Below are 57,671 nucleotides of genomic sequence, written 5' to 3'. Positions count from 1 at the left end.
CGCCGCCCACGTCGCCGCCAGCAAGCCGGCCGACCTGGAGGCGCTGCTCGCCTCCGAGATCAAGGACGGCCAGACCGTCCAGGCCTACGTCGACGAGGCCAACGCCACCCTCGGCGAGAAGATCGTCCTGGACCGCTTCGCGCAGTTCACCGACGGCTACGTCGCCTCCTACCTGCACCGCACCAGCCCGGACCTGCCCCCGCAGGTCGGTGTCCTGGTCGAGCTGGACAAGGAGAACGCCCAGGTCGCCAAGGACGTCGCGCAGCACATCGCCGCCTTCGCCCCCACCTTCCTGTCCCGCGAGGAGGTGCCGGCCGAGACCGTCGAGAACGAGCGTCGCGTCGCCGAGGCCACCGCCCGCGAGGAGGGCAAGCCCGAGGCCGCCCTCACGAAGATCGTCGAGGGTCGCGTCAACGGCTTCTTCAAGGAGAACGTCGTCCTCGAGCAGGCCTTCGCCAAGGACAACAAGAAGTCCGTCCAGAAGGTGCTCGACGAGGCCGGCGTCTCGCTGAAGCGCTTCGCCCGCTTCCGCGTCGGCGTCTGAGCGACCAGCCGCGCAAGCGTTTGACCGACGGCCCCGCTAGGGTCGTACGCAGCCGGCCGCTCACCGGCAGGCCGCAGTTGTGACGAGGAGGCCATTGCCCACAGGGAACCATCACGGACCCTCGGCAATGGCCTTCTTCGTACGTGCACGAGGAGATCTCCATGGAACAGGACGCCGACAAGGCACCCACCGCCACCGGCACGCACAAGGGCCGGTACCTGCTCAAGCTCTCCGGCGAGGCCTTCGCCGGCGGAGGGGGGCTCGGAGTCGACCCCGACGTCGTGCACACGATGGCCCGCGAGATCGCCGCGGTCGTCCGCGACGGTTACGAGATCGCCGTCGTCATCGGCGGCGGCAACTTCTTCCGCGGCGCCCAGCTCCAGCAGCGGGGCATGGACCGTGCCCGGTCCGACTACATGGGCATGCTCGGCACGGTCATGAACTGCCTCGCCCTCCAGGACTTTCTGGAGAAGGAGGGCATCCAGTCGCGCGTGCAGACGGCGATCACCATGGGCCAGGTCGCCGAGCCCTACATCCCGCTGCGCGCCGTGCGCCACCTGGAGAAGGGCCGTGTGGTGATCTTCGGCGCCGGTATGGGCATGCCGTACTTCTCCACCGACACCACCGCCGCGCAGCGCGCCCTGGAGATCCATGCCGAGGCGCTGCTGATGGGCAAGAACGGGGTGGACGGTGTCTACGACGCCGACCCCCGCTCGAACCCCGACGCGGTGATGTTCGACGCCCTGGAGTACTCCGACGTCATCGCCCGCGACCTGCGCGTCGCGGACCTGACGGCGATCACGCTGTGCCAGGACAACAAGCTCCCGATCCTCGTCTTCGAGCTGCTCGCGGAGGGCAACATCGCGCGGGCCGTGAAGGGTGAGAAGATCGGCACGCTCGTCAACGACACGGGCGCCCGCTGACGGACGGCGCCGGCCGCAACCCGGCCGGCGATCCGCCCGGAACGGGGATGGACAAGACGCTGCCGGTCGGACACCGTGCAGGAAAGACGCGCGCAAGGGCCGAGGCTCTGCCTTCTGAATACCAGGAGCACATGGTGATTGAAGAGACCCTCCTCGAAGCCGAGGAGAAGATGGAGAAGGCCGTCGTGGTCGCCAAGGAGGACTTCGCCGCGATCCGCACCGGTCGTGCCCACCCGGCGATGTTCAACAAGATCGTGGCGGACTACTACGGCGCCGCGACCCCGATCAACCAGCTCGCCTCCTTCGCGGTGCCCGAGGCGCGGATGGCCGTCATCACCCCGTTCGACAACTCGGCGCTGCGCAACATCGAGCAGGCGATCCGGGATTCGGACCTGGGCGTCAACCCGACCAACGACGGCCGTATCATCCGGGTGGTCTTCCCGCAGCTCACCGAGGAGCGGCGCAGGGACTACATCAAGGTCGCCCGCGGCAAGGCGGAGGACGCGCGGATCTCGATCCGCAGCGTGCGCCGCAAGGCCAAGGAGACCCTCGACAAGCTCGTCAAGGACGGCGAGACGGGCGAGGACGAGGTGCGCCGCGCGGAGAAGGAGCTCGACGACACGACCCACAAGTACGTGGCGCAGGTCGACGAGCTGCTCAAGCACAAGGAATCCGAGCTGCTGGAGGTCTGATCCGGCGCACCGCCGGATCCGCTCCTTCGGCCCGGCACGCCCGCGGCTGAGCCACCCATCCACCCGACCATCCATCCGACCGACCCGGACCGGACGAAAACGCGAGGCGAAACTCCGTGAACGACTCTTCTTGGGGGCCCTCGCCACACGCCGGTTCCTGGGGAGGCGAGGATGAGGTGGGCACCCGGATGGGCGGCCCCTTGTTCCGCGACGACGCCCCCGAACCCGAGCGGCACTCCGCCCGGCCCGACCGTTCCGCGCCCCAGCCCTCGGCGGCGGGTGGGAACGGCGGCCGGGCGAAGAAGAGCGCGGGGCGCAACCTGCGCGCCGCGATAGGGGTCGGCGTCGGGCTCGGCGTCGTCATCATCGCCTCGCTCTTCATCGTCAAGGCCGTCTTCGTGGGCGTCGTCGCCGCGGCGGTCGTGGTGGGCCTGTGGGAGCTCACCTCGCGCCTGGCCGAGCGCAAGGAGATCCGGGCTCCGCTGGTGCCGCTCGCCGTCGGCGGCGCCGCCATGGTCGTCGCCGGCTATGTGCGCGGCGCCGAGGGCGCGTGGGTGGCGATGGCGCTCACCGCACTCGCCGTCCTGGTCTGGCGGATGACGGAGCCACCGGAGAACTACCTCCGCGACGTGACGGCGGGCGTCTTCGCCGCGTTCTACGTGCCGTTCCTGGCCACGTTCGTGGTGATGATGCTCGCGGCGGGCGACGGCCCGTGGCGGGTGTTCGTCTTCCTGCTCCTCACGGTGATCAGCGACACCGGTGCCTACGCCGTCGGCTGGCGTTTCGGCACGCACAAGCTCGCTCCCCGCATCAGCCCCGGCAAGACCCGCGAGGGCCTGGTCGGCGCGATCAGCTTCGCGATGGTCGCGGGCGCCCTGTCCATGGAGTTCCTGATCGACGACGGCCATTGGTGGCAGGGGCTGCTGCTGGGCCTTGCCGTGGCCGTCAGCGCGACCCTCGGCGACCTGGGCGAGTCCATGATCAAGCGGGACCTCGGCATCAAGGACATGGGCAAGCTGCTGCCCGGCCACGGCGGCATCATGGACCGCCTCGACTCGTTGCTGCCGACCGCCCCTGTGGTGTGGCTGCTGCTCGTCGTCTTCGTCGGCTCGGGCTGAGCCTCCCAGGCCGCCGGGTGTTCAGCCCGGTCGCGGTCCCGTCGCCACGGGCCGGGCGGGATCGGCGCTCCACTCGCTCCACGAGCCGACGTACAGCGCGGCGTCGATACCGGCGACGGCCAGGGCCAGCACCTGCTGTGCCGCCGAGACCCCCGAGCCGCAGTACACGCCGACCCTGCCGCCGCCCGCTGTGACCCCCAGGGCGGCGAAGCGGCGGGCCAGTTCACGGGCGGGACGGAAGGTGCCGTCGGCGGTGACGTTCCCGGCGGTGGGAGCCGACACGGCCCCCGGGATGTGGCCGCCCACCGGATCCAGCGGCTCGACCTCCCCCCGGTAGCGCTCGGCCGCCCGTGCGTCGAGCAGCACGCCCGTACGGGCCAGCGCCGCCGCGTCCTCGGCGCTCAGCACCGGGAGCGAGCCCGGCACGGCGTCGAAGTCGCCGGGCTCCGGTGCCGCGCCCCGCGTGGTCAGTTCGCCTCCGGCGGCCGTCCAGGCGGGGAGTCCGCCGTCCAGCACCCGTACGTCCCCGTGCCCGGCCCAGCGCAGCGTCCACCAGGCCCGTGCCGCGGCCCAGCCCTGACCGCCGTCGTGGACGACGACCCGGCTGTCCCCGCGCACGCCGGCCCGCCGCATCGCGGCTTCGAACACCCCGGTGTCCGGCAGCGGATGCCGACCGGACGGGCCAGGCGGTCCCGCGAGGTCCGCCTCCAGGTCGACGTAGACGGCGCCTGAGATGTGGCCCGCCTCGTACGCCGCCCGTCCCGACGGCCCGCCGCGCTCGTACCGGACGTCGAGGAGCACGGGCGCGGCGCGCTGGTGCAGGTCGGCGGCGAGCTCCGGGGCGCTGATGATCGTGTCCACCGGCCCATCCTGGCGCAGCCCTGCCGGGCCGGGAAGCCGGCTGACCCCACCGTCGCCGCCGCTGAGCGGGAGCGTGCCGGGCGACTTTCCTGACCTGCGCCGTCGCGGCCCGGCGTGACGGTGGTCGCAGGGTGCGGTGGGCCGCGACGCTGGTCGGCGATCCGTCCGCCGCTTACACTCGAACGTGTGTACGAGCTTCCTCCGGATCCGCAGCGCCTGCGGGTGATACGCCTCTATCTGCAGATGCAGATCGCCGCAGTCGACGCCAAGATCCAGGAGGCGGAGTCCGATTCCGCCCCCGTTGCGGCGGGGGTTCCGTCGGAGACCGGAGGCGGCGCACCGCAGCGGGACAAGGGGGGAGCCCGCAGTCCTGCCCGTGCCTGGCGGCTGCAGAGCGTCCCCGATCCGCGCGGCGGCTCGGGCCGGGGCGTCCTCCATCGCGACGACTGCCGCGTTCCCGGGGGCGGCCGGCTGAACCGGCAGGAGTTCGAGGTGGCCCTCGGGATGCCGGACGTCACGTCGTGCGGGGTCTGCCGTCCGGAGGCGGAGCCCTCCGCCTGAGGTCCGGCGACGCGTTCCGTGGGCCCGCATGCGACGGACAGTCAAGTTACTGCATCGTAACTTGACGACCGCTACCCGCGGTAACACTTGTGTGGGTACCGTCCTGCCCAGCCGCCTCGGAGCGGCGCGCGAGGACGCCGTGGGGCCATGGGACGCCCCGTGACCTCGTGCGACGCCCCTCCGTACCCCCTGCCCTTTCCCAGGAGGTTCGCCATGCCCGTACGCAGACGTCTGCTCGCCGCGGCGATCACCACCGCCGCCGCGTGCCTCGGCGCCCAGGCCCTCCCCGCCGCCGCGGCCAACGGATCCGGCACCGTGGTGTCCCGGGGTGTCACGATCCCCGCGTTCTACCGGCCGCCGGCCGAACTCCCCGCGGCCGAAGGCGCCCTGATCCGCAGTGAGCCGCTTCCGCTCGCCCTGAGCCTGCCCGGACTCCACGGGCCCCTGCCGGGCAGGGCCACGCGACTCATGTACCGGTCGACGGATTCCAACGGCCTCCCCGTGGCCGTCACCGGCGCCTACATCGAGCCCGCGGCCGCCTGGAAGGGCCGCGGACCGCGCCCGCTCGTCGCCGTCGCCCCCGGCACGATGGGGCAGGGCGACCAGTGCGCGGCCTCCATGGGCCTGGAGCGTCCGCTGCTGTTCAACGGACGGACGGTGTCGGTCGGTTACGAGGACCTGGCGATCTACCGGCTCCTCGCCGAGGGCGCAGCCGTCGTCGTCACCGACTACATCGGCCTCGGCGCCACCGATCGGCTGCACACCTACGTCAACCGCGTCGACGGCGCCCATGCCGTGCTGGACGCCGTCCGCGCCGCGCACGCCGTCCCCGGGGCGTCCGTGACCCCGGCCTCGCGTGTGGGCCTGTTCGGCTACAGCCAGGGCGGCGGCGCGACCGCCGCCGCGGCCGAACTCCAGCCCGCCTACGCCCCCGAGATCGCACTCGCCGGCACCTACTCCGGCGCCCCGCCCGCCGAACTGACCTCGGTCACCGCCGCGATCGACGGCAGCGACCTCGCCGGCGCCCTGGGCTGGTCCGTCAACGGCTTCCTCCAGACCGACCCCGCCCTGAGGCCCATCGCCGAGGCCCACCTCAACACCGCCGGAAAGGCCGCGCTCGCCGACCTGTCCACGATGTGCGTCGGCGACGCGCTCTTCGCCTACGGCTCCGCACACAGCACCGCCTGGACGAAGGACGGGCAGTCCATCGACGCCGTCATCCGTGAGGAACCCGCGCTTCGGGCCTTCCTGGACGACCAGCGCATCGGCAGGCTCAAGCCCGCAAGTCCCGTCCGCGTGGCGACCGGTGTCAGCGACGACCTCGTCCCGCACGCCCAGGCGCGCGCACTCGCCGTCGACTGGTGCCGCAAGGGAGCGGACGTCACCTACAAGCCGGTCGTCCTGCCCGATGCGGGTCGTGCCCTGGTCAACCACTTCGTGCCGCTCCTCGCCGACCAGGGCGCGGCCGTCTCCTGGCTCACCGACCGCCTGTCCGGCAGGCCCGCAGCCTCCAACTGCCGTTCACTGCCGATGCAGCCCTGACACCGGCTGCCCAGGGTGCGTCAACTCGCCCCCGTTTCCGGGCACGTTCGCCGGAGAGCCGGGGTGGAGTGGGGGTGCGCCGGACGGAGGGGCCCGAAGTAGTGCGCGAGGGCCCAGCGGGCGACGCGGGCTCCCGCGAGGCAGCCCGCGGTGTCCGCGGTACGGGTGTGGATGCCGGCCCAGACGCGCGCGTCGATCATGTCCTGGTTGAACCGCACGGCGTCGTCGTAGTGGCGTGCGGTGCCTGTGGCGTCGGAGGTGAAGGTGAGATCGAGACGGGTCGTGCCGAAGAGTCCCATCAGGGTCTGAGCCACCGCGCCGGCGACCGCGGCGTGCCCGCTGATGTGGTCGGGGTGCGGTGGTGTCACGAGCAGCGGCTGCCACTGCGGATCCGGCTCGGTGGCCGGGTTGCCGTCGGTGCCGGCGAGCCGGACGGCGGTGATCGGACGCCAGGAACCGTAGTGGAGCTTGGCGTCCCACGCCGTGATGACGGCGTCGGTCGCCGTCGCGTTCGCCGCGGCGAACAGCCGTGCCGTGTCGGCGATGTCCAGCCGGTGGCGTGCGCTGTGGTCGCGGTACGCGGCCTGGAGCTGGACGGCCAGGTTGCCCCCGAAGAACAGGGCGGTCTCGGTCTGCCGCGCGGTGCGGGGCGAACCCGTCAGCGCGCCCATGGTCCTCACCTCGTTCACGTCCCGGGCGTAGCGGGCGGAGGCGAGGGCGGGCGGCGGGCCGGGCCGGAACCGGGAGGGCGAGGTGAGCAGCAGCGGGCGCAGCCGGGCGAGCCAGGTGTCGATGAAGGCCAGGTTCCCCGGCGGGGTGGGCCGCCAGACGCCGGGCGCGGGCGGGGTGGTGAAGTCCACGGTCGCGAACCGGCCGTCCCCTTCGCGCAGCCGGATGACGTGGTCGGCGGCGCGCGCCCCGAAGGCCACGCCCTGCCGTTCGGCGTCGCCGTCGGGGATCCTCGCCAGCGAGTCCGCGTACGCCGCGTCGAGCAGCGCCTTGGACGCGGGGAAGTCGGAGAGCAGGACGTCGTGCGCGGCGGTCACGGCCGCCGCTTCCGGTGACGCGCCGGCGGGTCCGCGGGCGTGCCACTTGTAGGGCGCGTAGCGGCCCTCGATGCCGACCACGGCGTTGTAGACGGCGACCGAGACGAACCCGTGCCAGACGACCGCCTGCCCGGACGGACGGGTCGCGCCGAGGTTGGTGCCGATGACGTTCGTGGCGATGGCGTTCCACTCGCGGACGGCGGCCGGATCCGCCGCGGGCCGGTGTTCCCTGCCGGAGGCCTGTGCCGGAACGAGGGCGGCGGCCGATACCGCGGTGACGGCGAGGGCCACGGGCACGACCGTGCCGGTGAGCCGTCCGTACCACCGCGAGAGGCGCCCGGAGGACGGAGCGGTCCTGTCTGCGGGACTCATGGGGAGACTCCTCGTCGACGTCGGGCCCGAGCCGGACCGGAGGGAGTTCCCGCCCGGTTCGGGCCATATCGACGTCGTTCCTACCCATGGTCGGGCGGGGCCGCCGCCCGGTTCGTCAGGTGCGCGGCCGGTTCCCGCCGTCCGCCGCACAGGCGGTACCCGCCAGAGGGCGACGGTCCCTCGTACAACCGGCCACGCCGGTGCCCGCCGTCCGGCGGGCGGCCACTGCGACGGGCCGTCCACTCGGGCGGGTCAGGGGATGGCGATGGGGGGCGGCGGCTGAAGGGGCCCCTGCAGCGGGTACCAGGCACCGCAGACCGGCAGGGTGCCGGCGGTGTTGCAGCGGTTCTCCGCCATGTCGCCGCGGAAGGTGACGACCTTCACCGACAGCTCCGCCGTCGAGGAGGTGCTCACGCTCGCGCCGCACACTCCGGTGCCGGGGTATCCGGGGAGCCCGCTGAGGTCCTGCCAGGTGTAGGTGCCGCCGCCCACCGGGGTGGTGTCGCGCTGCCCCACGAACGTCCGGCCGCGGACCACGGCGACGGAGTAGTCGCGGTTGCTCGCATTGGCCGTGCCAGCCGAGTCGATGTCGCACCCCGAGAGCCTGCCGGGGCCGGGGAAGGGGGCCACGAAGGGCCCGCGGCCGGGGCCGAGGAGGGGAGCGGCGGGGTCGAGGACGGGACCGGCACCGGTTTCGACGATGGGACTGGTACCAGGGCCGAGGAGAGGTCCGCGACCGGGGTCGAGGAGGGGGCCGGAGCCAAGGAGGGGGCCCGAACCGAGGAGGGGATCGGAACCGAGCAGCGGGCCGAGGCCGAGCCCGGGACCGCCACCGAGTCCGGGGTCGGTGCCGAGGTCTCCGCCGGGGTACGGGTAGTCGTTGTACGGGTCCGGGTATGCGTCGTACGGGTCGGGCCACGGGAAGCTCGACGAGGAAGCCGCGGGCGTGTCCGCTCCGTCCGTGCCCACGGCCTGAGCCGTCGTCAGGGAGCCCGCGGATATCGCGGTGGCGATCAGGGCCGCCGGCACCACGGTGCGCGCGAGTCGTCCGAACCGTCGAAGGGACCGCCCGCAGGGCGGCGGGGTCCTGTCTGCAGGACGCATGGAGACACTCCTCGTCGATTTCTGGCCGGCACCGAACCGGAGGGCTTCCGGCACGGCTGGGGCCCCTGTGGACGGGATCCGTACCCGCACCCGCCGGCGTCGGGCGCCAAGGTCATCCCAGTGGCGCAGCCCGTTCCCTCCCACCGGGCCGCACTCACCCGATCGACGCCCCGTGTCTCGACAGACCTGACACCCCGTGAGCCGTACAGCGCTGGCCAACGTTCGCGGGGTCCGGATGGCGCGCGGGCCTCAAGGTGCAGGCAGGGCGGCATTCATGACATACAGATGGAAAACGGAAGAGGCCCAGGCCGGGCCCCGAGCGGCGAAGAGGTGGCTGAGGTGGCGGAAGCCTCCACGGACGAGTCGGCCGGCGAGCGGTCCGTCGAGGAGGGGGGATACCAGCAGGAGCTGAAACGCACGCTGGGCTCCTTCCAGGTCTTCGCGATCTCGTTCGCGTTCATCTCCGTTGCCGTCGGCATCTTCTCGACCTACGACGACGTGCTGCAGAACGCGGGCCCCGTCGGCATCTGGCTCTGGATCCTCGTCGCGGTCGGGCAGTGCCTGGTGGCCCTGGTGGTCGCGCAGCTCGCGGGGCGCATCGCCCTCAGCGGCTCCTCGTACCAGTGGGCCTCGCGACTCGCCGACCCGAAGGTCGGCTGGGGGTTCGGCTGGCTGACGTTCTGCTACCTGGCGATCGCCGTGGTCGCGATCGACAACGCCCTCGCGAGCCAGGCCTTCATGCCGCTCGCCGGCATGAGGCCGGACGAGGACACGGCACGGGTCATCACGCTCGTGGTGCTGTTCGTCCAGGCCGTGCTCGCCGTGGCCTCGACCCGCCTCGTCAGCCTGATCAACAGCGCGGCGGTCGGGCTGGAACTCGCGCTCGTCGTGGTCATGGCGGTCGCGCTGATCATCGCCGCGGCGGTCACGGGCAACGGCTCGGTCGGCAACCTCACCTCACGCGGCATCACCGAGGACGCCCCGCACTACTTCGCCCTCGGCGGCGGACTCATGATCGCGATGATCATGGGCCTGGCCACGCTCGTCGGCTTCGACTCCGCCGCGAACCTCGCCGAGGAGGCCAAGGACCCCTACCGCAGCGTCCCCCGCGCGATCGTCGGCTCGGTCGTGGCGGCGGGGCTGCTGGGCCTGCTCTTCCTGGTCACGCTCACCGTCGCCATCGAGGACGTCCCCCGCATCAGCCGCGACGGCTCCCCGGTCGCCACCATCATGCGGGACCAGCTCGGGCCGGTGACGGAACGCACGCTGCTGATCGCGATCACCTTCGCCTTCTTCGGTGCGGGGATGGTGGTGATGGTCGCGTGCTCGCGGATCATCTTCGCGATGTCGCGCGACGGGCGCTTCCCCGCGCACCGGCTGATGCGCCGGGTCAACCCGCACACGCGGACCCCGATCCCGGCCACCGTGCTGATCTTCGCCATGGGCGTGATCCTGATGGTGGCGCTGCCCGGTGCCGCACTGCTGGAGCTCATCACGGCGTCGACGATCCTCCCGGCGCTCATCTACGGCTCGACGATCGTCCTCTACCTGGCGGTCCGCCGGCGCCTGGGCCGCCGCAAGGGCGCCTTCGACCTGGGCCGCCTCGAACTGCCGGTCGCGGTCGCCGCCCTGGTGTGGACGGTCGTCGCGCTCGTCGCCCTGGTGACACCGCGGGAGGCGCTGGTGCCGCTGGTGATCGTGGTGGGGCTGCTCGTCGTCGGCGCGCTGTTCTTCCTCGGCATGCTGATCTTCGACCGCGGGTGCCTGGAGGCCGAGCCCGGGGACGTGGACGTCTTCAAGCACTGAGCCGCCGCGCACGCGCCCGCCGGCCGCGGTACGGCACGGGAACGGCTCGTCAGCTCGCCGCCGGTGCCGCCGCCCACGGAAAACGCCGGGCGCGGGTCGCCGAGGCGCTTCTAGACTCGGCCCGTGATCCGCACCGCAGTTCCCGAGGATGCACCGGCCATCGGCGCCCTGAAGGTCCGCGCATGGCGGGCGGCGTACGCCGGGTTCATGAGCCCGGAGTTCCTCGACGGGCTCGACCCGGTGAGCGACGCGGCGGACTGGGCCGAGTATTTGGCCGAACTCGCCGGCGAGCACCGGTTGTGGGTCGTGCAGGAGGGCGACAGCGTGGCCGGCTTCTGCCGGACCGGTCCGGCCGATCAGTCCCAGGACCCGGACCTCGGCCCCCGCGCCGCCGAGGTCTACGGCCTGTACGTCGAACCCGGTCGCATCGGTACGGGTCTGGGCCACCGGCTCTTCGGCCACGCGGTGACCGACCTCGAGGGGCGCGGCCACGGCCCCCTGTGCGTGTACGCGTACGTTCCGAACGCTCCGGCCCTGCGGTTCTACGAACGGGCCGGCTTCGGGCGCGACGGCATGACTCGCGCCGCCGACGAGGGCGGGACCGGGCTCATCGAAGCGCGACTGGTGAAGCCTGCCCGCGCGGGTGGCGTCGCCTGAGGCGGCGGAAACGGTGCCCGTGTCTCCCACCTGCGACGGTCCGTTGGGGGCATGCGCGCTGAAAGCGTGGCCCCATGAAGCGAGTGATCCCCTCCGGAGCGCACGCAGCCGAGCCCTGGCACTGCGACCCGCGCGCGAGGAGCACGAGTGAGGGCACAACTCGACCCCTTGGTGCGGCTCTTGCCCCGTACACCGAGGTGCCTGGCGGCCCGCCGTGGGCCGTTCTCACGGGTCACGGGGGACAGCGGGCCTCGGTGCCGGCTCCGTGATCGCTGCCGTCGAGGCCGGGCAGCCCGAGCCTCCCGAGCGGCTTCGAGGCGTTCGTCGAGGAGTCGGTGTCGGGATTCGCGCTGGATCACCAGGAGAACGGCTGGGACGCCCGGCGCACCCGGACTTCCCCGCACCGGGTGGCCTGGCGGTCCACCGAGGACTGGGATGCTGCTCCACCATGCCGCCGTCGAACGGCAGGACGACAGCCGGTCCACGCGCGGGCATCACCACCGGCCACTTGTCGTTCCTGCTCGCGGCTTACGAAGGGCGGCACTTCGCGTCCCGGTGGGGCATCGGAATCGGAGTGGATCGGACGCGGTCCGTGAGCCGCCCAACTTCAAGCGGATCCGTTGCCGGGCGGGGCTCTCGCATTCCCGCCTTTGCCGGGAGAGCCCGTCCCTCAATCACTCCCGGGAGATCGCAGCGTGGTCCGTCTCCACGGGTCGGCGGAATTGGCTCAGATGAACGGGCCATCGGAAACCGCATAATCGCACCACAGGCCGATCGCATATTGTTCGGAGTATTCGTGCTGTGAGTGCACCTGCTCCGGCGACCACTCGTCCGGTCCTGGATCGAGGTCCAGAACGCAGCGCTCGGGCGTGCAGTCCAGCTTCAGGCCGTCCGACAGGACGAAGTGCGACTGCTGCTCGCTGCAGACGAATCGGTAGTCATGGACGCCTCCGATGGTGATGTGGACAAGGCGCCATGCATTGTCCGTCGCCATGTCCACGGCTTGGATGTCGAACGAAACGGTCCGACCCGCCGCTGAGCCCCTCGGCACATGCAATCGAATACCGGTGATCACGCCGTCTTCGAACTGTCCGAATCTGGCAGTGAATATCTTGGCGTTTTCCGCAGAGAGTCGTTCAAAGTTCACTACTCGTCCATTCCCGGTGTTCCGGCGCCCTGCCGGGCGGAGAGGCCGGATCTGTCGTTGCCCTGCGGCGTCCTGTCTACGCCCCAAGTCCCGCGTGGGTCGATCACGCCTGCGCCTTGTTCGCCGGGGGTCGCCGCCCGAGGGTGACGGGACCCTCACGCAGCTGACCTGGGCGGCCCCAAACGATCTGCGACACTGGACGGACCATGCCTGCACCCGGAGAACTCACATTCGTCGCGCCGCGCGGAGCCAAGAGGCCGCCGCGGCATCTTGCCGATCTTTCGCCCGAGGAGCGCCGGGAGGCGGTCGCGGAGCTGGGGGAGAAGCCGTTCCGCGCCAAGCAGCTGTCGCAGCACTACTTCGCGCGGTACGCCGATGACCCCGCCGCCTGGACGGACATCCCGGCGGCGGCGCGGGGCAAGCTGGCGGAGGGGCTGCTGCCGGACCTGATGTCCGTGGTGAGGCACAGCAGCACCGACAACGACACCACCCGCAAGACGCTGTGGCGGCTGTTCGACGGGACGCTCGTCGAGTCGGTGCTGATGCGCTACCCGGACCGCGTGACGATGTGCATCAGCTCGCAGGCGGGCTGCGGCATGAACTGCCCGTTCTGCGCCACCGGCCAGGCCGGTCTGGACCGGAACCTGTCGACCGGGGAGATCGTGCACCAGATCGTGGCGGGCATGCGCTCGCTGCGGGACGGGGAGATCCCTGGCGGACCGGCGCGGCTGTCGAACATCGTGTTCATGGGCATGGGCGAGCCGCTCGCGAACTACAAGCGCGTCATCGGCGCCATCCGCCGGCTGACCGACCCGGAGCCGGACGGGCTGGGGCTGTCGCAGCGGGGCATCACCGTGTCGACGGTGGGCCTCGTCCCGGCGATGCTGCGCTTCGCCGACGAGGGCTTCAAGTGCCGGCTCGCGGTGTCCCTGCACGCGCCCGACGACGAGCTGCGCGACACCCTGGTGCCGGTGAACACCCGCTGGAAGGTGCGCGAGGTGCTGGACGCCGCGTGGCACTACGCGGACGTGTCCGGGCGCCGGGTCTCGATCGAGTACGCGCTGATCCGGGACATCAACGACCAGGGATGGCGGGCCGACCTGCTGGGCCGGCTGCTCAAGGGCCGCCGCGTCCACGTCAACCTGATCCCGCTCAACCCGACCCCCGGCTCGAAGTGGACGGCCTCGCGGCCCGAGGACGAGCGGGCGTTCGTGGCGGCGCTGGAGGCGCACGGCGTCCCGGTGACCGTCCGGGACACCCGGGGGCAGGAGATCGACGGCGCCTGCGGTCAGCTGGCGGCTTCCGAGCGCTGACCAGCGCTTGCTAAGGTGACGGTCGTTTGCGGCCGTTTGCCGCGACGTCACGCACATCACACAAAAGAACATCCGACAGGGGAGCGCGGAAAGCGCTGAGAGTGCGGCACGGCCGCAGACCCTCGGACCTGATCCGGGTCATACCGGCGTAGGGAGTCACCACATGAGCACCACTCGTCGGCGTGTGGCCGGCACCGCACTGGCCGTCGCGATAGGCGCGACCGCGCTCGCCGCCTGCGGCAGTGACAGCGGGGACACCGCAAAGGGCGAGGGCGGCACCGCCTCCAAGACCGTCACACTGGTCAGCCACGACTCCTTCGCCGCGTCGAAGGACGTGCTGAAGGCGTTCACGCAGCAGACCGGCTACACCGTCAAGGTGCTGCGCGGCGGCGACGCCGGCGCCGCCGTCAACCAGGCCGTGCTGTCCAAGGGCAACCCCCAGGGCGACGTCTTCTTCGGCGTCGACAACACCCTGCTGTCCCGGGCCCTCGACAACGACCTGTTCGAGCCGTACGAGGCCAAGGGCCTCGACAAGGTGCCCACCGCGCTCCAGCTGGACGCCGCGAAGCACCGCGTCACCCCGATCGACTTCGGCGACGTCTGCGTCAACTACGACCGGAAGTACTTCACCGAGCACAAGCTCCCCGTGCCCGAGAGCCTCGACGACCTCGTCAAGCCCGAGTACAAGGACCTGCTCGTCACCGAGAACGCCGCCACCTCCTCCCCGGGGCTCGCCTTCCTCCTCGCCACCACCGCGAAGTACGGCGACGCGGGCTGGGAGGACTACTGGAAGAAGCTCAAGGCGAACGGCGTCCAGGTCGTCGACGGCTGGGAGCAGGCGTACTACGACAACTTCTCCGGCGCCGGCGGCGGAAAGGGCGACAGGCCGCTGGTCGTCTCGTACGCCTCCAGCCCGCCCGCCGAGGTGCTCGGGCTGAAGACGCAGCCCGAGCAGGGGCCGACCGGTGTCGCGACCGGCACCTGCTTCCGGCAAGTGGAGTTCGCCGGCCTGCTGAAGGGCGCGAAGAACCCCGAGGGCGGCAAGGCGCTCGTCGACTTCCTGCTGAGCCGCCCCTTCCAGGAGGACATGCCGCTCAACATGTTCGTCAACCCCGCCCGTGACGACGCGAAGCTGCCCGAGGTCTTCACCAAGTACGCGCCGGTCGTCGCAGAACCGGCCACCGTCGCCCCGGAGAAGATCGCCGAGAACCGTGAGCAGTGGGTCAAGTCGTGGTCCTCGCTCGTGCTGAAGTAACGAAGACCGCCGGGGGAAGGCGCGCCCGGGCGGCGGCAGTCCGGCCGCTCGCCGTAAGGCTCGGCCTGATGGCCGTGCCGGTCGCGTTCTTCGGGCTGTTCTTCGGGTACCCGGTCGCCGCCATCGTCTCCCGCGGGCTCCGCGAGGGCGGGCGGTGGCGGTTCGGCCGGTTCGCGGACGTCCTGGGCGAGCCCGACGTCCTGCACGTGCTGTGGTTCACCTGCTGGCAGGCGGCCGCCTCCACCGCGCTCACCCTGGCGATCGCGCTGCCCGGCGCGTACGTCTTCGCCCGCTTCGACTTCCGCGGCAAGCAGGTGCTGCGCGCGGTGGTGACCGTGCCCTTCGTGCTGCCGACGGTGGTCGTCGGCTCGGCCTTCCTCGCGCTGCTGGGGCGCGGCGGGCTCCTCGACGAACTGTGGGGGGTGCGCCTGGACACCACGGTCTGGGCGATCCTCCTCGCGCACGTCTTCTTCAACTACGCCGTGGTCGTACGCACCGTGGGCGGTCTGTGGGCGCAGCTCGACCCCCGCCAGGAGGAGGCCGCGCGGGTCCTCGGCGCGGGACGCCTCGCGGCCTGGCGCAGGGTGACGCTGCCCGCCCTCGCCCCCGCGGTCGCCGCGGCCGCGCTCATGGTCTTCCTCTTCACCTTCACCTCCTTCGGCGTGATCCAGATCCTCGGCGGCCCCACCTTCTCCACCCTGGAGGTGGAGATCTACCGGGAGACCGCGCAGCTGCTCGACCTGCCGACGGCGGCCGTGCTGACGACCGTCCAGTTCGCCGCCGTCGCGGCGATCCTCGCCGTGCACGCCGGGACCGTACGGCGCAGGGAGAGCGCGCTGCGGCTGGTGGACCCGGCCCGCACCGCGCGCCGGCCGCGCGGCGCCGGCGAGTGGGGGCTGCTGGCGGGCGTGCTCGGCGTGGCCGCGCTGCTGATCCTGCTGCCGCTGGGCGTGCTGGCCGAGCGCTCGCTGCACGGACCCGACGGCTACGGCCTCGGCTACTACCGGGCGCTGGGCTCGGTGGCCGACAGCGGCGGGACCTTCCTGGTGGCGCCGGTCGCCGCGGTCTGGAACTCGCTCCAGTACGCGGCCGCCGCCACCGCGATCGCCCTGGTCGTCGGCGGGCTGGCCGCGGCCGCCCTCACCCGGCGGGCCGGGCGCCTCGTGCGGGGCTTCGACGCTCTGCTGATGCTGCCGCTCGGCACCTCGGCGGTGACCATCGGCTTCGGCTTCCTCATCACCCTCGACGAGCCTCCGCTGGACCTGCGCTCCTCATGGATCCTGGTGCCGCTCGCCCAGGCGCTGGTCGGGGTGCCCTTCGTGGTGCGCACCATGCTGCCCGTGCTGCGCGCCGTGGACGACCGGCTGCGCGAGGCGGCCGCGGTGCTCGGCGCTTCCCCGCTGCGGGTGTGGCGCGAGGTCGACCTGCCGCTGGTGCGGCGGGCGCTGCTGGTGGCGGCCGGCTTCGCCTTCGCAGTGTCCCTGGGCGAGTTCGGCGCCACCGTCTTCATCGCCCGCCCCGACAACCCCACCCTGCCGGTCGCGGTCGCCCGCTTCCTCGGGCGGGCCGGGGAGCTCAACCACGGCCAGGCGATGGCGCTCAGCACCGTGCTGATGCTGGTGTGCGCGGGCGCGCTGCTGGCGCTGGAACGTATCCGCATCGACAGGTCGGGGGAGTTCTGATGACCCTGCTGCGACTGGACGGCGCCACGGTGCGCTTCGGCGGGCACACCGCCCTGGACGCCGTGGGCATGGAGGTCGCCGAGCACGAGACGGTGTGCGTGCTCGGGCCCAGCGGCAGCGGGAAGTCCACGCTGCTGCGGGTCGTCGCGGGGCTGCAGCCGCTGGACTCCGGGCGTGTGCTGCTGGCCGGCCACGACCAGAGCGGAGTTCCCGCCCACCGGCGCGGCGTGGGCCTGATGTTCCAGGACCACCAGCTCTTCCCGCAGCGCGACGTCGCCGGGAACGTCGACTTCGGTCTGCGCATGCGCGGCGCCGCCCGTGCCGAACGCGAGCGCACCGTCGAGGAGTTGCTGGAGCTCGTCGGCCTGCCCGGCGCGCAGCGGCGCGCCGTCGCGTCCCTGTCCGGCGGTGAGCAGCAGCGGGTCGCCCTGGCCCGGGCGCTGGCGCCGGGGCCGAGACTGCTCATGCTCGACGAGCCGCTCGGTCAGCTCGACCGGGGCCTGCGGGAACGCCTGGTGGTCGAGCTGCGCGGGCTCTTCCGGCGGCTGGGCACGACGGTGCTGGCCGTCACGCACGACCAGAGCGAGGCCTTCGCGCTGGCCGACCGGGTCGTCGTCATGCGCGACGGCCGTGTCGAGCAGGCCGGTACCCCGCTGGAGGTGTGGCAGCGGCCCGCCTCCGAGTTCGTCGCGCGCTTCCTCGGCTTCGACAACGTGGTGGCCGCCACCGTCACCGGCGAGGCCGCCGACACCGCCTGGGGCAAGGTCCCCGTCCCCGCGGGCTCGCCGCAGGGCGCCGGTCGGCTGCTCGTCCGGCCCGCCGGCGTACGCCTCGTCCCCGCCACCGACGGGCTGCGCTGCGACGTGCTCGCGCGCACCTTCCGCGGCGACCAGGTCACCCTGCTGCTCCGCCCCGAGGAAGGCCCGCGGCTGGAGGCGGGCTGCGCCCTGCGCGACGCCCCCGCGGAGGGAGACACGGTCGGCGTCTCCTTCACGGCGGACGAGGTCGTGGTGCTGGGCGGGTAGACCCCGTTGAGCACCGGGGGCCTCCGGGGCGCGCGGGTGGGCTGTTCGGCTGTCCCGTCGTCTCGCGCCCCGCGGGCGCACGGCGGCCGGCTGCGGATGGGGAGGGTGGGGGCCGGGCGGTCGCGGGCGGCACGCCGGTGCGCACGGGCGTGGTGCACACGCTGCCGTCCGCAGGTATGGATGGCCGCTTCCACGCCATCCGTGGGCGGTGGGCGCGCCCGCCGTAACCTGCGTCTGCGGGTGCTTCGAGGTGCTGCCGAAGAGCCGCGAGCGAGATCGGGCCCGCTTGCAGCGTCATAGACGTCGAAACAGGGCCCGATGTCGGATCGGGGAATCACCCCCGGACGCCGGTTACGGCGGGCGCGCCACCCACGAAGGGTGGGCGTGGTCACCGGCCATCTGCACCCGCGGACGGCGACGAGACCGGAGTCAGACGAACAGCCGGCTCCGCTCCGGCGCCTGAACTCCGGCCATCCACCCACCCGCACACTGCAGACAGGACCAGGCCCCCACCCTCCGCTCCGCAGCCCGCCGCCGTGCGCCCGAAGGGCGCGAGACGGCGCGACAGCCGACGACGTACGGGCTAACCCCGCGACAGGCGCGCCAGTGCCTCCGGGGCGTCCTCGACGGAGTCGACGAGTGCGATGCGCGGCTCCATGGTGCGGCCTTCGGCCAGTGCCTGGAGAAGGGGCCAGGCCGGGAGGCGCCGGGTCCAGTGGTCGCGGTCGACCAGCACCATGGGGCGCGGGGTGCCGTGGGACTCGTAGTAGTTCGGCGTGGTGTTGTCGAAGACCTCCTGCACGGTGCCCGCGGCGCCCGGCAGGAAGACGACCCCGGCGGTGCAGCGGGCCAGCAGCCCGTCCTCGCGGGTGGCGTTGGCGAAGTACTTGGCGATGTGCTCGGCGAAGGCGTTCGGCGGCTCGTGCCCGTAGAACCACGTCGGCACGCCGATGGAGGCGCCCCCGCCGGGCCGGCGGTCGCGGACGTCGAAGGCGGCGCGCGCCCAGTCCGTGATGGAAGGGCGGAAGGAGGGGACCTTGGCCACCGTCTCCAGGGCCTCGGCGAGCATCGCGTCGTCGAAGGGCGCCGCGTAGGCGCCGAGGTTGGCCGCCTCCATGGCGCCCGGTCCGCCGCCCGTGGCCACGGTCAGGCCCGCGCGGGTCAGCGCCCGGCCGAGGCGGGCGGCGCCCGCGTACGCGTCGGTGCCGCGCTCCATGGCGTGACCGCCCATGACGCCCACGACGCGGGCGTCCATGACGAGTTCGTCGAAGGCGTCGGAGACCGCGTCGTCGTGGATGCTGCGGAGCATCGACGCGTAGATGTCGCCGCTGCCCCGGGTGCGCAGGAACCACTGGTAGGCGCGGGCGTCCGGCGTCGCCTCGTAGCCGTCGTCGACGAGGCCCTCGTACAGCGCGTCGGGGCCGTAGAGCGAGCCCCGGTACGGGTCGAAGGGCAGGTCCGGGACCGGGGGGAAGACCATGGCGCCGGCGGCGCGGACGTAGGCGGCCGCCTCCGGCTCCATCGGGCAGCCCAGGAAGACGGCCTCGGCGATGTCGGCGGACATCAGGGCGGGCGTACGGGTCGTCAGGTCGACCGACTGGACGCGGTGACCGCGCAGCGAGCCCGACGCGGCGACGCGGTCGAACTCCTCGATGGTCTCTATCTCGTGATCGTTCGGATCGTTCGGCGACAGCACGCCCGTCACCCTAGCGCCCGCGGCGGGGGCCGCCGCCGCGGGGCTCCGCACGGCGCTACGGCAGCGGCAGCGTGCCCAGGCGGGCGATGAGCAGGGTCAGCGGCAGCACCACACCGAGGACCGCGAGGGCCCGCACGGCGGCCGCGTTGCGCAGCAGGGCGGCGGGTGCGCCGAGCCGGGTGAGGGCGGCGGTGGCCGGACGGCGGGCGCGCTTGGCGTCCACCGTCGCGGTCAGGGCGGTCGCGACCGCCGACAGGACGACCAGGAAGGCACCCAGCGCGGTGAGCGGCCCGACGGGGTGCGCCGCGGCGCCGAGCCGGTCGGTGCCGGCGAGGGCGGTGGCGGCCACCGCACACAGCGCGCCCAGCGGGCGGCCCACGAGCGCCGCCTCCTCCTGGAGGGCCCGGCCCGCCAGCAGCCGCAGGGCACCGGGCCGGTACGACGCCAGCAGCCGTCCGCACAGGTGGACCAGGCCCGGCATGGCCAGCACCATGCCGGTGGCCGTCAGCAGCCAGCCGCCGACGACGGCCGGGGCGACGTGGCCGAGGCCGCCGGGCAGCGGGAGCGTGCCACCGGGCCCCGGGGCGCCGGCGTCCCCGGCCGAGGAGATCTGCACGGCCAGGCCGATCGCCACGAGAGCCACGCCCCACGGCAGGCCGGACGGAGTGCGGCCCTCGTTGCCGGCGGGCTCCTCCTGACCGGAGCGCCGCGGCCGCAGTACGACCGCGGCCGCGACCGCCGCGGCCAGCGGCAGCGTGGCCGAGAGCGTCAGCGCGCCCGCGAACGGGAGTTCCCGGTCCGCGCCCAGCGCCTCGGCGGCACCGGCGAGGTGCGGGCCGGGCAGGTCACCGCGGAGGAAGAGGAAGCCCAGGAGCGCGGTCAGGACGCCCAGGCCGCAGTTGAGGGCGGAGCTCGCCGCGGCCAGCAGGGGCAGCCCGTGCCGGCCGAGCCCGGCGGCGGCCAGGCCCGCGTGCAGCCGTCCGCTCGGCTCCGTACGGGCCACGAGCACCGACAGGTGGACGGTGGCGGCGAACGGCGCCGCGCACCACAGCAGCCGGACCAGGCCGTCCGGGGCGTCCGCGGGGTGTGCGAGGGCGTGCCCGAGTACGGCGAGCAGCAGGAACCCGGTGCCCGCGGCCGCGGCGACGACCAGCAGCCGGCGCAGCAGCACCTCCGGCCGGGAGCCGAGGGCTACACGGAGGCTGAGCACGAGTCGGCGTCCTCCCGCTCCTGTTGGGGCATGCCGGCCGTGAAGCGGCCGTCGACGAGGGTGACCACCCGGTCGGCGAGGGAGACGACCTCGGGCTCGTTGGACGCCAGCACCACGGTGATGCCGTGCGAGCGGGCCGCGCTGGTCAGTATGCGCAGCACCTGGGCGCGGTCGGCACGGTGCAGCGGGGCGGTCGGTTCGTCGGCGAAGACCACCGACGGCCGGTTGACCAGGGCGCGGGCGATCGCCACCCGCTGCCGCTCGGCCTGCAGCAGCCGGCCGGGCCGCTTGCGGGCGGCCCCGCCGATGTCCAGCCGGTCCAGCCACTCCTGCGCGTCCGCGCGGGCCGTGCGGTACGGGACGCCGCACAACAGGAGCGGCAGTGCGGCGTTCTCCCGGACGGTCAGTTCGGGCAGCAGCTGCGGGCTGCTGTCGATCCAGCCGAAGCGCTCGCGGCGCAGCCGCTCGCGGGCGGTCGCTCCGAGGGTGTGCACGGGGGAGCTGTTGAACCACACCTCGCCCTGCTCGGGGAGCAGTTCGCCGGACAGACAGCGCAGCAGGGTGGTCTTCCCGGCGCCGTGCGGGCCGAGGACGCCGAGGATCTCGCCCTCACGCACGCCGAGGGACACGCCGAGCAGAGCGGGTGAGCGGTCGTGCGTGTGGCGCAGGCCGCGGGCCCACAGCACGTCGTTGTCGGGTGGGTTCACGTTGGCCTCTAACGAACGCGGGGAGTCCGGGTCACTGCGGCACCGTACGCGCCCGAGCCCCCCGGACCCCGGTCACGGGGGCGTGTTCCGCGCCCGCGCCCACCCGTGCGGCGTACGCACGGGCCCCTGTACGGCGTCCGGCCCGCGCGGACGCCGACGGGCCGGGGCACGCGGTGTGCGTGCCCCGGCCCGCGGGTGGCGAGGGGGACTGTCAGAGCTTGGTCCAGGCCTCCGTGAGGACGGTGCGCAGGACGCCCTCGATCTCGTCGAACGTCGACTGGTCGGCGATCAGCGGCGGCGCGAGCTGGACGACCGGGTCGCCGCGGTCGTCGGCGCGGCAGTAGAGGCCGTTCTCGAAGAGCGCCTTGCTGAGGAAGCCGTACAGGACGCGCTCGGTCTCCTCGTCGGTGAAGGACTCCTTGGTGCCCTTGTCCTTCACCAGCTCGATGCCGTAGAAGAAGCCGTTCCCGCGGACGTCGCCGACGATCGGCAGGTCGTGGAGCTTCTCCAGGGTGGCGCGGAAGGCGCCCTCGTTGTCGAGCACGTGCTGGTTGAGCTGCTCGCGCTCGAAGATGTCGAAGTTGGCCAGGGCGACCGCCGACGACACCGGGTGGCCGCCGAAGGTGTAGCCGTGCAGGAAGGTATTGTCGCCCTTGTAGAAGGGCTCGGCGATGCGGTCGGAGATGATGCACGCGCCGATGGGGGAGTAGCCCGAGGTCATGCCCTTGGCGCAGGTGATCATGTCCGGGACGTAGCCGAACTTGTCGCAGCCGAACATCGTGCCGAGCCGGCCGAAGGCGCAGATGACCTCGTCGGAGACGAGCAGCACGTCGTACTGGTCGCAGATCTCGCGGACCCGCTGGAAGTACCCGGGCGGGGGCGGGAAGCAGCCGCCGGCGTTCTGCACCGGCTCCAGGAAGACGGCCGCGACGGTGTCGGGGCCCTCGAAGAGGATCTCCTGCTCGATCTGGTCGGCGGCCCAGCGGCCGAAGGCCTCCGGGTCGTCGCCGAAGAGCGGGGCGCGGTAGATGTTGGTGTTGGGCACCTTGTGGGCGCCGGGGACCAGCGGCTCGAAGGGGGCCTTGAGGCCCGGCAGGCCGGTGATGGACAGGGCGCCCTGCGGCGTGCCGTGGTAGGCGACGGCGCGCGAGATGACCTTGTACTTGGTCGGCTTGCCCTTGAGCTTGAAGTACTGCTTGGCGAGCTTCCAGGCGGTCTCGACGGCCTCGCCGCCGCCGGTGGTGAAGAAGACCTTGTTGAGGTCGCCGGGGGCGTAGTCGGCCAGGCGCTCGGCGAGTTCGACGGCCTTGGGGTGGGCGTAGCTCCACACCGGGAAGAAGGCGAGCTCCTGGGCCTGCTTGTACGCGGTCTCGGCGAGCTCCACGCGGCCGTGGCCGGCGTTGACCACGAACAGCCCCGCGAGGCCGTCGATGTACCGCTTGCCCTTGTCGTCGTAGATGTACGTGCCCTCGCCGCGCACGATGGTCGGCACAGGGGCGTTCTCGTACGACGACATGCGGGTGAAGTGCATCCACAGGTGGTCGTACGCGGTCTTGGAAAGGTCCGCGCTCATGGCTATCTGGTTCCCCAGGTGTAGGTCTGCTTCCGGAGCTTGAGGTAGACGAAGCTCTCGGTGGACCGCACGCCGGGCAGCGTGCGGATCCGCTTGTTGATCGTCTCCAGGAGATGGTCGTCGTCCTCGCAGACGATCTCGATCAGCAGGTCGAAGGAGCCCGCGGTCACGACGACGTACTCGACCTCCGTCATCTCCGCGAGCGCGTCGGCGACGGGTTCGATGTCGCCCTCGACGTTGATGCCGACCATCGCCTGCCGCCGGAACCCCACGGTGAGCGGGTCGGTGACGGCGACGATCTGCATGACGCCCTGGTCGAGCAGCTTCTGGACGCGCTGGCGCACGGCCGCCTCGGACAGGCCCACGGCCTTGCCGATGGCGGCGTACGGACGCCTGCCGTCCTCCTGGAGCTGTTCGATGATCGCCTTGGAGACGGAATCGATCACGAGGGCACCGTTGGCGCCCCTGTGATCCGGAGTACGAGTGGCCACGCACCCCACTGTGCACGAGAGGTCAGCCGTCACGCAACCCCCGATCGATGAAATCCGTGGTTTGAGGGCTCGAATCTCACGGAATCCATTGTTTTGGAGTTTCGGCTATGTCGAATACCGCAGTGCTGCAGGTAGGCTGGTGGCCGTCTCACACATCGGACAGGAACAGGGAGAGGTGCAGTGAGCGAGCTCCGTACCTTGCGCAACCACATCAACGGAGAATTCCGCGACGCCGCCGACGGGCGCACCACCGACGTGGTGAACCCCGCCACCGGCGAGGTCTACGCGACCGCGCCGCTCTCCGCCGCCGCCGATGTCGACGCGGCGATGGCCGCGGCCGCGGCCGCCTTCCCGGCCTGGCGCGACACGACGCCCTCCGAGCGCCAGAAGGCGCTGCTGAAGATCGCGGACGCCTTCGAGGCGCGCGCGGACGAGCTGGTGGCCGTCGAGAGCGAGAACACCGGCAAGCCGATCGGGCTGACGGCCAGCGAGGAGATCCCTCCCATGGTCGATCAGATCCGCTTCTTCGCGGGCGCTGCCCGTCTGCTCGAGGGCCGCTCGGCCGGCGAGTACATGGAGGGCATGACCTCGATCGTGCGCCGTGAGCCGGTCGGTGTCTGCGCCCAGGTCGCCCCGTGGAACTACCCGATGATGATGGCCGTGTGGAAGTTCGCCCCGGCGATCGCCGCGGGCAACACGGTCGTGCTGAAGCCCTCGGACACCACCCCGGCCTCCACCGTGCTGATCGCCGAGATCATCGGCGGGATCCTGCCCAAGGGCGTCTTCAACGTCGTCTGCGGCGACCGCGAGACGGGCCGGCTGATGGTCGAGCACCCGACCCCGGCGATGGCCTCCATCACCGGCTCGGTCCGCGCCGGCATCCAGGTGGCCGGCAGCGCCGCCAAGGACGTCAAGCGGGTCCACCTCGAACTCGGCGGCAAGGCCCCGGTCGTGGTCTTCCAGGACACCGACATCGCCAAGGCGGTCGAGGACATCGCCGTCGCCGGCTACTTCAACGCCGGCCAGGACTGCACCGCCGCCACCCGCGTCCTGGTCCACGAGTCGATCCACGACGAGTTCGTGGCCCAGCTCGCCAAGACCGCCGCCGACACCAAGACCGGCGCCGCGGACGACGAGGACGTGCTGTACGGCCCGCTGAACAACGCCAACCAGCTCGCCCAGGTCACCGGCTTCATCGAGCGCCTCCCCGCGCACGCCAAGGTCGAGGCGGGCGGCCACCGCGTCGGCGAGAAGGGCTACTTCTACGCCCCGACCGTCGTCTCCGGCCTCAAGCAGGACGACGAGATCATCCAGAACGAGGTCTTCGGCCCGGTCATCACCGTCCAGTCCTTCTCCGACGAGGACCAGGCCGTCGAGTGGGCGAACGGCGTCGAGTACGCCCTGGCCTCCTCGGTGTGGACCAAGGACCACGCCCGTGCGATGCGCATGTCCAAGCGCCTCGACTTCGGCTGCGTGTGGATCAACACCCACATCCCGCTGGTCGCGGAGATGCCGCACGGCGGCTTCAAGAAGTCCGGCTACGGCAAGGACCTGTCCGCCTACGGCTTCGAGGACTACACCCGCATCAAGCACGTCATGACGTCCCTGGACGGCTGACGCCGCAGGGCGCGAGCCCACGCCACGGCCCCGGAGCGACCCCCGCGTCCGGGGCCGCGGCATGTGCGCGTACGCTCCGGGCCATGGAGGATCGAAGATCTCTTGAACAGCGCATACGCGCCTGGCTCGTTGTCTTCGTGGTGTGCCTGGTGCTGAGCGGCGCGACCGCGTTCCCGCTGGTGCACGAGGTGCGGTGGGTGGACGGCTGGGGTCTGCCCGGAGCCGTCGGCGACTGGATCTCCCACGTGCGGGAGGGGCTGGACGCCACCGACGCGAAGTACCCGTTCATGCTCTACGGCACGGACTGGCTCGCCTTCGCGCACCTGGTGATCGCCGTCGCCTTCTACGGCGTCTGGCGCGACCCGGTGCGCAACGTCTGGGTCGTGGAGTGGGCGATGATCGCCTGCGTCGGGATCATCCCGCTCGCCGCGATCTGCATCCCGCTGCGCGGCCTGCCGCTGTGGTGGATGCCGATCGACATGGCCTTCGGCGTCTTCGGCATCGTGCCGCTGCTGGTGCTGCGGCGGATGATCAAGAGGCTGGAGCACTCCGGCACGGCGTCGCCCGTGCCCGCCGGCGTGTGACGGACCGACGGTCGTCCGGCGCCGGGCCGGAGCGGCTCACCGGCCGCCGAGTTCCGCACGCAGCACGTCGATGCGGTTGCTGGTGACGGCGTCGACGCCCAGCCGCTCCAGCCGCCGCATCGTCCGGCGCAGATCCACCGTCCAGGCGCCGACCAGCAGGCCCTCGCCGCGCGCCCACTCCACCAGCGGCGCGCGCACCAGCCCGAAGCGCAGGTTGATCCAGCGCGGCCGCAGCTCCGCGAGCAGCAGCGGTGGCACGGGCGCCGAGGTCTTCCAGGTCAGCGCGATCTCGGCGGCCGGGTCGCGGTCCCGGACCGCGAGGACGGCGGCCGCCTCGCCGCAGTAGTACGTACGGTCCCCGGCGCCCGCGTCCCGGACCGCGGAGAGCACCGGGCCCGCGGACTCCGGCAGGGTGAGGTCGATCAGGGCCCGGCAGCCGCCGACCGCGGCCAGCGCCTCGTACAGCGTCGGGACGCCCGCCGGCAGCCGGCCGACGGCCAGGGCCGCGACGGCGGACTCCACGCCCCACAGCCGCTTGAGCGTGGGGTCGTGGAGCAGCACCGGCACCCCGTCGCGGGTCAGGCGCACGTCCATCTCCACCGCGTCCGCCCCCGCGCCGGCCGCGCTGCGCAGCGAGGGCAGGGTGTTCTCGCGGTGGCGGTACGGGTCGCCGCGGTGGGCGATCGCTAGCGCTGCCATCCCGCCAGGTAGGAGTCGATCTCGGCGGTGAGCTTCGCCTTGCCCGGGGCGTCGAGGAAGGAGGCCTCGACGGCGTTCCTGGCGAGCTGGGCCAGGCCGCCCTCGTCGAGCTGCAGCAGCCGCGCGGCCACCGCGTACTCGGTGTTGAGGTCGGTGCCGAACATCGGCGGGTCGTCGCTGTTGATGGTGACGAGCACGCCCGCGGCCACCATCTCCTTGACGGGGTGCTCGTCGAGCGTGGCGACGGCGCGGGTGGCGATGTTGGAGGTCGGGCAGACCTCCAGCGGGATGCGGTGCTCGGCCAGGTGGTCCAGCAGGCGCGGGTCCTGGGTGGCGCTGGTGCCGTGGCCGATGCGCTCGGCGCCCAGCTCGCGCAGGGCGTCCCAGATCGTCTGCGGGCCGGTGGTCTCGCCCGCGTGCGGCGCGCTGTGCAGGCCGGCGGCGCGGGCGCGGTCGAAGTACGGCTTGAACTGCGGGCGGGGCACGCCGATCTCGGGCCCGCCCAGCCCGAAGCTGACCAGCCCGTCCGGTTGCAGCTCGGTGGCGATGCGGGCGGTCTCCTCCGCGGAGGCCAGCCCGGCCTCGCCCGGGATGTCGAAGCACCAGCGCAGCACGATGCCGAACTCCGCCTCGGCCGCCTTGCGGGCGTCCTCGATCGCCTCCACGAACGCCCGGTCCGGGATGCCGCGGCGCACGGAGCTGTACGGGGTCACGGTCAGCTCGGCGTAGCGGATGTTCTGCCGCACCATGTCGCGGGCGACCTCGTACGTCAGCAGCCGCACGTCCTCCGCGTCGCGGATCAGGTCGACGACGGAGAGATAGACCTCGATGAAGTGGGCGAAGTCCCGGAAGCTGAAGTACTCGGCGAGGGCGGCGGGGTCGGTCGGCACCTTGGAATCCGGGTGCCGCGCGGCCAGCTCCGCCACGATGCGGGGCGAGGCCGAGCCGACGTGGTGCACGTGGAGCTCGGCCTTCGGGAGCCCCGCGATGAAGGCGTCGAGGGGTGACGCGGTGTCGGACATGGGGTGATCCTCCTGCGGGGTGGTCGGCAACGGCCATCGTAAACACGAAATTGCCTCCGTCCGGCGTCTTCGCAGGCCATAGCATTGCCCGACGTAGCCACCAGGAAGGCAGCGATGTCCCACGACCCCGAGAACCCGACGCCGCGCGACGCCGCGAGCGAGAACCCCGCAGCGGCGGCCCCGTCGTCCTCGGAGGCCCCGGCGGACGCACGGCCGACCCCCGACTTCGAGCTGCCCGCCCCGGCGCCCGCGGACGCGGTGCCTGCGGACGCCGGGTCCGGCGCCGACTCGGCCGGGGATGCAGGGCCCGGTGACGGCGCGCAGGCCGATGTGACGGCCGCCGACGCCCCGGCCGCCCCGGCAGGGGACGAGGACACGAAGGTGCCGGGAACAGTGGCTCCCGAGGATGCCGCGGCGCCCGCCGACGCGCCCGGCGGGGCTGCGGCGCTGGGCGACGCACCCCCCGTCCCGACCGCCCACCCCGCGCCCGCCCCGCCGCCGGCCGGGGTGCCCGGGGCACCGGATCCATGGGCGCCGCCGGTGCCCGTCGCCCCCGGGTACGGGCAGCCCGGCGCGCACGCCGGGTACAACCCCTGGGCGCCGCCGATACCGCAGCCGCCGCAGGAGCAGGTGACGCTGACCAAGCGCCCGGTCCCCGAGGACGCGCAGGCGCCCGGGCCGGCGCAGCAGCCGCGCGATCCGTGGGCGCCGCCCGCACCGGACGCGGCGGTGACCCTGCCCCCGCAGCCGCCGCACGCAACGTTCCCCGGCTACCCCGGGCCGCCCGGGCCTCCCGGATACCCCGCGTATCCGGCCCACCCCGGCTACCCCGGCTACCCCGGTTACCCGGGCCAGCCGGGCTACCCCGGTTTCGGGATGGGCCCCTACGGCGGGTGGGCGCCGCCCGTCGCCCGCAACGGCGTCGGTCTGACGGCGATGATCCTGGGCATCGTGGGCGCCGTCCTGGCCATCTCCTGCTTCGGGGCCTTCCTGGGCCTGCCGCTGGGCATCGCTGCCATCGCCTGCGGCATCGTCGGCCTGCGGATCGCCCGGCGCGGCGAGGCGACCAACCGCCCGCAGGCGTTGACCGGCCTGATCCTCGGGATCATCTCCGTCGTCCTGGCAGGCGGCATGATCGCCCTGGTGGTCGGCGGGATCGACGAGGGCTGGTTCGACGGGCCTGGCGGTGACGACCTGGTCACCTCCCGGAACGCCGACTGGGAGACACCGCTGGACGCCGAAGGCACCGCGCTCTACGACGACGGGGTGCACGTCACGCTGTCGGACGTCCAGCGGACGACCGCCCTCCCGAACAGCATGCTCGAGGGCGGCACCGCGGTCACGTTCTCCATCGAGTTGGAGAACACCGGCGACGACACCGCCGACCTGAGCGAGAGCGAGATCACGGCCTACGGGGACGACTTCGAGGACGAGACCCTGCGCGACCTGACCACCGGCGTGGGCCTGCCCGACGAACTGGCCCCGGGGGAGCGCGCGACCAGGGACATCACCGTGGTCGTGCCGGAGGGCGACGAGGACGGCACCTTCCAGGTCGAGGTCGCACCCGGCTACGCGTACGACTACACCTACTGGAACCTGGACGTGCCGTAACCCCGGCACGGCCGCGGGGCCTCAGCGCCGCACCGCGTCCAGCGCCAGCAGCGCCACGTGCAGCGAGAGGCAGGACTCGACCTGGTCCAGGTCGATTCCGAGGACGCGCTCGACGCGGTGCAGGCGGTCGTAGAACGACGGCCGCGACAGATGCGCCGCGTCGGCCGCGGCCGACTTGTTGCGGCCGGCGTCCAGGTAGACGGTGAGGATCCGGACGAGGTCCGTGCCGTGCTCGGCGTCGTAGGTGAGCAGCGGGCCGAGTTCGCGCTCCACGTACGTCTGCAGCCGCGCGTCGTCGCGCAGGAGGTGGAGCAGGCCGCGCAGCCGGACGTCCGGCAGCCGGTAGTAGGCGCGCCCGCCGCCCGCCGGCACCCTTTTTTCGGAGGGCTGCGCCCTGCCCCCCTCGTTGCGGCCGCCGTGCATCGCGGCGTCCGCGACCTGGGCCGCCTCCAGCAGGGTGCGGCGGGCGTCGCGCAGCGAGCCGACCGAGGAGCCCGCCGCCATGACGAAGGCGGGGCCGCCGTCGGGGGCGGGCTCGGTCAGCCGGGTGAGCGCGGCGGCGAACTCCTCCAGCGCGGTGTGCTCGTGGTCGGACGGGCCGAGGGAGACCAGCACGCCGACGCCGCCGTCGTCGAGGGTGCCGGTGAGCGCGGTCAGCCCCCGCTCGCGCACCGCCTGGGCCGCCGTCTCGGTGAAGTCCCGCAGCCGGGCCTGTGCCTCCAGGGCGGCCGAGGCCGGTCCGCCGCGCAGCCGCAGCATGACGCCGACGAGCCGCCGGCCCTCCAGCGGCACGCCCAGCGCCCGGGCGCGCAGCGCCACGTCGGAGACGGTCAGGGCATGGGTGAGGATGCCGGAGAGCAGGGTGCGGTGGGTCTGCCGTTCCAGGGACTCCCGGTCGCGTTCCAGCAGCCGGTTGAGCGCGAGGGTGGCCGCGCCCCGCTCCAGCAGCACGCTGTGGCGGTGCGGGCGTTCGCCCGGTTCCGGCCCGGCGACGGGGGCGGGCTCGCCGACGATCACCAGCCGCCCCCAGTCCCGGCCGCGCGCCCCGACCGCGGTGACCAGCCAGCCGGTGCGCGGGTCGTGGCCGGTGCGGCCGGACGGGTGGACGCCGCGGCTGCGCCGTTCCCAGCCGTCGAGCAGGGCCTCGGGGTCGTGCCCTGCCGGGTCGAAGGCGAGCACCTGGTGCGAGAGGTTCTCCAGCACGACGGGCGCGCCCGCCATCCGGGCCACCTCGCGGACGACCTCGTCGGGCTCCGCGCCCTCCACGGACAGTTCGTTGAAGGTCTGGTGCACCGCCTCCGAGGCCCGCAGCTCGGTCAGCTGCGCGTCGACGACGTGGGCGTGCACGGCCTCGGTCACCGCGACGAAGCGCACCTCGGTACGGAGGGCCACCAGCGGCAGTCCGCGCCGTTCCGCGGCGCGGACCAGGGGGCGGGGGAGGACGTCCGCGTAGCGCCGGCCCAGCTCGACGACGAGGCCCGCGGCGCCGACGTCGGCGAGACCGTCGATGTAGCGGGCCAGCGACTCCTTGTCGTCGGGCAGCATCACGCCGGTGGTGAGGACCAGCTCGCCCCCGTGGAGCATGCCCGCGATGTCGGCCAGCTCGCTGATGTGCACCCAGCGGACCGGGCGCTGCAGCCCGCCGGAGCCCGCGACGACCTGCGGCGAACCCCGCCTGAGCACGTCCAGTTCCAGGACCTCGGCGACGGTGGGGAACACGGCTGACCTCCGGGGCGGAACGGGGCGGTACGTCGTGCCACCGTAACTCCAGGGTGTAAAGGCCCCCGTGGCACGCCTTGCGATGTGTCGGTTGCCCGGTGGGCGAGGCGCCGGGCATCGTCCACCGTGACGATCTGCTGCCGGCCGTCGGGTGAACACAGAATTCGTCGCGTAACCAAAAGGCAACAACGGAATCACTTGTTGGGGCGAGCCTACTCTGTCAGGATCGTCCACCAATCCAAGCTTTGGCCACGCCGCCGAGCGGAGTGCTAGGAGAAGACGATGGACCTCAGCGCGAACGGCGGGTTCGATGTGCGGGAGCGTTTCGCCGAGGGGGCCCAGTACGTCGGAGGAACCCTGCGCGGCGGCACCTCCGGCCGTTCGCACCCCGTGGTCGACCCGGCCACCGGCGAGAGCGTGTACGCCTACGAACTCGCCGGCACCGCCGACGTGGACGCCGCCGTCGCCGCAGCCGCGCGGGCACTGCCCGGCTGGGCCGGCGCCACCCCCGGTGAGCGCTCCGACGCCATGCACCGCTTCGCCGCCGTCCTCTCCGGGCGGGCCGCCGAGTTCGCGTACGCCGAGTCGCTGCAGTGCGGCAAGCCGCTGCGGCTGACCACGGAGTTCGACGTCCCGGGCACGGTCGACAACACCGCCTTCTTCGCGGGCGCCGCACGCCACCTGGAGGGCAGGGCGGCGGGGGAGTACTCCGGCGACCACACCTCCTATGTGCGGCGCGAGCCCGTCGGCGTCGTGGGCTCCATCGCGCCGTGGAACTACCCGCTGCAGATGGCCGCCTGGAAGGTCCTCCCGGCGATCGCGGCGGGCAACACCATCGTGCTCAAGCCGGCCGAGCTGACCCCGCTGACCTCGCTGATGTTCGCCCAGGCGGCGACCGAGGCGGGCATCCCGGCGGGCGTGGTCAACGTCGTCACCGGCGCGGGGAAGGAGGCGGGGGAGCACCTGGTGGGGCACCCGGACGTCGCGATGACCTCCTTCACCGGCTCCACCGCGGTCGGCAGGCGCGTCGCGGAGATCGCCACCGCCACCGTCAAGCGCCTCCACCTGGAGCTCGGCGGCAAGGCGCCCTTCGTCGTCTTCGACGACGCCGACCTGGAGGCGGCCGTCCACGGCGCGGTCGCCGGCGCCCTGATCAACACGGGCCAGGACTGCACCGCCGCCACCCGCGCCTATGTGCAGCGCCCCCTCTACGACGCCTTCGTCGCAGGGGTCGCCGACCTCTTCTCCGGCATCCGGGTGGGCGACCCGTTCGACGCCAAGACCGACCTCGGCCCGCTGATCTCCCACGCCCAGCGCGACCGCGTCGCCGGCTTCGTGGAGCGCGCCCGCTCCTACGCCACGATCGTCACGGGAGGAGAGGCGCCCGCCTCGCCCGGTGCCTTCTACCGGCCCACGCTGGTGACCGGCGCCGCACAGGACAGCGAGATCGTCCAGTCGGAGATCTTCGGCCCGGTACTGGTCGTGCTGCCGTTCGACAGCGATGATGAGGGCCTGGCCCTGGCCAACGACACACCGTACGGCCTGGCCGCGTCCGCATGGACCCGTGACGTCTTCCGCGCGGGCCGTGCCACCCGTGAGATCAAGGCGGGGTGCGTCTGGGTCAACGACCACATCCCGATCATCAGCGAGATGCCGCACGGGGGGTACCGGGCCTCCGGGTACGGCAAGGACATGTCGGCGTACTCCCTGGAGGAGTACACGCAGGTCAAGCACGTGATGTACGACAACACCGCGGTCGCCAGGAAGAGCTGGCACCGCACGATCTTCGGCGACCGCTGACCCCCGGCCGCCCACCCCTCCGGGACCGCCCCCCCCCACCGGCCCGACAGTCCGTCCGTCCCACGCACGACCGCCCCTGGAGGCTGCACCGCAATGGAGATGTTCGAGGGCCTGTCCGAGCCCGTACGCAAAGCGTGGGAACGCAGCCTGACCAACGGGAGGGCCTCCCTGAGCCGGCGCCGGGTGCTCGGCGCCGGTCTCGGTGTCGCGGGCGCGGGGGCGCTGTCCGCCTGCGGCATCCCGGCCGCCACCAACAACCAGGGCGGTGTCAAGAGCGACGACCTGTCCGACAAGGACAAGTCGCTGGTCTTCTCCAACTGGCAGCTCTACATCGACATGAGCGACGACGAGAAGCACATGCCGACCCTGGAGGCCTTCGAGAAGAAGACCGGGATCAAGGTCAAGTACAGCGACGACATCACCGACAACGTCGAGTTCTTCGCCAAGATCAAACCGCAGCTCGCCGCCGGCCAGTCCACCGGCCGCGACCTGGTCGTCCTCACCGACTGGATGGCCGCCCGGATGATCCGCCTGGGCTGGGCCCAGCCGCTGGACCCCACCTACCTGCCGCACGCCTTCACCAACCTGGAGCAACGTTTCCGCAACCCCGACTGGGACCCCGGACGCGCCCACTCCTACCCCTGGCAGGGCATCGCCACCGTCATCGCCTACAACGAGAAGGCGACCAAGGGGAAGAAGGTCGGCAGCGTCTCCCAACTGCTGGACGACCCCGACCTCAAGGGCCGCGTCGCCTTGCTCAGCGAGATGCGCGACACCATAGGCATGACCCTGCTCGACATGGGCAAGCAGCCCGAGTCCTTCACCGCCGACGACTTCGACGCGGCCGTGGCCCGCGTCCAGAAGGCCGTGGACGGCAAGCAGATCCGCCAGTTCACCGGCAACGAGTACACCGACGGCCTCGCCTCGGGGAACATCGCCGCCTGCGTCGCCTGGGCCGGCGACCTGGTCCAGCTCCAGGCCGACAACCCCGAGATCAAGTTCGTGATCCCGCCCGCCGGCTACATCTACTCCACCGACAACATGCTCGTCCCGGCGGGCTCCAAGCACCGCAAGAACGCCGAGCTGCTGATCGACTGGTACTACCAGCCGGAGATCGCGGCCGAACTCTCGGCTTGGGTCAACTACATCACGCCCTGCACGGGCGTCTACGAGGAACTCCTCAAGATCGACGAGGACGTGGCCAACAACCCGCTGATCATTCCCAATGCGGAGATGAAGGCGAAGGCCCATCCCTTCCGGTCGCTCTCCTCCAAGGAGGAGACCGCCTTCGAGGACAAGTTCGCCAAGCTCATCGGCGCCTGACCGGCCACCGCAGTTAGGGATCTGACGACATGACCCAGCAGACCGCACCGCTCGCCGACGAGCCGGCCGGAGCCAGGAACCCCGCCTCCGCGGGAGGCGCCGTGACCCTCACCGGCCTCGGCAAGGAATACGGCGACTTCACCGCCGTCCACCCACTCGACCTGACCATCCCCGAAGGCTCCTTCTTCGCGCTCCTGGGCGCCTCCGGCTGCGGCAAGACCACCACGCTGCGCATGATCGCGGGCCTGGAGGACCCCAGCGGGGGCACCGTCCGCATCGGCGACCAGGACGTCACCGGCCTGCCGCCCTACAAGCGCCCGGTCAACACCGTCTTCCAGAACTACGCGCTCTTCCCGCACCTCGACATCTACGAGAACGTCGCCTTCGGCCTGCGCCGCCGCGGCGTCAAGTCCGTCAAGGGCCAGGTAGAGGAGATGCTCGAGCTCGTGGAGCTCGGCCACCTCGCCCGCCGCAAGCCGCACCAGCTCTCCGGCGGCCAGCAGCAGCGCGTCGCCGTCGCCCGCGCCCTGATCAACCACCCCAAGGTGCTCCTCCTCGACGAACCCCTGGGCGCCCTGGACCTGAAGCTGCGACGCCAGATGCAGCTGGAGCTCAAGCGCATCCAGACCGAGGTCGGCATCACCTTCGTGCACGTCACGCACGACCAGGAGGAGGCCATGACCATGGCCGACACCATCGCCGTGATGAACGCGGGCCGCATCGAGCAGCTCGGCGCGCCCACCGACCTGTACGAGAACCCGCGGACGACCTTCGTCGCCAACTTCCTCGGCCAGTCCAACCTCATCGAGGCCCAGGTCGCCGGCACCAGCGGCGACGACCTGCTGCTCAGCGTCGGCGACGGCCGCCTGGCGATGCCCACCGCGCGGTGCGTCCCCTCGGTGCGGGCGGGCGACAAGCTCCTCGCCGGGGTGCGCCCGGAGAAGATATCCATCGTCCACGCCGACGACGCGGCCGAGGTCCCCGAAGGCCGCAACAAGATCACCGGGCGGATCGTCGACGCCAGCTTCATCGGCGTCTCCACCCAGTACGTCGTCAACAGCCCCTGGTGCCCGGAGCTCGCCGTCTTCGCGCAGAACGTCGAGCGCGACGGCCGCCTCGTCCCCGGCGCCGAGGTGGTGCTGCACTGGAGCCCCGCGCACACCTTCGGTCTCGACGCCGCGCAGGACATCGAGGCCGGGGAGGTCAACGCGTAATGGCCGCCCTCTCCACCGCCCCCGCCGGGGCACCGGCGGAGGTCCCGCCGGTACCGCCCGGCGCCGCCGCCCGGCGGCGCAGACTCGTCCCGTACTGGCTGCTGCTGCCCGGCATCCTGTGGCTGCTGGTCTTCTTCGCGGCCCCCATGGTCTACCAGGCCTCGACCTCGGTGCAGACCGGCTCCCTGGAGACCGGCTACCAGGTCACCTGGCACTTCGCGACCTACTGGGACGCGTTCAGGGAGTACGACGTCTTCTACCTGCGGTCGCTGATCTACGCCGGCATCGCCACCGTGCTCTGCCTGGCGATCGGCTACCCGCTGGCGTACACCATCGCCTTCAAGGCGGGCCGCTGGCGCAACGTGCTGCTGGTCATGGTCATCGCGCCGTTCTTCACCAGCTTCCTGATCCGCACCCTGGCCTGGAAGACGATCCTCGCCGACGACGGCTACGTCGTGACCGTGCTGGACAAGCTGCACATCCTGAACGTCACCGCGTCCCTCGGCATCACCGCCGACGACCGCGTACTCGCCACCCCGCTGGCGGTGGTGTGCGGTCTGACGTACAACTTCCTGCCCTTCATGATCCTGCCCCTCTACAGCTCGCTGGAGCGCATCGACCCGCGGCTGCACGAGGCGGCGGGCGACCTGTACGCCCGGCCCTTCACCACCTTCCGCAAGGTGACCTTCCCTATCTCGCTGCCCGGCGTCGTGGCCGGCACGCTGCTCACCTTCATCCCCGCCTCCGGCGACTACATCAACGCCGAACTGCTGGGCAGCCCCAGCGAGCAGATGATCGGCAACGTCATCCAGTCCAAGTTCCTGACGGTGCTCGACTACCCGACCGCCGCCGCACTGTCCTTCATGCTCATGGCCGCGATCCTGGTGATCGTGTCCGTCTACATCCGCAAGGCGGGGACGGAGGAACTGGTCTGATGCCCGTGCTGAACTGGGTGCGACGGCACCTCGTCGTCTTCGCCGGCGTGGCCGCCCTCGCCTACATGACGATCCCCAACGTGATCGTCCTGATCTTCTCCTTCAACCAGCCCAAGGGCCGCTTCAACTACTCCTGGAACCACTTCTCGCTCGACGCCTGGAAGAACCCCTGCGGCGTCGGCGACATGTGCGACTCGGTGTCGCTGTCCCTGCAGATCGCCGTCCTCGCCACGCTCGGCGCCACCGTCCTCGGCACCATGGTCGCCTTCGCGCTCGGCCGCTACCGCTTCCGCGGCCGCGGCCCGGTGACCGGCCTGATCTGGCTGCCGATGGCGATGCCCGAGATCGTCATGGGCGCCTCGCTCGGCACCCTGTTCCTCAACATGCGCATCCAGTTCGGCTTCCTGACCATCCTCATCGCGCACATCATGTTCTGCCTCAGCTTCGTGGTGACGGCGGTCAAGGCGCGCGTGATGAGCATGGACCCGCGACTGGAGCAGGCCGCCCAGGACCTCTACGCCACCCCGTGGTCGACGTTCTGGCGGATCACCTTCCCGATCGCCGCGCCCGGCATCGCGGCGGGCGCGCTGCTGAGCTTCGCGATCTCCATCGACGACTTCATCATCACGCAGTTCAACGCCGGCCCGGCGACCGTGACCTTCCCGATGTTCGTCTGGGGCGCCGCCCAGAAGGGCCTGCCCGTCCAGGTGAACGTCATCGGCACGCTGATGTTCGTCGCGGCGGTGCTGTGCGTCGTCGTCGGACAGCTGCTCAGCCGCCGCAGGAAAGCCCATAGTTGATCCGCCGACCGCATCCGCAAAGGTGTGAGACCCCATGGACCCAGCCCGTTCGCTCGCCGACGCGCAGCCGACACCGTTCTGGCTGGAGGACCCCGGCAGGCCGCGGGCCGGTTCCGCCCTCGTCGGCGACGAGCACTGCGACCTGCTGGTGGTCGGCGGGGGCTACACCGGGCTGTGGACCGCGCTGCTGGCCAAGGAGCGCGACCCGCGCCGCGAAGTCGTCCTGATCGAGGGCAGGGAGGTGGGCTGGGCGGCGTCCGGCCGCAACGGCGGCTTCTGCGCCGCCAGCCTCACCCACGGGCTCGCCAACGGGCTGGCCCGGTGGCCCGAGGAGTTCGGGCGGCTGGAGGAGCTGGGCAACCGCAACCTCGACGGGATCGAGGAGACGGTGGCCCGCCACTCCATCGACTGCGACTTCGAACGCTCCGGCGAGATCGACGTCGCCACCGAGCCCTACCAGCTCGACGACCTGCGGGCGTCCGCCGAGGAGGCCGCCCGGCACGGCGTCGAACTGGAGCTGCTCGACCGCGACCAGGTCCGCGCCGAGGTCGACTCGCCGACCTTCGTCGGCGGCCTGTGGGACCGCCGGGGCGTCGCCATGCTGCACCCCGCCAAGCTCGCCTGGGGCCTGCGAACGGCCTGCGAGGAGCTGGGCGTACGCGTCTACGAGCACACCCGCGCCACCCGGCTCGCGCACAACGGCTCCGGCATGGCCGTGCGCACCCCGTACGGGCGCGTCTTCGCCCGGCACGTCGCGCTCGGCACCAACGTCTTCCCCTCACTGGTGCGCCGGGTGCGCCCCTACATCGTCCCCGTGTACGACTACGCGCTGGTGACCGAACCGCTGACACCGCAGCAGCTCGATGCGATCGGCTGGAAGAACCGCCAGGGGCTCGGCGACAGCGCCAACCAGTTCCACTACTTCCGGCTCACCGCCGACAACCGCGTCCTGTGGGGCGGCTACGACGCCATCTACCCGTACGGCGGCCGACTGGACGCCTCCCGCGACGAGCGGCCGGAGACCTATCTGAAGCTCGCCGGGCACTTCTTCCGCTGCTTCCCGCAACTGGAGGGCGTGCGCTTCACCCACTCCTGGGGCGGGGCGATCGACACCTGCTCGCGCTTCTCCGCCTTCTACGGCACGGCCCACGACGGGAAGGTCGCCTACGCCGCCGGTTACACCGGCCTCGGTGTCGGCGCCACCCGCTTCGGTGCCGACGTCATGCTCGACCTGCTCTCCGGCGAGCGCACCGAGCGCACCGAGCTGCGGATGGTGCGCACCAAGCCGCTGCCCTTCCCGCCCGAGCCCCTGGCGTGGGCGGGGATCGGCCTCACCAAGTGGTCCCTGGACCGCGCCGACCGCAACGCCGGGCGGCGCAACCTGTGGCTCAAGGCGATGGACCGGCTCGGCCTCGGCTTCGACAGCTGACCGGGCCCCGGACCCCGCGGTCGGCCTGTGGTCCGGATCACCCCATCGAGCGTGGTGAAACCCGCGTAATGATCCGTCACCGCCCTCCTCTCTCCACGTGACAGCACGACAGCGCACACACGGAACGGAGGAACCGGCATGGTGGGCACAGACGCGCGGGGCGCGGTCGAATGGCTGGTTTCCGTGGCACCCGACCCCGACGCCACCCGCTGGGAATGGGAGCGCCACCCCCTCGGGGTGACGCTCCTGCCCGCCGGGAGGCTGTGGGACGTCCTCATCCTCACCGGCGAACTGGGCTACCCGACGCTCGACGTCCTCACCCGTCTCGTCGACCGCCCGGGCCCGGTCCTGGCCGACTTCGGCGACTCCCGCATGGGCTGGTTCGTGCCCCCGGGCACCGCCGCCCGCTGGATCGGCACCGGGGTCCGCACCGTGGGCCCCGGCACCTGGATCGTGGTCCCCTACCCCGGCCGCGCCACGGGCGGCGTCCGCTGGCTCGTACCGCCGGACGGCACCGGCAACCTCACCGACCCCGGCGTCCTGGAACTGGCCATGCACGAGGCGGCGGCCCATCTGGCCGGACGGCGCGGACGTGGTCCGCGCGAGTGACCCCGCGACCGGGGGCCCGCCGGCCGTACGCCCCCGTGCGCGACACTTGTCCCATGATCCCGACGGAACGCGGCCGGCCCCGGAGCGGCCGCGGATACCCGGGCGCGCCACGGCGCGCCCCCGTTCCCGCGCCCCCCGCCGCGGCGGGCTGACATGGACCTCGCACCCGGCCTCGCGCACCTCGTCGAGACCGCCCTGCCCGTCTGCGGGCGCCACGGCCTCGCCGTGGCGGGCGGCCTCGCGCTGATCGCGCACGGCTTCGAGCGCCGCCCGTCACGCCACCTCGACCTGGTGACCTTCAGCTCCACCCCGGCCGGCGACATCGCCGCCGCGCTCGCCGCCGCGTACACCGGGGCCGGTTACGAGGTCGCCCCGCTGCCCGGCACACCGCTCGCCGCCCACCTCGGGGTCACCCCGCCGGGCGAGGCCGGCCGTACCGTCCACGTCGCCAAGCAGCCGCTCACCCGCCCACCGGTCCCCGTCGATCTCGGCCTGTCCGCGCCCGTGCCGGTGGTGGCCCTGGAGGACTGCGCCGCGCTGAAGGTGGCCGCCGTCGCCGACCGCGCCACCGTGCGCGACCTGGTCGACGTCCACGCCCTGACCGCCTGGTTCACACCGGGGGAGCTGCTCACGATGGCCGTCCACCTGGACGAGGACCTCCAGCCGCGCCTGCTCGCCGACCGCCTCGACAAGCTCGTCGAGGCCGACGACGCGGCGTACGCGGCGCAGGGACTCGACGGCACGGCCGTCGCCGACGTCAAACGCTGGGCCTTCGACTGGGCGCAGGACATCCGCCTGGACCTCATGGAGGGCATGGAGCACCCCGACGAGCTGTACGACCTGTAAAGCTCCCGCCCCCGGCGCCGACACCTTGGTGCTTGAGGGCGCCCCGCCCGCTGGCGACACTGGCAGGAGACGAGGAGAGGAAGGTCCGCCGTGACCGACAAGCACATCACGCACTGGATCGCCGGGCAGTCGTGGACCGGCACCACGGAGCGGCACGGGGACGTGTACGACCCCGCCACCGGAGCCGTGACCGGGCGGGTGGACTTCGCGTCGATCGCCGAGGTCGACCAGGCCGTCGGCGCGGCCGCCGCCGCGTTCAAGGAGTGGCGCCACGCCTCGGTCGCCAAGCGCACCACGGTGCTCTTCGCCTTCCGCGAGCTGCTCAACGCCAAGCGCGAGGAGCTGGCCGCGATCATCGTCTCCGAGCACGGCAAGGTGCACTCGGACGCGCTCGGCGAGATCGCCCGCGGCCTGGAGGTCGTCGAGTACGCCTGCGGCATCCCGCAGCTGATCAAGGGCGGCTTCACCGAGCAGGCCTCGACCAGCATCGACGTCTACTCGATCCGTCAGCCGCTCGGCCCGGTCGCGATCATCTCGCCCTTCAACTTCCCGGCGATGGTGCCGATGTGGTTCTTCCCCATCGCCATCGCCGCGGGCAACACCGTCGTCGTCAAGCCCTCGGAGAAGGACCCGTCCGCCGCCAACTTCCTCGCGGAGCTGTGGAAGCAGGCCGGGCTGCCGGACGGCGTCTTCAACGTCGTGCACGGCGACAAGGCCGCCGTCGACCGCCTCCTGGAGCACCCGGACGTCAAGTCCGTATCCTTCGTCGGCTCCACCCCGATCGCCCGGTACGTCTACGAGACCGGAACCCGCTACGGCAAGCGCGTCCAGGCCCTGGGCGGCGCCAAGAACCACATGCTGGTGCTGCCCGACGCGGACCTGGACCTCGCGGCCGACGCCGCCGTCAACGCCGGGTTCGGCGCGGCAGGCGAGCGCTGCATGGCCGTGTCCGTCCTCGTCGTGGTCGACCCGATCGGCGACACGCTGGTCGAGAAGATCAAGGAGCGGATGGCCGGTCTCACGGTCGGCCCCGGCTGCAACGCCGCCTCCGAGATGGGCCCGCTGGTCACCGGCGCCCACCGCGACAAGGTGACGTCCTACCTCGACGCGGGCCTCGCCGACGGCGCGACCCTCGCCGTGGACGGCCGCACCCACTCCGTCACCGGCGAGGACACCGAGGAGGGCTTCTGGCTCGGCCCGACCCTCTTCGACGACGTCAAGCCCGGCATGTCCGTCTACAACGACGAGATCTTCGGCCCGGTCCTGTCGGTGGTCCGCGTGGGCTCGTACGACGAGGGCCTGGAGCTGATCAACTCCAACCCGTACGGCAACGGCACGGCCATCTTCACCAACGACGGCGGCGCCGCCCGCCGCTTCCAGCACGACGTCGAGGTCGGCATGGTGGGCATCAACGTGCCGATCCCGGTGCCGGTCGCCTACTACTCCTTCGGCGGCTGGAAGGCCTCGCTGTTCGGCGACACGCACGCCTACGGCCCGGACGGCGTCCACTTCTTCACCCGCGGCAAGGCCGTCACCCAGCGGTGGCTCGACCCGAGCCACGGCGGCATCAACCTCGGTTTCCCGACCAACAACTGACCGCCAGGGCGGCGCCCGCGAGCAGGGCGCCGCACAGCAGCCAGCTCCCCACGACGTCGAGCGGCCAGTGATAGCCGCAGCGGACCAGGGCGACCCCCACCGCACCGTTGAGCAGCACGGCGGCCGCGACCAGCAGCCGCCGTGCCGCCGCGCGCACCAGCCACGGCAGCAGCAGGAGGACGGCGCCGCCGTACGTGGCGGCCGCCGTGGCAGCGTGGCCGGAGGGGTAGAGCCCGGGATAACCGGGCGAGAGGGTCAGGGAACCCGGGCCGGCCCGGCCGATCAGCGGCTTCACCAGGGCGACCAGCAGCGGTGCGGCGACCATCACGAGCGCGTAGGCCGACGCCGGCAGCCAGGGGCGGGGCAGCCCGTACCGGCGGGCGCGCCAAGTGGTGCAGACCATCGCAAGCAGCAGCACGGGCACGGCGACCTGCCAGTTGCCCAGATCGGCGAGGAACCGGGCCGCGGCGGAGCGGTCTGCGGGGTGGGGGGAGGATCCCGCAAGGGCGGCGCGCACCGGCCCGTCCAGAGCCAGCAGGCGCCCTCGTAGTGCCTCCTGCCAGGTCAGCAGTCCGAAGAGCGCCGTGCACACCACGGCCACCAGAGAAGTTGGCCGCCCCGGAACAGGGGGGAGAGTTCCGGGGCGGCCAGAACGATCGCCGTACCGCCCGCCCCGGGGGGTTTGGGGCAAGCGGCCGACCGATCGGCGAGGATTGCCGGAGCCTTCGGCTTCGGCGCTGTGCGCGAGGGCACTGCTGTACCGGTGATGGGGATTCACCGGCAAAGTGTCGCCCGCGGACTTCCGCAGACGGGGTGTTTCTTCCATCTGCGGAAACCGTACGTCACCAGGAGCCCGCCGGGCAGGGGTTGCACCCTCCCGCCATCAGGCCCGCACACCTTCTTCACGCTGTGTGTCGTACACGCACGGTCACGGGCGAAGCACCTGGTCACAGCCGCGCGAGCGCGCCCTCGATGATGTCCAGGCCCTCGTTCAGCAGGTCCTCCCCGATGACCAGCGGCGGCAGGAAGCGCAGCACGTTGCCGTAGGTGCCACAGGTCAGGACCACCAGGCCCTCCGCGTGGCAGGCCTTGGCCACGGCGGCGGTCGCGGCGGCGTTCGGGGTCTTGCTCCCCGCCTCCACCAGCTCGATCGCGATCATGGCGCCGCGGCCGCGGACCTCACCGATGATCTCGAACTTCTCCTGCATGCCGCGCAGCCGGGCGAGCATGATCTCGCCGATGCGGCGCGCCTTGGCGTTGAGGTCCTGCTCCTTCATCGTCTCGATGGCACCGAGCGCACCGGCGCACGCCACCGGGTTGCCGCCGTAGGTGCCGCCCAGACCGCCGGAGTGCGCGGCGTCCATGATCTCGGCGCGGCCGGTCACCGCGGCCAGCGGCAGACCGCCGGCGATGCCCTTGGCGGTGGTGATCAGGTCCGGGACGATGCCCTCGTCCTCGCACGCGAACCACTGGCCGGTGCGGCAGAAGCCGGTCTGGATCTCGTCCGCGACGAAGACGATGCCGTTCTCCCGCGCGAACTCCGCCAGCTTCGGCAGGAAGCCCTTGGCCGGCTCGATGAAGCCGCCCTCGCCCTGGATCGGCTCGATCACGATCGCGGCCACGTTCTCGGCCCCGACCTGCTTGGTGATCATGTCGATCGCCTGGGCCGCCGCCTCCTGCGCGCAGTTCTCCGGACCGGTCAGCCAGCGGTAGGGGTAGGCCAGCGGCATGCGGTAGACCTCGGGCGCGAACGGGCCGAACGAGTGCTTGTACGGCATGTTCTTCGCCGTCAGCGCCATCGTGAGGTTGGTGCGGCCGTGGTAGCCGTGGTCGAAGACGACCACCGCCTGGCGCTTGGTGTACGCGCGGGCGATCTTCACCGCGTTCTCGACGGCCTCGGCACCGGAGTTGAACAGCGCGGTGCGCTTCTCGTGGTCGCCCGGGGTCAGCTCGTTGAGGGCCTCGGCGACCTCCACGTACCCCTCGTACGGCGTCACCATGAAACAGGTGTGGGTGAAGTCGGCCAGCTGCGCCGACGCGCGGCGCACCACGGCCTCGGCGCTGTTGCCCACCGAGGTCACCGCGATGCCCGAACCGAAGTCGATCAGGGAGTTGCCGTCCACGTCCTCCAGCACGCCGCCGCCGGCGCGGGTGACGAAGACGGGCAGGGTCACGCCGACACCGCTCGGGACCGCCGCCGTCTTGCGCGCCAGCAGCTCCTGCGACTTGGGGCCGGGGATCGGGGTGACGAGTCGACGTTCCTGGGCCAGATCGGTCATGGCGGACGTACTCCTTCGAACCGTGGTCTTTTCTCGCAGGCTAAGCCCGTACGGCGGAGCCCCGCACACTCCGATAGGGCGCACTGCGGAATGCCTCTTCGACGTGGCGGACATGAGCGTGCCAAGATCCTTCAGACTCCGGTGGCCGCTCGACTACATTGAGTGCGGACCTGCGAGGGGTGGCACACGCGATGGAACGCGACGGTACGCACGAGAAGCCCGCGGCGCCTCCGCCCGGAGGCCCCGGCCCGCAACCGGGCACGCCGCCGGTACCCGGTGCCCGGCCGATGCCGGGTGCCCCGTCCGCGCACCCGGGGCCGCCCCCCGTGCCCGGTGCCCGGCCCGGCCCCGCCGACCCCGGCCGCGGCGAGCGGGACGCCCGGCGCGACGCCGCCCCCGCCGCCTTCGCCGCGCCCCCGCTGCCCCCCGGACCCCCGCCGCAGCCGGGGACCCGTCCGGGCGCCGGCACCTGGCACGCCCCCGCGGAGTCCGCGCCCTCCGGCACGCCCGACGGCTCCGGCCTCCTCGCCTGGCTGCGGGCCCCGCGCCCCGCCGCCGCCCCCGGCGTGTGGCGCCTCGGCCACCGCCCCCGGCCCGCCGCCGACCCGGACGCCGTGCCGGGCCGCCAGCTCGTCGCCGGCGCCCTGATCGCCTTCCTCGGCGGCTGGCTGCTGTGGTCCCTGCTGTGGAACGGCTACCTCGGCAGCTACTGGCTCTGGCCGCTGCTCGCCCTGACCCCCGACTCCTGGCGGCAGGCCGATGGCAACCAGACCGCCTACCTGTGGGCCTCGTACCTCTACTACGCGCTCATCGGCGGCGCCCTCTTGGTCTTCTTCGCCCGCGTCGGCCGCTGGGCGGAACTGTGGCGCCGCTGGATCACCGCGCCGCTCCGGCGCGCCCGCGAGGAGGAGCGCACGGCCGCGGGCCGCGAACCCGCCGACCCCGCCCAGGACCCGGCCGCCTTCCCCGCCCTCCGCCAGGGCGGCGCCGCCGACGCCGCGGACCGGCTCGCCGAGGACGCCCGCGCCGGGCTGATGAACGACGTCGACTTCACCCGCCTCTCCCGCGCCTGGCAGTCCGTACGCTCCGAACCCGGCCGGCTGACCGCCTTCACCGACACCGTCCTGCGGTACGGGGCCGCCGCCTGCGCCCACCCCTCCGGCGCCCGTGACCTGCCCGCCCGCACCGCCCGGCACGACCTGCTCGCCGGACAGGTCCGCATCGGTGCCGCTCCCGACGACGAGCGCAACCCCCGCACCCACCGCGGCGCCGGCTACGCCCTCGAACCGTCCGTCCTCGGCACGTCCCTGCTGGCCGTCGGGCCGCCCGGCTCCGGAAAGACCGTGCGCTTCGTGCGGCCCGCACTGGAACTCATGTGCCTTCAGGCACTCGCCGGGCGGGCGGCCGTCGTCGTGGTCGGCACCGACGGGGCACGGCTCGCGCCGGACGAGTCCTTCGACGTCGTCGTCAAGATCGGCCAGCCCGACTCCGCGTACGACCTCGACCTCTACGGCGGCACCGCCGACCCCGACGAGGCGGCGGGCTTCCTCGCCGAGGCCCTCGTCGGCGATCTCGCCGCGGCGCTTCCCGGCGGCGACAGCCGGCGCGCCGCCACCGCCCTCGCCCAGCTCCTCGGGCCCTTCCACGCCGCCCACGGCCGCTTCCCCTCCGTCCCCGAGCTGCGCGAACTCCTCGACGGGACGCCCTCCGCGCTGGCCGCGCTCCGCTCCGCCCTGCAGGCCCGCGGCGCGGCCGCCCAGGGCCAGCTGCGCGAACTCGACGCACGGGAACGGCAGTCCGCCCGGCCCGGCGACGCGGGCCCCCTGCTCGCCGACCGCATCGCGCTGCTCGACCGGCCCGCGTTCGCCGGGTTCTTCGACACCACGGGCGGCAGCCACCCGTTCTCGCTGCGGGGCCTGGAACACCCGCTGCGGGTCCGCATCGACCTCCCGGAACGGGGCCACGCCGAGGTCTCCCGGATGCTGGCGCGGCTCGTCCTCGCCCAGTTCGCGGAGTGCGCCGCGGCCCGCCAGGACCGCTCCCTGTTCGCCTGCCTCGTCCTCGACGACGCCTCCCACACGGTGACCGCCGAATCCGTGCGCGGCCTGCAGCGCATGCGCTCCGCCAACGCCGGCGCGGTCCTTACGCTGCGCACGCTGGACGACGTCCCCGAAACGCTCCGGGGTGCCCTGCTGGGCGCCGTCGGCTGCCGGGCGGCCCTCGCCGGGGTCACCGCCTGGGACGGCGCCCGGTTCGCGGAGGTGTGGGGCAAGGAGTGGGTGGACGTCCAGGACGTCACGAACCGTCAGATCATCGCGGACGAGCCGCTCACGCGGGTGCTGCACACGGTGCGGCGGCTGGTGACCGGGAAGGCGGTCACGGCGGAGTCGGTGACGGTGCGCCGGGTCGAGCGCGAGCGGTGGTCCGCGTCCGACCTCGCGCACGGGGTCCCTGCGGGGCACGCCGTGGTCTCCCTCACGGCGGTGGACGGGGAGCATGCGGCGCCGGTGCTTGTGGATTTGCGCGCGTAATTCTTGTGTGCGGCCCGGTTGTTGTGTGCGGGTGCGTTGCGCCTGCGGCGGGCGGTTCTCCCGCCCTCCCTCCCGATTGCCCGGCGCGGTCAGTGCGGGCCTCGCACCGTGTGCCTGGGTCGGTGCCGCGCCGGGGTACCTCCTCGGGGCTCGCGGTTTACCCCTACATCGTTGGGCGCCGGGTTCGCCGCTCGTCCCCTGCGGGGGCACCCCGCCACACCCCCTCCCGCCGGTTCGGGCGCATGACGGCCGGAGGGGGGTGTAGAGCGGTCCGGGGTTGCCGCACGTGTCTCACCGAACGCCCGCAACTGTCAGGCCGTCCATGAGGGAACGGAGTGGATCGGACGGCGGGGTTGTGCGCGCGGGCGCTGAGCGGCCTGCTGCCGTGTGCACGTGCGTGTCCTGCCTCAGCCTTCGGCAGGGGGCCGGCCCCATCCGGCCCGGTCAGTGTGGTCCCAAGACTGAACCCGATTGCGGGTCGGCGGCCCGCCGGAGGCCAGGGCGGGCGCGCCCCCACCATCCCGGGGCTCGCCGCAACGCAGGCAACCCCTGTGGGTCCCCAACCGCCCGCGGGAAGCGCCGCCAGCCACCGGTGCGCGCACCTTCACTCGGCCTGCGGCCGAGGGAACCCCGCTGGGGGCAGCATCCCGGTGCGGGGAGGGGCGCCTCCCCTTCACCCCCCACCGGCCGTTGGTCGCCGAACCGACCGAGGGGGCGGGGTCGTAGGGGTGGGCGTTCTGGACGCTGACGTGTATTTGTTGTGCGGCATCCGGGGCGGCAAGAGCGGGTGCCCGCCATGCACATAAATATGCGGTACAGAATGCCCACCCCGGAGGCCCCGCCCCCGGCCCACCCACGAAGCGCGCGAGGCCCGCACCAACCATCCGGGGCAATCGGGAGGGCGGGTGGGCAACCCCCCAACCGCAACCACGACGCACCCGCACCCACAGACGGCCCGGCACCGCAGGTATACGGTGAGGCAGAATCGGATGTGAACGCACTCCGAGATGGAGAAAAAGCCCGTGCCGCCCACGCTCGCCTCGCTGCTGCGGAACCCCGCCCTGAAGCTGGCCGTCCTCGCCGGAGGCGACCGCCTGGAGGAGGCGGCCGTCCGCTGGGTGCACACCAGCGAGCTGGACGACCCCGCGCCGTACCTGGAGGGCGGCGAGCTGCTGCTCACGACGGGCCTCAAGCTGGACGTCGGCTCGCCCGAGGCACTCGGCCAGTACGTGGCGCGCCTGGCCGGCGCCGGTGTCGTGGGCCTCGGGTTCGGCGTGGGGGTCAGCCACGATGCCGTGCCGCAGGCGCTCGTGGACGCGGCGAGCGCGCACCGGCTGCCGCTGCTGGAGGTGCCGCACAGGACCCCGTTCATCGCGATCAGCAAGGCCGTCTCCGCGGAGATCGCCGCCGACCGGTACAAGGCCGTGACCGCGGGGTTCGAGGCACAGCGGGAGCTGACCCGGGCGGCGCTCGCGCCGGACGGGACGACGGCGCTGCTGTCGCGGCTGGCGGCGCACCTGAACGGCTGGGCGGCGCTGTACGACGCGTCGGGCGCCGTGGTGGCCGCGGCGCCGGAGTGGGCTGGGCGGCGGGCGGCGCGGCTGGCCGGGGAGGTGGAGCGGCTGCGCGGCAGGCCCGCCCCGGCCAGCGCGGCGGTCGCGGGCCCGGCCGGCACGGAGGACCGCGTCGAGCTGCAGTCGCTGGGCACCGGACGGCGCCCCCGCGGCTTCCTCGCGGTCGGCACGGAGGAGCGGCCCGACACCTCCGCCCGGTACCTCGTGCACGCCGCCGTCGCGCTGCTGACGCTGTCGCTGGAGCAGTCCCAGGCGCTGCAGGACACACAGCAGCGCCTGGGTGCCGCACTGCTGCGGATGCTGCTGGCCGGGGAGCCCGAGCACGCCCGCACCGTGGCCGGCCGGCTGTACGGCGGGCTGTTCGACGCCCCCGTGCGCGTCCTGGTCGCGGAGGCCGCGGAGCGCGTCGAGGCCGCGGGGGACGCGGTGGGGTTGCTGGCCGAACGGGTGGAGACGGCCGGGATGCGGTCCGCGGAGCCCGTGCTGGCGGTCCGCGACGAGGACCGGCTGACGGTGCTCGCGGCCGCGGAGGGCGAGGTCGTACCGTCCTGCGTGGCGGCTGTCGACGGGAGCGACGACCTGGTGGCGGGGCTCTCCGCCGCGGTGGGCGCCGCGGGCGTCCCGGCAGCGCACGAGCAGGCCGAGCGCGCGCTGGCGGTCGCCCGGCGGCGTGGCCGCAGTCTGGTCGAGCACGACGAGGTCGGTTCCGGCTCGGTGCTGCCGCTGCTGGGCGACGACGCCGTACGGGCCTTCTCCGACGGCCTGTTGCGGCCCCTGCGCGAGCACGACGCCACCGCCCGGGGTGATCTGGTCGCGTCGCTGCGGGCGTGGCTGTCCCGGCACGGGCAGTGGGACGCCGCCGCGGCGGACCTGGGGGTGCACCGGCACACACTGCGCTACCGGATGCGGCGCGTGGAGGAGATCCTGGGGCGCTCGCTGGACGATCCGGACGTCCGCATGGAGCTGTGGCTGGCCCTGAAATCCGGCGGCTGAGCGGGGACTGCCAAAACGTCGCATCGGGCGAGGTGCGCAGGACGCGCTGGACAAGACCGGCCGGGTGCCGCCCGCCCTACCGTGGTCCGCATGAGCACCCCCACCGCCTTCTGGCTCGCCGGCCGCCCCGCCACCGGCGAGGACACCTTCGATGTCGTGAACCCGTACGACGGCAGCGTCGTGGCCTCCGTCGGCGTGCCGACCCCCGCCCAGGTGGAGGAGGCGGTTGCCGCGGCGAAGTCCGTCGAGGCGGAGTTCGCCGCGACCCCCGCCCACGTGCGGGCCGCAGCCCTGGACCACGTGTCGAAGCGGCTGGCCGAGCGCACGGAGGAGATCGCCCGGCTGATCACCGCGGAGAACGGCAAGCCGGTCAAGTGGGCGCGCGGCGAGGTCGGTCGTGCCGTGTCCGTCTTCCGCTGGGCGGCGGAGGAGGCGCGCCGCTTCAACAGCGGCGAGGCCCAGCGCCTGGACACCGACGCGGGCGGCACGGGCCGTCTGGCGCTGACCCGGCGCTTCCCGCGCGGCAGCGTGCTCGGCATCGCGCCCTTCAACTTCCCGCTGAACCTGGTGGCCCACAAGGTGGCCCCGGCGATCGCGGTCGGCACTCCGATCATCCTCAAGCCGGCCCCGGCGACCCCGCTGTCCGCGCTGCTCCTGGGCGAGATCCTGGCCGAGACCGAACTGCCGGCCGGTTCGTGGAGCGTGCTCACCGTCCCGAACGACCGCATGCCCGCCCTGGTCCGGGACGAGCGGCTGCCGGTGATCTCCTTCACCGGCTCCGACCGGGTCGGTTACCAGATCATGGACTCGGTGCCGCGCAAGCACACCACCCTGGAGCTGGGCGGCAACGCCGCCGCCGTCGTGCTGGCCGACTGGTCCTCCGAGGAGGACCTGGAGTGGGCGGCGAACCGCATCGCCACCTTCTCCAACTACCAGGGCGGCCAGTCCTGCATCTCCGTCCAGCGGGTCGTCGCCGACGCGTCCGTGTACGACCGGCTGGTGGAGAAGGTCGTCGCCAAGGTCCGCGCCCAGGTCACCGGCGACCCCGCGGACGACGCCACCGACGTCGGCCCGCTCGTCGACGAGAAGGCCGCCGAGCGCGTGGAGTCGTGGGTCGAGGACGCGCTGGGCAAGGGCGCCAAGCTGCTGACCGGCGGCCGGCGCGACGGCGCCGCCTACGAGCCGACCGTGCTCGCCGACCTTCCGGCGGACGCGATCATCGCCACCGAGGAGGTCTTCGGCCCCGTCCTGTCCCTGCACAAGGTGGACGGCGCCGACGAGGCCTTCGCGGTCGTCAACGACTCCCGGTTCGGCCTGCAGTGCGGTGTGTTCACCCACGACCTGCAGACCGCGTTCCGCGCCCACCGCGAGCTGGAGGTCGGCGGTGTCGTCATCGGCGAGGCGCCCTCTTACCGCGCGGACCAGATGCCCTACGGCGGCGTCAAGGACTCCGGCGTGGGCCGCGAGGGCGTCAAGTACGCCATGGAGGACTACACCTACGAGCGGGTCCTGGTCCTGACCGGTCTCGCCCTGTAGTCACCACGGCAGGAGGAGCCACCCCTTCCAGCGGCCGGGGCGCATGTGCGGTGCGTCCCGGCCGCGCTGTGCGCACTGTCGGCATGCGCACGTAAAGTGTCGCTCTCACGCACGGCGCCGGGGAGGCGCCAGGGAGGGGAAACACAAGGTGGCAACGTATGCGGTGGTCTGCACGGCGGAGGCCGGGGCGACCGCGGAGGCCGTGGCCGGGGGACCGGTCGGCGGATGGGTCGCCGGAGGCGACGGCGGTACCGGAGTGCTCTTCGACGCGCCGGTGACCGAGGGTGAGGGCATCGGGATCGGTGATCTGGTGCCGGCCGGCCGCGAGCTGGCCCGGCGGCTGGACGCACCGGCCCTGGTACTGGTGGCGACGCCGCAGGTCGCGTACGCGGTGTTCGTGCGCCCGGACGGCGAGGGCAGCCAGAGCATGGTGTGGGCCGCGGACTGGGAGCCGCCCACCGACCCGCAGGAGTACGCGGAGCACCGCGCCCAGTGGGACGCCCTGGCCGCCCGCTGCGCGCAGTGGTTCGGGCGCCCCGAGGCGGCCGACGCCCTCGCGGAGGTCCGCAACGACCCGCGCCCCGGCGAGGCCAAGCCGGGCACGGACGAACTGCTGCGCCGGGTGTGCGCGGCACTCGGCGTCCCGGCCGCGACGGTCGGCGCCTCCTCCCTTACCTCCCCGGACGGCGCGGCCGACGACGGGGTGCCGCAGGGCGCGGTGCGCGCCGAGGCCGCGCAGCCCGCCGGAAGCGGGTCCGCCCCCGCCGGCGGCTCCACACTGCGTGCCGTGCGCGCCCTGGTGCTGCTCGCGGGCTTCTACCTGCTGGGCGTGGTGCTGCTCGCGGTGCTGGCCGGGATCGACGTCCTGGTCGCCTCCTGGGGCGTGGGCGGACTCACCGGCAAGGTCGTCATCGTCAGCGCCGTCCTCGCCATCCCCATCGTCCGCGGCATGTTCATGCTGCGCCGCCCGCAGGACGACGGCCCCTCCGGCGTCCCCGTCACCGAGCGGCAGCAGCCCGAGCTGTGGGCGGCCGTCCGCGACCTGGCCGCGCGCTACGGCACCCGCGCTCCTGACGAGATCGTCCTCGTCGGCGAGGTCAACGCCGCCGTGTCCGAGAAGTCCCGACTCCTCGGCCTCGTCGGCGGCCGCCGCCGCATGTACATCGGCGTGCCGCTGCTCGCCGGGCTGACCGAGCGCCAGCTGCACGCCGTCCTCACCCACGAGCTGGGCCACTACGGCAACAGCGACACACGGCTGTCCGCGATCACCCTGCGCGGCCAGGAGCGGATGCTGCGCACCATCGCCCACTTCGAGGAGCGCGCCGCCCGGACCCAGGGCCGCGAGCAGGCACGCCAGGAGGAGCGGGCCGCGAAGGCACTGGCCAAGGGCCGCAAGGCCAAGGAGGTCGACGCCTCCGGCGCCGGCGTCACCTACCGCGCCATGGCGGCGATCTACACGGCCTACGCCAAGTTCTACCTCCGCGCCTCGCACAGCGTCGGCCGCGCCCAGGAGCTCGCCGCCGACCAGGCCGCCGTGCGGCTCGCCGGGCGGGACGCCACCGCCTCCGCGCTGCGCGAGATCCCGGTCCTGGACGCCGCCTTCGACCACTACATGCGGCAGTACGCCGCCTTCGGCGCCCCGGCCCGCCTGCTGCCGCCCGCCGGGCAGGTCTACGGCGGCCTGCCCCGCTTCCTGTCCGACCCCGCGCGCCGCGCGGAGCTGGACCGGCTGCGCTCCCGGCTGCCGCGCGAGCAGCGCTCCCCGTACGACTCGCACCCCCCGATCGCCGAGCGCGTCCGCCTCGTCGAGGCGGTGCCCGCCGACGGGCCCGGCGAGGCGCCCGCCGGGCAGGACCGGCCGGCCCTGGAGCTGCTGCACGACCGGGACCAGGTGCTGATCGCCCTGGAAGGGGCCACCCTCAGCCCCGAGAGCCAGGCGTTCACCCGAGTGGAGTGGAGCGCCCTGGCGGATCCTTCGGTGCGTCTGGTGCTCGCCGAGAACGCCGCGCCGCTGCGTGCCGCGCTGTCGGCCGCGGGAGTCGAGCCGACGCTGACGGCCCTGCTCGACGCCGCCGACCAGGGCCGCCTCCCGGCCGTGGCGCAGGGACTGCCCGAGGGCGCGCTGCACGCGGGCGCCGCCGCCCTCGCCGGTCTCGCCCTCGCCGAATCCGGCGCGGCGCACTGGGAACTGACATGGGATCAGGGAGTGCGGCTGGTGCTGGCCGACGGCACTGACGAGGCGGAGTTCGGCTCCGCGGTCGACGCCCTCGCCGACCCCGTCACCGAGGGCGGTTCCGCCCCGGACAGCGCGCCGCTGCGCAAGCTGCTCGTGTCGGCCTGAATCGCCGTCGGAAGGTCACCGGCCCTCCGCGCCCCGTGCGCGAGGGCTGGTGACCATGCCGGAACCGGGGTACTAACGAACAAGTAGCACCGGTCGGTAACCGACGCGAGGTGACGCCCCCATGTCCGCAGCATCCGCCCGCCCCACCGTTTCCGAACGCGAAGCGCGCCAGGTCGCAGAGGCCGCCCGCGAACAGGAATGGCGAAAGCCGAGCTTCGCCAAGGAACTGTTCCTGGGCCGCTTCCGGCTCGACCTGATCCATCCCCACCCCACACCGTCGACGGAGCAGGTCCAGCGCGGCGAGGAGTTCCTCGCCAAGCTGCGCGACTTCGTCGAGACGAAGGTGGACGGGGGCCTGATCGAGCGTGAGGCGAGGATCCCCGACGAGGTCATCACCGGGCTGAAGGAGCTCGGCGCCCTCGGCATGAAGATCGACCCCAAGTACGGCGGCCTCGGCCTCACCCAGGTGTACTACAACAAGGCGCTGGCCCTCGTCGGCTCCGCCAGCCCCGCCATCGGCGTGCTGCTCTCCGCGCACCAGTCGATCGGCGTGCCCCAGCCGCTGAAGATGTTCGGCACCCCGGAGCAGAAGGAGCGGTTCCTGCCGCGCTGCGCCCGCACCGACATCTCGGCCTTTCTGCTCACCGAGCCCGACGTGGGGTCCGACCCCGCGCGCCTGGCGACCACGGCCGTCCCGGACGGGGACTCCTACGTCCTCGACGGCGTGAAGCTGTGGACCACCAACGGCGTCGTCGCCGACCTGCTGGTCGTCATGGCGCGGGTGCCGAAGAGCGAGGGCCACAAGGGCGGCATCACCGCCTTCGTCGTCGAGGCCGGCTCCGAGGGCATCACCGTCGAGAACCGCAACTCCTTCATGGGGCTGCGCGGCATCGAGAACGGCCTCACCCGCTTCCACCAGGTGCGGGTCCCCGCGGAGAACCGTGTCGGCCCCGAGGGCGCCGGGTTGAAGATCGCCCTCACCACCCTCAACACCGGCCGTCTGTCGCTGCCCGCGTCCTGCGTCGCGGCCGGCAAGTGGTGCCTGAAGATCGCCCGCGAGTGGTCGGCCGCCCGGGAGCAGTGGGGCAGGCCGGTCGCCCGCCACGAGGCCGTCGGCGCGAAGATCTCCTTCATCGCGGCGACCACCTTCGCGCTCGAAGCCGTCATGGATCTGTCCAGCCAGATGGCCGACGAGGACCGCAACGACATCCGCATCGAGGGCGCGCTGGCCAAGCTCATCGCGTCCGAGATGGGCTGGACGATGGCCGACGAGCTGGTCCAGATCCGCGGCGGCCGAGGCTTCGAGACCGCCGACTCCCTCGCCGCCCGCGGCGAACGGGGCGTCCCGGCCGAGCAGTTGCTGCGCGACCTGCGGATCAACCGGATCTTCGAAGGCTCCACGGAGATCATGCACCTGCTGATCGCCCGTGAGGCCGTCGACGCCCACCTGTCGGTCGCCGGGGACCTCATCGACCCCGACAAGGCGCTCGGGGACAAGGCCAGGGCCGGCATGAAGGCGGGCGGCTTCTACGCCCGCTGGCTGCCGAAGCTGGTGGCCGGCCCCGGCCACATCCCCGGTGCGTACTCCTCCTTCCACCCGGCGGGCCACCCCGACCTCGCCGCCCACCTGCGCTACGTCGAGCGCAACGCCCGCAAGCTCGCCCGCTCCACCTTCTACGCCATGTCGCGCTGGCAGGGCCGGATGGAGACCAAGCAGGGCTTCCTGGGCCGCGTCGTCGACATCGGCGCCGAACTGTTCGCCATGAGCGCCTGCTGCGTCCGCGCCGAGATGCTCCGCACCAGGGGCGAGAACGGACGCGAGGCCTACCAGCTCGCCGACGCCTTCTGCCGCCAGTCGCGGATCCGTGTCGAGGAGCTCTTCGGGCGCCTGTGGACCAACACCGACGCCATCGACCGCAAGGTCGTCGACGGGGTCCTGGGCGGCGCCTACACCTGGCTCGAGTCCGGCATCGTCGACCCCTCCAGCGACGGTCCGTGGATCGCCGACACCACCCCGGGCGCCTCCGGCAAGGAGAACGTCCACCGGCCGATCCGCTGACCGGACCCGGGGCGCGCCCCCGGCGCGCGGGCACCGCCTTCCCGGAGGCGGTGCCCCCGCCGTGCCGGCGACCGGACACAATGGGGGGATGACGGACTCTCTCGCCGACCCCCACCTGCGGCTGCCCGTACCGGACGCGGCCGGCGGCGCCCATGACGGCCCCCGCGACATCGTCGTCCTGGGCTCGACCGGATCGATCGGCACCCAGGCCATCGACGTCGTCCTGCGCAACCCCGACCGCTTCCGGGTGGTGGCCCTGTCCGCCGCGGGAGGCCGCGTCGGGCTCCTCGCCGACCAGGCGCTGCAGCTCGGCGTCCAGGCGGTCGCCGTCGCGGACGAGAACGCGGAGGGACCGCTGCGGCAGGCGCTGGCCGAGCGCTACGGCACCGAGCCGCTGCCGGAGATCCTCGTCGGACCGGACGCCGCCACCGAGCTGGCCGGCCGTCCGTGCCACTCCGTCCTCAACGGCATCACCGGCTCGATCGGGCTGCGCCCGACGCTGGCCGCCCTGGAGGCCGGGCGGATCCTGATCCTCGCCAACAAGGAGTCGCTGATCGTCGGCGGCCCGCTGGTGAAGGCCGTGGCCAAGCCGGGCCAGATCGTGCCCGTCGACTCCGAGCACTCCGCGCTCTTCCAGGCCCTCATGGGCGGCTCCCGCGCCGAGGTCCGCAAGCTCGTCGTGACCGCCTCCGGCGGCCCCTTCCGCGGCCGGGGCAAGGAGGAGCTGACCGGGGTCACCCCCGAGCAGGCGCTGGCCCACCCCACCTGGGACATGGGCCCGGTGGTGACGATCAACTCGGCCACCCTGGTGAACAAGGGCCTGGAGGTCATCGAGGCCCACCTGCTCTTCGACATTCCCTTCGACCGCATTGAGGTCGTCGTCCACCCTCAGTCGTATATCCACTCGATGGTGGAATTCACGGATGGCTCCACGCTGGCCCAGGTCAGCCCGCCCGACATGCGGATGCCGATCTCGCTGGGCCTCGGCTGGCCCGAGCGGGTGCCCGACGCCGCGCCCGGGTGCGACTGGACCAAGGCGGCCACGTGGACCTTCTTCCCGCTCGACGACGAGGCGTTCCCGGCGGTGGCGCTCGCGCGCCACGTCGGTAGCCTCGGGGGTACCGCCCCCGCGGTGTTCAACGCGGCCAACGAGGAGTGCGTGGCCGCGTTCCTCGCGGGCACGCTGCCCTTCACGGGCATCGTGGACACCGTCGCACGGGTGGTCGAGGAGCACGGAACTCCCGCCGAGGGAACCTCCCTCACCGTGGAGGACGTCCTCGAGGCGGAGAACTGGGCGCGGTCCCGTGCCCGGGAACTGGCTGCGGAACAGGCGACGACGGAGGCGGCACACGTATGACGGGACTCATGTGGGGACTGGGAATCGCCGTCTTCCTGGTCGGTCTCCTCTTCTCCATCGCCTGGCACGAGCTCGGCCACCTCTCCACGGCCAAGCTGTTCAAGATCCGGGTGCCGCAGTACATGGTCGGCTTCGGTGCGACCATCTGGTCCCGCCACAAGGGTGAGACCGAGTACGGCATCAAGGCGATCCCGCTGGGCGGCTACATCCGCATGATCGGCATGTTCCCGCCCGGCGACGACGGCCGGGTCGCCGCCCGGTCCACCTCGCCCTTCCGCGGGATGATCGAGGACGCCCGCTCCGCGGCGTACGAGGAGCTGAAGCCCGGCGACGAGACCCGCATGTTCTACACGCGCAAGCCCTGGAAGCGCGTGATCGTCATGTTCGCCGGCCCGTTCATGAACCTGATCCTGGCGTTCGTGCTCTTCCTGACGGTCCTCATGGGCTTCGGCCTGCAGATGCAGACCACCACGGTCGGCGAGGTCTCGGACTGCGTCATCTCCCAGTCCGACACGGCCGCGCTCAAGGCCAAGGACCCCTGCGCCAGCAAGAAGTACCCCGAGACCCCGGCCAAGAAGGCCGGCCTCAGGGCGGGCGACCGGATCGTCGCCTTCAACGGCGTCCGGGTCGACGACAGCCAGTGGTCCGTCCTCCAGCAGGAGATCCGCAAGACCACCGGCCCCGCCACCGTCACGGTGCTCCGCGACGGCAGGACCATCGACCTGCGCGCCGACCTGATCGAGAACAAGGTCACCAAGACCGACGGGAACGGCGGCTACACCGAGGGCCAGTACGTCACCGCCGGCTTCCTCGGCTTCACCCCGGCCAGCGGTGTGATCCGGCTGGACTTCGCCCAGTCCATCGACCGCATGGGCGAGATGGCCCAGAGCGGCGTCGAGTCCCTGGCGGCCCTGCCCTCCAAGGTCCCCGACCTGTGGAACGCCGTCTTCAACGGCGCCGAACGCAAGCAGGACTCCCCGGTCGGCATGATCGGCGCCGCCCGCATCGGCGGCGAGGTCTTCGCCATGGACATCCCGGCCACCTGGCGGGTGGCGTTCTTCCTCAACCTGCTGGCCGGCATCAACCTCTCGCTCTTCCTCTTCAACATGCTCCCGCTGCTGCCGCTCGACGGCGGTCACATCGCGGGCGCGCTGTGGGAGTCCGTCCGCCGGACCGTCGCCCGGATCTTCCGGCGGCCCGACCCCGGTCCCTTCGACGTGGCGAAGCTGATGCCGGTCGCCTACGTCGTCGCGGGAATCTTCATCTGCTTCACGGCACTGGTGATGGCCGCGGATCTCATCAATCCGGTGCGTTTGACCTAGGCGCGATGTCGGAGGCGTGGGCGGGGTGACGTAGTCTCGTTCAACGGAGCCCGCCCACGCCGCCGGGACCTCGATCCGCGTACTTTGGGGATGCCACGCACATGACCGCGATTTCGCTCGGGATGCCGTCCGTGCCGATCAAGCTCGCCGACCGCCGCAAGAGCCGCCAGATCCAGGTCGGGTCGGTCGCGGTCGGCGGCGACGCCCCCGTCTCGGTCCAGTCGATGACCACCACCGTCACGGCCGACATCGGCGCCACGCTGCAGCAGATCGCCGAGCTCACCGCGTCCGGCTGCCAGATCGTCCGCGTGGCCTGCCCCTCGCAGGACGACGCCGACGCCCTCGCCACCATCGCGAGGAAGTCGCAGATCCCGGTGATCGCGGACATCCACTTCCAGCCGAAGTACGTGTTCGCGGCGATCGACGCGGGGTGTGCGGCGGTGCGGGTGAACCCGGGCAACATCCGGCAGTTCGACGACAAGGTGAAGGAGATCGCCAAGGCGGCCTCCGACGCCGGCACCCCGATCCGGATCGGGGTCAACGCCGGGTC

The 57,671-nt window shown here is 72.6% G+C and carries 45 protein-coding genes, 1 pseudogene and 1 riboswitch (1 of these 47 running past the window's edge); of the genes and pseudogenes, 32 read left to right on the top strand and 14 right to left on the bottom strand.

All coding sequences use genetic code 11. From position 1 onward, the window contains the following. From tsf to CHF15_RS18395, 4 genes are all read left to right on the top strand, one after another. On the top strand, positions 1-544 hold the 3' portion of the coding sequence (tsf, locus tag CHF15_RS18410; protein ID WP_018561725.1) for a translation elongation factor Ts. Its footprint begins 293 nt before the window's first position; 544 of the gene's 837 nt are visible here — the last part of the coding sequence; its start codon lies beyond the left edge, outside the window; its stop codon occupies positions 542-544. Positions 545-705: 161 nt separating this feature from the next. Continuing rightward, positions 706-1,467: a UMP kinase gene (pyrH, locus tag CHF15_RS18405; RefSeq protein WP_179279859.1), complete on the top strand. Its 762-nt coding sequence runs from the start codon at positions 706-708 to the stop codon at positions 1,465-1,467. A gap of 134 nt (positions 1,468-1,601) precedes the next feature. Then, a complete protein-coding gene (gene frr / locus CHF15_RS18400) occupies positions 1,602-2,159 on the top strand; it encodes a ribosome recycling factor (protein WP_089225219.1) in 558 nt (185 codons plus the stop codon). A 116-nt stretch (positions 2,160-2,275) separates the two neighbouring features. Then, entirely contained in the window at positions 2,276-3,277 is a 1,002-nt protein-coding gene (locus CHF15_RS18395) for a phosphatidate cytidylyltransferase (RefSeq protein ID WP_089224938.1), read from the top strand. 21 nt (positions 3,278-3,298) lie between these two features. On the opposite strand, the gene CHF15_RS18390 is transcribed toward CHF15_RS18395, so the two are convergent. After that, the gene (locus tag CHF15_RS18390; protein ID WP_089224937.1) at positions 3,299-4,138 is read right to left on the bottom strand and encodes a sulfurtransferase; all 840 of its coding nucleotides are present in this window, start codon (positions 4,136-4,138) and stop codon (positions 3,299-3,301) included. A 186-nt stretch (positions 4,139-4,324) separates the two neighbouring features. Here CHF15_RS18390 and CHF15_RS18385 point away from each other — a divergent pair, with 186 nt between their 5' ends. Together CHF15_RS18385 and CHF15_RS18380 are read left to right on the top strand one after the other, a co-directional pair. Next, positions 4,325-4,699 (top strand): DUF6233 domain-containing protein, encoded by a 375-nt coding sequence (locus CHF15_RS18385; RefSeq protein ID WP_089224936.1) that lies wholly within the window; start codon positions 4,325-4,327, stop codon positions 4,697-4,699. A gap of 213 nt (positions 4,700-4,912) precedes the next feature. Then, positions 4,913-6,241 carry a lipase family protein gene (locus CHF15_RS18380; protein WP_089224935.1) on the top strand — a complete coding sequence of 443 codons (1,329 nt, stop codon included), beginning with the start codon at positions 4,913-4,915 and terminating at the stop codon, positions 6,239-6,241. Positions 6,242-6,261: 20 nt separating this feature from the next. Here CHF15_RS18380 and CHF15_RS18375 read toward each other — a convergent pair whose 3' ends face one another. Next, a complete protein-coding gene (locus CHF15_RS18375; protein WP_089224934.1) occupies positions 6,262-7,659 on the bottom strand; it encodes a vanadium-dependent haloperoxidase in 1,398 nt (465 codons plus the stop codon). 252 nt (positions 7,660-7,911) lie between these two features. Then, complete coding sequence (locus CHF15_RS18370; RefSeq protein WP_143681588.1) at positions 7,912-8,763, bottom strand: hypothetical protein; 852 nt, start codon at positions 8,761-8,763, stop codon at positions 7,912-7,914. A gap of 339 nt (positions 8,764-9,102) precedes the next feature. Between CHF15_RS18370 and CHF15_RS18365 the strand changes: the two genes are divergently transcribed. Continuing rightward, entirely contained in the window at positions 9,103-10,569 is a 1,467-nt protein-coding gene (locus tag CHF15_RS18365) for an APC family permease (protein ID WP_245938910.1), read from the top strand. A 123-nt stretch (positions 10,570-10,692) separates the two neighbouring features. Continuing rightward, entirely contained in the window at positions 10,693-11,226 is a 534-nt protein-coding gene (locus tag CHF15_RS18360; RefSeq protein WP_089224931.1) for a GNAT family N-acetyltransferase, read from the top strand. Positions 11,227-11,953: 727 nt separating this feature from the next. Here CHF15_RS18360 and CHF15_RS18355 read toward each other — a convergent pair. Continuing rightward, on the bottom strand, positions 11,954-12,373 hold the full coding sequence (locus CHF15_RS18355) for a hypothetical protein (RefSeq protein WP_089224930.1): 420 nt from the start codon (positions 12,371-12,373) through the stop codon (positions 11,954-11,956). Between the two features lie 206 nt (positions 12,374-12,579). Here CHF15_RS18355 and rlmN point away from each other — a divergent pair, with 206 nt between their 5' ends. From rlmN to CHF15_RS18335, 4 genes are all read left to right on the top strand, one after another. Beyond that, positions 12,580-13,686, top strand: a complete 1,107-nt coding sequence (rlmN, locus tag CHF15_RS18350; protein WP_018561735.1) for a 23S rRNA (adenine(2503)-C(2))-methyltransferase RlmN — start codon at positions 12,580-12,582, stop codon at positions 13,684-13,686. A gap of 67 nt (positions 13,687-13,753) precedes the next feature. Continuing rightward, positions 13,754-13,858: riboswitch (TPP riboswitch) on the top strand. Further along, on the top strand, positions 13,850-14,941 hold the full coding sequence (locus tag CHF15_RS18345; RefSeq protein ID WP_089224929.1) for a thiamine ABC transporter substrate-binding protein: 1,092 nt from the start codon (positions 13,850-13,852) through the stop codon (positions 14,939-14,941). Its footprint overlaps the riboswitch before it by 9 nt. Before the next feature lie 68 nt (positions 14,942-15,009). Continuing rightward, positions 15,010-16,623 carry an ABC transporter permease gene (locus tag CHF15_RS18340; RefSeq protein WP_089224928.1) on the top strand — a complete coding sequence of 538 codons (1,614 nt, stop codon included), beginning with the start codon at positions 15,010-15,012 and terminating at the stop codon, positions 16,621-16,623. Continuing rightward, entirely contained in the window at positions 16,623-17,648 is a 1,026-nt protein-coding gene (locus CHF15_RS18335; protein ID WP_089224927.1) for an ABC transporter ATP-binding protein, read from the top strand. Before CHF15_RS18340 ends, CHF15_RS18335 begins: the two co-directional genes overlap by 1 nt. A 583-nt stretch (positions 17,649-18,231) precedes the next feature. On the opposite strand, the gene CHF15_RS18330 is transcribed toward CHF15_RS18335, so the two are convergent. From CHF15_RS18330 to CHF15_RS18310, 5 genes and pseudogenes are all read right to left on the bottom strand, one after another. Then, the gene (locus CHF15_RS18330) at positions 18,232-19,353 is read right to left on the bottom strand and encodes an LOG family protein (RefSeq protein ID WP_089224926.1); all 1,122 of its coding nucleotides are present in this window, start codon (positions 19,351-19,353) and stop codon (positions 18,232-18,234) included. A gap of 46 nt (positions 19,354-19,399) precedes the next feature. Continuing rightward, the gene (locus CHF15_RS18325; RefSeq protein WP_089224925.1) at positions 19,400-20,554 is read right to left on the bottom strand and encodes a hypothetical protein; all 1,155 of its coding nucleotides are present in this window, start codon (positions 20,552-20,554) and stop codon (positions 19,400-19,402) included. Next, a pseudogene (locus CHF15_RS18320) lies at positions 20,536-21,180 on the bottom strand (ABC transporter ATP-binding protein); the annotation flags it as partial. The pseudogene CHF15_RS18320 and the gene CHF15_RS18325, both read right to left, overlap by 19 nt. A 292-nt stretch (positions 21,181-21,472) precedes the next feature. Continuing rightward, positions 21,473-22,834, bottom strand: coding sequence for an aspartate aminotransferase family protein (locus CHF15_RS18315; RefSeq protein ID WP_089224923.1), 1,362 nt, complete (start codon positions 22,832-22,834; stop codon positions 21,473-21,475). A gap of 2 nt (positions 22,835-22,836) precedes the next feature. Next, a complete protein-coding gene (locus CHF15_RS18310) occupies positions 22,837-23,280 on the bottom strand; it encodes an Lrp/AsnC family transcriptional regulator (RefSeq protein WP_018561743.1) in 444 nt (147 codons plus the stop codon). Between the two features lie 225 nt (positions 23,281-23,505). Between CHF15_RS18310 and CHF15_RS18305 the strand changes: the two genes are divergently transcribed. Together CHF15_RS18305 and CHF15_RS18300 are read left to right on the top strand one after the other, a co-directional pair. Continuing rightward, positions 23,506-24,942: a gamma-aminobutyraldehyde dehydrogenase gene (locus CHF15_RS18305; RefSeq protein ID WP_089224921.1), complete on the top strand. Its 1,437-nt coding sequence runs from the start codon at positions 23,506-23,508 to the stop codon at positions 24,940-24,942. A gap of 83 nt (positions 24,943-25,025) precedes the next feature. Continuing rightward, positions 25,026-25,526 (top strand): hypothetical protein, encoded by a 501-nt coding sequence (locus CHF15_RS18300; protein WP_089224920.1) that lies wholly within the window; start codon positions 25,026-25,028, stop codon positions 25,524-25,526. A gap of 36 nt (positions 25,527-25,562) precedes the next feature. On the opposite strand, the gene CHF15_RS18295 is transcribed toward CHF15_RS18300, so the two are convergent. Together CHF15_RS18295 and CHF15_RS18290 are read right to left on the bottom strand one after the other, a co-directional pair. Next, the gene (locus tag CHF15_RS18295; protein ID WP_089224919.1) at positions 25,563-26,225 is read right to left on the bottom strand and encodes a glycerophosphodiester phosphodiesterase; all 663 of its coding nucleotides are present in this window, start codon (positions 26,223-26,225) and stop codon (positions 25,563-25,565) included. After that, positions 26,213-27,247, bottom strand: coding sequence for an adenosine deaminase (locus tag CHF15_RS18290; RefSeq protein ID WP_089224918.1), 1,035 nt, complete (start codon positions 27,245-27,247; stop codon positions 26,213-26,215). Before CHF15_RS18290 ends, CHF15_RS18295 begins: the two co-directional genes overlap by 13 nt. 114 nt (positions 27,248-27,361) lie before the next feature. Here CHF15_RS18290 and CHF15_RS18285 point away from each other — a divergent pair, with 114 nt between their 5' ends. Continuing rightward, positions 27,362-28,858 carry a DUF4190 domain-containing protein gene (locus CHF15_RS18285; protein ID WP_089224917.1) on the top strand — a complete coding sequence of 499 codons (1,497 nt, stop codon included), beginning with the start codon at positions 27,362-27,364 and terminating at the stop codon, positions 28,856-28,858. A 21-nt stretch (positions 28,859-28,879) separates the two neighbouring features. Here the strand turns inward: CHF15_RS18285 and CHF15_RS18280 are convergent, their stop codons facing one another. Further along, positions 28,880-30,577, bottom strand: coding sequence for a PucR family transcriptional regulator (locus tag CHF15_RS18280; protein ID WP_089224916.1), 1,698 nt, complete (start codon positions 30,575-30,577; stop codon positions 28,880-28,882). A gap of 282 nt (positions 30,578-30,859) precedes the next feature. Between CHF15_RS18280 and CHF15_RS18275 the strand changes: the two genes are divergently transcribed. From CHF15_RS18275 to CHF15_RS18235, 9 genes are all read left to right on the top strand, one after another. Next, on the top strand, positions 30,860-32,377 hold the full coding sequence (locus tag CHF15_RS18275) for a gamma-aminobutyraldehyde dehydrogenase (protein ID WP_089224915.1): 1,518 nt from the start codon (positions 30,860-30,862) through the stop codon (positions 32,375-32,377). A gap of 93 nt (positions 32,378-32,470) precedes the next feature. After that, complete coding sequence (locus CHF15_RS18270) at positions 32,471-33,700, top strand: polyamine ABC transporter substrate-binding protein (protein WP_089224914.1); 1,230 nt, start codon at positions 32,471-32,473, stop codon at positions 33,698-33,700. A gap of 29 nt (positions 33,701-33,729) precedes the next feature. Continuing rightward, entirely contained in the window at positions 33,730-34,914 is a 1,185-nt protein-coding gene (locus tag CHF15_RS18265; protein WP_245938909.1) for an ABC transporter ATP-binding protein, read from the top strand. Then, positions 34,914-35,849, top strand: coding sequence for an ABC transporter permease (locus CHF15_RS18260; protein ID WP_018561753.1), 936 nt, complete (start codon positions 34,914-34,916; stop codon positions 35,847-35,849). The genes CHF15_RS18265 and CHF15_RS18260 overlap by 1 nt, the downstream gene beginning before the upstream one ends. Then, entirely contained in the window at positions 35,849-36,649 is an 801-nt protein-coding gene (locus CHF15_RS18255) for an ABC transporter permease (RefSeq protein WP_089224913.1), read from the top strand. Before CHF15_RS18260 ends, CHF15_RS18255 begins: the two co-directional genes overlap by 1 nt. Positions 36,650-36,683: 34 nt before the next feature. After that, the gene (locus CHF15_RS18250) at positions 36,684-38,078 is read left to right on the top strand and encodes an NAD(P)/FAD-dependent oxidoreductase (protein ID WP_089224912.1); all 1,395 of its coding nucleotides are present in this window, start codon (positions 36,684-36,686) and stop codon (positions 38,076-38,078) included. 138 nt (positions 38,079-38,216) lie between these two features. Next, positions 38,217-38,687, top strand: a complete 471-nt coding sequence (locus CHF15_RS18245) for a hypothetical protein (RefSeq protein WP_089224911.1) — start codon at positions 38,217-38,219, stop codon at positions 38,685-38,687. Between the two features lie 153 nt (positions 38,688-38,840). Next, positions 38,841-39,533 carry a nucleotidyl transferase AbiEii/AbiGii toxin family protein gene (locus CHF15_RS18240; RefSeq protein ID WP_089224910.1) on the top strand — a complete coding sequence of 231 codons (693 nt, stop codon included), beginning with the start codon at positions 38,841-38,843 and terminating at the stop codon, positions 39,531-39,533. A 90-nt stretch (positions 39,534-39,623) separates the two neighbouring features. Continuing rightward, a complete protein-coding gene (locus CHF15_RS18235; protein ID WP_089224909.1) occupies positions 39,624-41,129 on the top strand; it encodes a CoA-acylating methylmalonate-semialdehyde dehydrogenase in 1,506 nt (501 codons plus the stop codon). Here CHF15_RS18235 and CHF15_RS18230 read toward each other — a convergent pair. Both CHF15_RS18230 and gabT read right to left on the bottom strand, forming a co-directional pair. Then, positions 41,101-41,724, bottom strand: a complete 624-nt coding sequence (locus CHF15_RS18230; RefSeq protein ID WP_245938908.1) for a phosphatase PAP2 family protein — start codon at positions 41,722-41,724, stop codon at positions 41,101-41,103. The two genes, CHF15_RS18235 and CHF15_RS18230, sit on opposite strands and share 29 nt — an antisense overlap. A 352-nt stretch (positions 41,725-42,076) precedes the next feature. After that, positions 42,077-43,408: a 4-aminobutyrate--2-oxoglutarate transaminase gene (gene gabT, locus CHF15_RS18225; protein ID WP_089224907.1), complete on the bottom strand. Its 1,332-nt coding sequence runs from the start codon at positions 43,406-43,408 to the stop codon at positions 42,077-42,079. 326 nt (positions 43,409-43,734) lie between these two features. On the opposite strand from gabT, the gene CHF15_RS18220 reads away from it, so the two are divergent. From CHF15_RS18220 to CHF15_RS18185, 8 genes are all read left to right on the top strand, one after another. Beyond that, complete coding sequence (locus CHF15_RS18220) at positions 43,735-45,939, top strand: ATP-binding protein (protein WP_107418555.1); 2,205 nt, start codon at positions 43,735-43,737, stop codon at positions 45,937-45,939. A gap of 1,022 nt (positions 45,940-46,961) precedes the next feature. Further along, positions 46,962-48,506, top strand: a complete 1,545-nt coding sequence (locus tag CHF15_RS18215) for a PucR family transcriptional regulator (RefSeq protein WP_089224906.1) — start codon at positions 46,962-46,964, stop codon at positions 48,504-48,506. Positions 48,507-48,596: 90 nt separating this feature from the next. After that, on the top strand, positions 48,597-50,042 hold the full coding sequence (locus CHF15_RS18210) for an aldehyde dehydrogenase family protein (protein WP_089225217.1): 1,446 nt from the start codon (positions 48,597-48,599) through the stop codon (positions 50,040-50,042). A 148-nt stretch (positions 50,043-50,190) separates the two neighbouring features. Further along, entirely contained in the window at positions 50,191-52,383 is a 2,193-nt protein-coding gene (locus tag CHF15_RS18205; protein WP_245938907.1) for a M48 family metalloprotease, read from the top strand. A gap of 121 nt (positions 52,384-52,504) precedes the next feature. Then, positions 52,505-54,442 carry an acyl-CoA dehydrogenase family protein gene (locus CHF15_RS18200; protein WP_089224905.1) on the top strand — a complete coding sequence of 646 codons (1,938 nt, stop codon included), beginning with the start codon at positions 52,505-52,507 and terminating at the stop codon, positions 54,440-54,442. Positions 54,443-54,530: 88 nt separating this feature from the next. Further along, a complete protein-coding gene (gene dxr, locus CHF15_RS18195; protein ID WP_089224904.1) occupies positions 54,531-55,799 on the top strand; it encodes a 1-deoxy-D-xylulose-5-phosphate reductoisomerase in 1,269 nt (422 codons plus the stop codon). Beyond that, positions 55,796-57,121, top strand: coding sequence for a M50 family metallopeptidase (locus tag CHF15_RS18190; RefSeq protein ID WP_089224903.1), 1,326 nt, complete (start codon positions 55,796-55,798; stop codon positions 57,119-57,121). Before dxr ends, CHF15_RS18190 begins: the two co-directional genes overlap by 4 nt. Before the next feature lie 101 nt (positions 57,122-57,222). Next, on the top strand, positions 57,223-57,671 hold a 449-nt coding region (locus CHF15_RS18185), incomplete at its 3' end, for a flavodoxin-dependent (E)-4-hydroxy-3-methylbut-2-enyl-diphosphate synthase (protein ID WP_179279858.1).

The sequence above is a fragment of the Actinacidiphila glaucinigra genome (genome assembly GCF_900188405.1).
GTDB classification, from domain to species: domain Bacteria; phylum Actinomycetota; class Actinomycetes; order Streptomycetales; family Streptomycetaceae; genus Actinacidiphila; species Actinacidiphila glaucinigra.
The sequence above is the reverse complement of the archived record's forward strand: the minus strand, read 5'-3'. Positions and strand labels throughout refer to the sequence as shown.

Bases quoted from the DNA above. Each gene is read 5' to 3' on its own strand.
- CHF15_RS18270 (WP_089224914.1), top strand. From the start codon at position 32,471: ATGGAGATGTTCGAGGGCCTGTCCGAGCCCGTACGCAAAGCGTGGGAA.
- rlmN (WP_018561735.1), top strand. From the start codon at position 12,580: ATGCCTGCACCCGGAGAACTCACATTCGTCGCGCCGCGCGGAGCCAAG.
- CHF15_RS18255 (WP_089224913.1), top strand. From the start codon at position 35,849: ATGCCCGTGCTGAACTGGGTGCGACGGCACCTCGTCGTCTTCGCCGGC.
- CHF15_RS18295 (WP_089224919.1), bottom strand. From the start codon at position 26,225: ATGGCAGCGCTAGCGATCGCCCACCGCGGCGACCCGTACCGCCACCGC.
- CHF15_RS18335 (WP_089224927.1), top strand. From the start codon at position 16,623: ATGACCCTGCTGCGACTGGACGGCGCCACGGTGCGCTTCGGCGGGCAC.
- CHF15_RS18340 (WP_089224928.1), top strand. From the start codon at position 15,010: ATGGCCGTGCCGGTCGCGTTCTTCGGGCTGTTCTTCGGGTACCCGGTC.
- CHF15_RS18290 (WP_089224918.1), bottom strand. From the start codon at position 27,247: ATGTCCGACACCGCGTCACCCCTCGACGCCTTCATCGCGGGGCTCCCG.
- CHF15_RS18265 (WP_245938909.1), top strand. From the start codon at position 33,730: ATGACCCAGCAGACCGCACCGCTCGCCGACGAGCCGGCCGGAGCCAGG.
- CHF15_RS18200 (WP_089224905.1), top strand. From the start codon at position 52,505: ATGTCCGCAGCATCCGCCCGCCCCACCGTTTCCGAACGCGAAGCGCGC.
- gabT (WP_089224907.1), bottom strand. From the start codon at position 43,408: ATGACCGATCTGGCCCAGGAACGTCGACTCGTCACCCCGATCCCCGGC.
- CHF15_RS18210 (WP_089225217.1), top strand. From the start codon at position 48,597: ATGAGCACCCCCACCGCCTTCTGGCTCGCCGGCCGCCCCGCCACCGGC.
- CHF15_RS18240 (WP_089224910.1), top strand. From the start codon at position 38,841: ATGGACCTCGCACCCGGCCTCGCGCACCTCGTCGAGACCGCCCTGCCC.
- CHF15_RS18250 (WP_089224912.1), top strand. From the start codon at position 36,684: ATGGACCCAGCCCGTTCGCTCGCCGACGCGCAGCCGACACCGTTCTGG.
- CHF15_RS18275 (WP_089224915.1), top strand. From the start codon at position 30,860: ATGGACCTCAGCGCGAACGGCGGGTTCGATGTGCGGGAGCGTTTCGCC.
- CHF15_RS18260 (WP_018561753.1), top strand. From the start codon at position 34,914: ATGGCCGCCCTCTCCACCGCCCCCGCCGGGGCACCGGCGGAGGTCCCG.
- CHF15_RS18300 (WP_089224920.1), top strand. From the start codon at position 25,026: ATGGAGGATCGAAGATCTCTTGAACAGCGCATACGCGCCTGGCTCGTT.
- CHF15_RS18315 (WP_089224923.1), bottom strand. From the start codon at position 22,834: ATGAGCGCGGACCTTTCCAAGACCGCGTACGACCACCTGTGGATGCAC.
- pyrH (WP_179279859.1), top strand. From the start codon at position 706: ATGGAACAGGACGCCGACAAGGCACCCACCGCCACCGGCACGCACAAG.
- CHF15_RS18370 (WP_143681588.1), bottom strand. From the start codon at position 8,763: ATGCGTCCTGCAGACAGGACCCCGCCGCCCTGCGGGCGGTCCCTTCGA.
- dxr (WP_089224904.1), top strand. From the start codon at position 54,531: ATGACGGACTCTCTCGCCGACCCCCACCTGCGGCTGCCCGTACCGGAC.
- CHF15_RS18380 (WP_089224935.1), top strand. From the start codon at position 4,913: ATGCCCGTACGCAGACGTCTGCTCGCCGCGGCGATCACCACCGCCGCC.
- CHF15_RS18345 (WP_089224929.1), top strand. From the start codon at position 13,850: ATGAGCACCACTCGTCGGCGTGTGGCCGGCACCGCACTGGCCGTCGCG.
- CHF15_RS18375 (WP_089224934.1), bottom strand. From the start codon at position 7,659: ATGAGTCCCGCAGACAGGACCGCTCCGTCCTCCGGGCGCCTCTCGCGG.
- CHF15_RS18285 (WP_089224917.1), top strand. From the start codon at position 27,362: ATGTCCCACGACCCCGAGAACCCGACGCCGCGCGACGCCGCGAGCGAG.
- CHF15_RS18245 (WP_089224911.1), top strand. From the start codon at position 38,217: ATGGTGGGCACAGACGCGCGGGGCGCGGTCGAATGGCTGGTTTCCGTG.
- CHF15_RS18190 (WP_089224903.1), top strand. From the start codon at position 55,796: ATGACGGGACTCATGTGGGGACTGGGAATCGCCGTCTTCCTGGTCGGT.